We start from the raw sequence: 55,387 nt of genomic DNA on the forward strand, positions 1-55,387 counted from the left end.
CTTCCGCGACGGTGATTTCCACATGATCGATGGTACGGCAGTCCCAGTTATTGACGAACAGGGAGTTGGCAAAGCGCAGCGCCAGCAGGTTGAGCACCGTCTCTTTTCCGAGGTAGTGGTCGATACGGTAGACCTGGCACTCTTCAAAAAACTCGCCGACCTGATCGTTGATTTCCCGCGAGGTTTCCAGCGAGGTGCCCAACGGTTTTTCCATGACCACACGCGCAGGCTTGGCATTGAGCTTCGCTTCGCCCAGACCTTTACAGATGGCGCCAAAGGTGCTCGGCGGCATGGCGAAATAGTTGATGGTGACGCGATTCTTTTGGTCCAGCATGTCGCCCAGGCGGGTGAAGCCGCTGGTGTCATTGACGTCAAGATTACAGAACTCCAGGCGTCCGCTCAGGGTATCCCACAAACCTTCATCAATTTTTTCCTTCATGAAGGTTTCCAGCGCTTCGCGCACCACTTTGGTGTAAGCCGCTTTATCCCAGTCGGCACGGCCGACGCCAATGATCCGGGTGTCGGCGTGGATCTGGCCCGCCTTTTCAAGCTGATACAGGGAAGGCAACAATTTACGCCGCGCCAGGTCGCCCTTCGCGCCGAAAATGACCAGGTCGCATGCCTGGGCCGTTTGCGTTACCGCCATGTCATTCTCCTCAGTTGATAGTCTGGTGCTTTTGCCAGGCTATATTTGTAATTTTCTTACACTGCACTGTACTGTGTTTACGTATTTCCCGAAAGCCTTCCCCTCCGTTTGCGGCGGGAAAACCGCACAGGGTGAAAACATTCGGCGATGATTTGGGCATCTGGCTGATATTGCTCGTTGTTTGTACCTGTTTCAGGTCAGTAAAATACGACTCTGATCATGTAATGAAAAAAAACAACATTATTTCCCGTCATTCCTCACCGCTTGCGCTTGCGGAGGGGTATATTCTTGCTAAAACGCCCGATGATTTCACCCATTAATGAAATCGTTTCCATTGATGAGCGCCCTGTTACTAATGAACATGCTGGAAAAAATCCAGTCCCGACTGGAACACCTTAGCAAATCTGAACGCAAAGTGGCGGAAGTGATCCTTGCCACCCCTGCGCAGGCCATTCATTCGAGCATCGCCGCCCTCGCCCTTGAGGCCGGGGTGAGCGAACCGACCGTCAATCGCTTTTGCCGCAGTCTCGAAACCCGCGGCTTTCCTGATTTCAAACTGCATCTCGCCCAGAGCCTTGCGCACGGCACACTCTATGTTAACCGCAATGTTGATGAAGACGACAGCGTTGAGTCATACACGGGAAAAATATTTGAATCGGCCATGGCGAGTTTAGATCAGGTCCATCATTCTCTCGACATGTCGGCAGTGAATCGCGCGGTGGATCTCCTGACTCAGGCCAAAAAAATCGCCTTTTTCGGCCTGGGCTCTTCGGCGGCGGTCGCTCATGACGCGATGAACAAATTTTTCCGCTTTAACGTGCCGGTCATCTATTCCGACGACATTGTCCTGCAACGCATGAGCTGTATGAATTGCGATGACGATGATGTGGTGGTGATTATCTCGCATACCGGCAGGACCAAGAGCCTGGTGGAGCTGGCGCAGCTGGCCCGTGAAAACGATGCCATGGTGATCGCCCTTACCTCCCCCGGCTCGCCGCTGGCCCGGGAAGCCACGCTGGCCATTACCCTGGATGTGCCGGAAGATACCGACATCTATATGCCAATGGTCTCGCGTCTGGCCCAGTTGACCGTCATTGACGTGCTGGCGACTGGCTTTACCCTGCGCCGGGGAGCAAAATTCAGAGATAACTTGAAGAGGGTCAAGGAAGCGCTGAAGGAATCGCGTTTTGATAAAGAACCGTTCGTACCCAGTGATAATCAATAAAAGTTGATAACAAGCAGTACCCCATTACACCTTCGATAACGATCCGGCTGTGCGACGTTGCAGGCTGGCGCTACCGAATCCATGTTCACGCAACACCAAAGTTGTATCAGTCAACGGAGTATTACATGTCCAGAAGGCTTCGCAGAACCAAAATCGTTACTACCTTAGGCCCGGCAACTGACCGCGATAACAACCTGGAAAAAGTTATCGCCGCGGGCGCAAACGTAGTGCGTATGAATTTCTCTCACGGCACCCCGGAAGATCATCAGCTCCGTGCCGATAAAGTGCGTGAGATTGCGGCAAAACTGGGCCGTCACGTAGCCATCCTCGGCGACCTCCAGGGACCAAAAATTCGCGTATCGACCTTTAAAGAAGGCAAAATTTTCCTCAACGTCGGCGACAAATTCCTGCTCGACGCCAACCTCGGCAAAGGCGAAGGCGACAAAGAGAAAGTCGGAATCGACTATAAAGGCCTGCCGGCGGACGTCGTGCCTGGCGATATCCTGCTGCTCGACGATGGTCGCGTGCAGCTGAAAGTCCTCGAAGTTCAGGGGATGAAAGTGTTCACCGAAGTGACCGTCGGCGGCCCGTTGTCCAACAACAAAGGGATTAACAAGCTGGGGGGCGGCCTGTCTGCCGAAGCGCTGACTGACAAAGACAAGGCCGATATCGTCACCGCCGCTAAAATCGGCGTCGACTATCTCGCCGTCTCCTTCCCGCGCTGCGGCGAAGACCTGAACTACGCCCGTCGCCTGGCGCGCGATGCCGGTTGCGATGCGAAAATCGTCGCCAAAGTCGAGCGTGCGGAAGCCGTCTGCGACCAGGACGCCATGGACGACGTGATCCTCGCCTCCGATGTGGTGATGGTTGCCCGCGGTGACCTCGGCGTCGAAATCGGCGATCCGGAGCTGGTGGGCATCCAGAAAGCGCTGATTCGTCGTGCGCGTCAGCTGAACCGTTCCGTCATCACCGCCACCCAGATGATGGAGTCGATGATCACCAACCCGATGCCGACCCGTGCGGAAGTCATGGACGTGGCCAACGCCGTGCTGGATGGTACCGATGCGGTGATGCTCTCCGCGGAAACCGCTGCCGGTCAGTACCCGTCGGAAACCGTGGCCGCGATGGCGCGCGTCTGTCTGGGCGCCGAAAAAATCCCGAGCCTCAACGTCTCCAAACACCGTCTGGACGTCCAGTTCGACAACGTGGAAGAAGCGATTGCCATGTCGGCGATGTATGCCGCCAACCACCTGAAAGGCATCACGGCCATCATCACCATGACCGAATCGGGCCGTACCGCGCTGATGACCTCGCGCATCAGCTCCGGTCTGCCGATTTTCGCCCTGTCCCGCCACGAGCGCACCCTGAACCTGACCGCCCTCTACCGCGGGGTGACGCCGGTGTTCTTCGACAGCCAGAATGACGGGGTGGCCGCTGCGCACGATGCCGTCAATCTGCTGCGGGACAAAGGCTACCTGGTCTCCGGCGATCTGGTGGTCGTTACCCAAGGTGACGTGATGAGCACCATCGGCAGCACCAACACCACGCGTATCCTCACCGTCGAGTAAGCCTCGGTCTCTACCTGCCAGCGCTACGGCTGGCAGGTATTTTTTTGCCCAACGCCCGGCAGGCTACACCATCCAGCTCAGCAATAGCGTCGCAGCGATCACCGTCGACGCCCCACCGATACGCGTCGCAATCTGTGCAAACGGCATCAATCCCATGCGGTTTGAGGCCGAGAGAATGGCGACATCCCCCGTTCCGCCCAGCCCGCTGTGGCAGCTGGTAACGATGGCGGCTTCCACAGGATACATATTAAGACGTGAAGCGATAAAGAACCCGCTCAGCGCCATGGCAATGACAATGGAGCCGCACACCACGACGTAGCCAACGGAGAAGACCGAGACCACGCTCTCCAGCGGTACATACAGCATGCCCAGGCCGATCATCAGCGGCCACACCAGCGCGGCGGAGACGAACTTGTAGCAACTGTGCGCCCCCAGCTCCATCGCCGCCGGGATAACTTTTGTATATTTGCAGAATACCGCCGCCAGAATCATCAGAACCGGCCCCGGAATATGCACCACCTTCTCCAGCAGACCGCCGATGATGAAAAAAGCGCAAATCATCAGCAACCCGGCGCCCATGAGCTGAAAATCGGTGGGCTGCGTACTCTGAATCTGCGCAAAGACGCTATTATCTTCATGGCTGCGGATCAGCATCCCGTTGCCGGACAGCGCCGGGCGACGAGCGCCCATGCGGGCCAGAAAGCCGGCGCAGATAATTGCGAAGATGTTACCCACCACCGCCGCCGGCGCCAGTTGAGCCACGTAGACATCTGGCGCCTGTCCGAGGATCGCCGAATAAGCCAGCGACAACGGCAGGATCCCTTCGCCGATGCCGCCACCGATAATCGGCACAATGATAAAGAAGAAGGTGTGATACATACTGTAGCCGAACAAGCTGCCCACCAGCAGGCCGGTTACGATTGCCGCGGCGGTTCCGACCACCAACGGGACAAACATGCGCACCATCCCCTGGATCAGAATCGTGCGGTTCATGCCAAGGATACTGCCGACCACCAGGCAGGCGATGACGAAATAGAGGAGATTGGCCTCCTTCATCAGCAAATGCACGGTATCGAGCGTATGCGCTTCAAATACGCCAAAGTAGACCAGCACTGAGGGCGTCATCAGACACAAAATCGCCGGACCGCCAATATCTTTTAACACCGGCACCATGCGGCCAATTTTCGCCAGTGCGAACCCCAGGGTCATGATGACCGCCAGTCCGCCAATCATGTTTTTTGGCAACAACCCCGCGCCAGCGGATAGCGCCACTATCGCGGCGATACCTATAAACAGCGTTAACGGCACGGCGCCGACTTCGATATTGGCGAAAAGTCGAGTCGCTTGCCCGTTCGGCAACGTTTTATCTATCGGGTGGTTGAGTGAATTATTTTTCATATTTTTACCTGAATAATAAGGAGGTCACGTAGGGTCAGGATGCAATATTAAAATCGCGCAGCACTATGAACTAAAAAGCACTAAACGCCGTATCAACTAAATACACTGAAACGGTAGCACAGGACTTTAAAACTAAAAACGACAACCGTATTAACGCTGCCGGCTTTGTGACTGAGCCATAAAGTTTATTTTAAGTAATTTAATTTATTATCGCGAAGCTAAAGTTATCGCCAGCTAAAATAATGAACTCTGTTAATACAACGCTATGATTTAATAATCTTTTCTCTATTTGTAAGTAAAATAGCCAAGGCGAAATTATTTAAAGCCAGATGACTGTGATGGCTATCACCTTTTAAATATTAGGGGATCGTTAGATTGGCAGCACAACAACCCGATAATATATGTCAGGACATTTTATGCCTTCACTGCTCTTGCAATCTCTTTTCCCGTTGGTATTTATCATGCTGCTCGGATGGCTTAGCGGTAAACTCGGCTATACCCGCCGTGAGGACGCCTCCGTACTTGCCACGGTGGTTATCCGCTTTGCCCTTCCTTTTCATCTTTTTATCGGCGCATTACATACCAGCCCGGATAAAATAAAAAACTTCACCTTTATGGCGGTGCTGGTTATTGGTCTGATGGGGTCGTATTTTCTTACGCTACTGATCTCGCGCTACGTTTTTCGTCATGATATTAAAACCAGCGCGATTCAGTCGCTGGTTTGCGCCTTCCCCGATATGGCCTACTTTGGCGCCCCCGTGCTGGCGGTGCTGATAGGTCCGGAGGGCTTTCTCGGGGTGCTTATCGGAAACCTGGTGACCAGCGTGTTGATGATCCCTCTGACCATCATCCTGATCCGCATGGGAGACCAGCCCGGAGACGCTGAGGCTCCCCAGCTCCACGCCAAGCAGTTGATCCTGCAAAACCTACTTAACGCCGTGCGAAATCCCATTGTCTGGATCCCCATTTCCGGGGTGCTGCTCAGCCTGGCCGGGATCCAGCTACCGCCTCTGCTCAGCGTCCCCGTCGAAATGGTGGGTAAAATCGCCGGCGGTCTGTCACTGTTCGCCCTTGGGCTGCTGTTTTACGGTGAACGTCCGACAGTCAATATTCAAACCTGCACCAACATTAGTATTAAAAACCTGATCCAGCCGGCCATGATGGCGCTGGCCGGGCTGGCCTTTGGGCTCAGTCATTCCCTGATGCAACAGGTTATTATCATTGGCGCCACGCCTTCCGCTATCGCGGCGGGGATGTTTGCCCTGCGCAGCGATACCTATATTGAACCCGCCTCATCTTCTATTTTGCTGGGCACCGCCATCGGCGTGGTCACCGAAGGCGTCATGATTTATCTCATTTCGTAATCACAGAAATAAAACACCAAGACATCAGGCAATGTTTTAATTTGATATTCAGGAGTCATGTAATGTTAGCCACAGAAACCTTATACACCCCCTATAACGGTGCTGTCCTGCTGGAAAACCCGTTATTAAATAAAGGCCTCGCGTTTACGGAAAGCGAACGCACAGCGTTTAATCTTCAGGGACTGTTACCGCACAATGTGGAAACCATTGAGGAACAAACCGAGCGCGCATGGGGTCAGTTTTGTCAGTTCAAAAAAAGCATTTCGCGCCATATTTATCTCAGAAATATTCAGGACACAAACGAGACGTTATTCTATAACCTGCTGCGCAGCCATATGAAAGAGACGCTGCCGATTATTTATACCCCGACGGTGGGTGAAGCGTGCGAACACTTTTCAGAAATATATCGCCGGGGACGCGGCCTGTTCATCTCCTGGCCCAACCGTCACCATATTGACGAGATGCTTCAGGGGTTTTCCCGCAACGATATCAAAGTCATCGTGGTAACCGATGGCGAGCGTATTCTGGGGCTGGGCGACCAGGGGATCGGCGGTATGGGGATCCCCATTGGCAAACTCTCGTTATATACCGCCTGCGGGGGCATTCACCCGGCATCAACGCTGCCCATTATGTTAGATGTCGGGACCAACAATCCGCAGCATCTGGAGGATCCGCTATATATGGGCTGGCGACATCCGCGCATCAGCGATGAGCAGTACCTGGAGTTTATGGACATGTTTGTTCATGCCATTCAGCAGCGCTGGCCGAATGTCTTGCTCCAGTTTGAAGATTTTGCCCAAAAGAACGCCACGCGACTGCTCAACCGCTATCGACACCAGCTGTGTTGTTTTAACGATGATATTCAGGGAACCGCCGCCGTGACCTCGGGAACCCTGATCGCCGCCGCTGCCGCCGCCGGGACGTCGCTCCGCGACCAGCGGGTGGTTTTCCTTGGCGGCGGTTCGGCCGGATGCGGCATTGCGGAAAAAATCATTGCGCTGATGGTGGATGATGGGCTCTCAGAAACGGAAGCACGTCGCCGCATCTTTATGGTTGACCGCTTTGGTCTGCTGACTGATGAGATGCCTAATCTGCTCAATTTTCAGCGCGAGCTGGTCACCCCCCGAGCCAGTATCGCCCACTGGGATACCGAGGCGGCCCAGCTGTCGCTGATGGATGTCGTACGCAACGTCCACCCTACCGTGCTGATCGGCGTGTCAGGCCAGCCGGGGCTGTTTAGCGAAGAGATAGTGAAAGAGATGCATCGGCACTGCCCGCGTCCGATTATTATGCCGCTCTCTAACCCCACCTCCCGAGCCGAGGCCCAGCCGAAGGATCTGCTGGAGTGGACCCGGGGTAGCGCGCTCATCGCCACCGGCAGCCCGTTCGACCCTGTCTTCTATGACGGCAAAACCTACGACATTGCCCAGTGCAACAACGCCTATATTTTCCCCGGTCTGGGGCTGGGGATCCTTGCCAGTAAAGCCGAGCGCGTCACCGAAGCAATGCTTATCACCTGCAGTAAAACGCTGGCCGCCCACTCGCCTCTGGCGACCCGCGAAACCGGCGGTTTACTGCCGCCGGTAGAAGAGATCGAGATGATCTCACGGGCTATTGCCGCAGAGGTCGCCCGCGCGGCTCAACTGGACGGCGTAGCGCCGCAGATTGACGAGGCGCAGCTGGCGGCGAATATCGATAAAACCTTCTGGCGAGCGCGCTACACCGCGTATAAACGTTCGTCATTGTGATCGCTCATCTCGCGGGAAGCCGGCTGGCTTCCCGCCACTCGGGGGAACCACCCATGTTCAATGTGCTGATTGTCGATGATGATCCTATGGTGGCCGAACTGAACCGGTTGTTTATCAGCCAGGTAGCTGATTTTCACTGCTGCGGAGTCGCGACGACGATCGCCGATGCCAACGCGATGCTGAGCCATCTGGCGCCGATCGATCTGCTGCTGCTGGATGTCTATATGCAACAGGAGAGCGGCCTGGACCTGCTGCCGGCGCTTCGCGCTGATGGGCGGAATATTGATGTCATCATGATGACGTCCGCCGCCGATGCGCTCACCGTGCAGACGGCGCTGCGCTATGGCGTGGTTGATTACCTGATTAAACCGTTTCAGTTTCCGCGCTTTGAGCAAGCCCTGCGAACCTGGCGCAATAAACGCGATGCGAAGCAAGCGAAATCCTGCTACGCCCAAGCGGATATCGACACCCTGCTACGCCGCGGGGTTAAACAACAGGACGGCCCCCGCCGCTTGCCGAAAGGGCTGACGCCGCAAACGCTTCGCCTGGTGTGCCGGTGGATAATCGCTCATCAGGCGCGAGATTTTTCAACCAATGAGCTGGCGGCGGCACTGCAGATCTCCAGAGTTTCATGCCGCAAATACCTGATTTGGCTGGAACAGATCAACGTGCTATTCACCAGCAATCACTACGGTATCACCGGCCGACCGGAGTATCGTTACCGGCTTGCGGCTGAGAACATGATGTTGCTGACGCAATATAGCCAGTGAGCCGGGAATGCCCACTGGCGCGCCTGCAGACTACTTCTTAGGGTACAGCTCTTTGCGTTTGTAGGGCTCGATTTCACCCGGCTTGCGCGTCTTCAGCAGCTTCAGGATCCAGGTGTACTGCTCGGTGTGCGGCGTAACAAACACCTCCACCTCTTCGTTCATCCGCCGGGCGATCGTTGTATCGTCAGCGTCCAGCAGATCGTCCATCGGCGGGCGCACCAGCACCGTCAGGCGATGCGTTTTGCCATCGTAGACCGGGAACAGCGGAACGACGCGGGCGCGGCATACCTTCATTAAACGGCCAATCGCCGGCAGCGTGGCCTTATAGGTCGCGAAGAAATCCACAAACTCGCTGTGCTCGGCGCCGTGATCCTGATCGGGGAGATAGTAGCCCCAGTAACCCTGGCGCACCGACTGAATAAACGGTTTGATCCCGTCGTTGCGCGCGTGCATCCTTCCGCCAAAACGACGACGTACGGTATTCCACACGTAATCGAAGACCGGGTTACCCTGGTTGTGGAACATCGCCGCCATCTTCTGCCCGCCGGAGGCCATCAGCATCGCCGGGATATCCACGCCCCATGCGTGCGGGACGAGGAAAATCACCTTTTCATTATTGCGCTGCAGCTCGTCGATGATCGCTTTACCCTGCCAGTCGACGCGGGCGAGAATTTTCTGCGGATCGCGCAGGCCCAGCTCGGCCATCATCACCATCGCCTGCGGCGCCGAGGCGTACATGGCGTCGATGATCGCTTCCCGCTCGTGCTCGCTTTTATCCGGGAAGCAATACAGCAAATTAATCTGCGCCCGGCGGCGCGAGCTTTTCGCCAGACGCCCGACCAGACGACCGAGTTTGCCGAGAAGCGGATCGCGAAAGGAAGGCGGCGTCAGCGCAATACCGGCGAAGGCAAAGACCCCCAGCCAGGCGCCCCAGTAGCGCGGCAGTAAAAAAGATTTTTCAAACTTAGGGATAAACTCAATATTATTTTTTTTCGTTTCCATGCCCAATCCGCAGATCGACTGCTTAATCAAGATAATGGGATAGTGTAGCGAGACGTTGGGTATCCTACAAAATAAAAAGCCGGCGCCCTTGGGGCACCGGCTTTTCACTGACCGGTGGTTAGTCAAACCGCAGCTGCGGAACGACCTCTTTGACCTGCGCCAGATAATCGGTACGGTCGGAACCGCTCAGCCCTTCGGTACGCGGCAGTTTCGCCGTCAGCGGGTTGACCGCCTGCTGGTTGATCCACACTTCGTAGTGCAGGTGCGGCCCGGTAGAGCGTCCGGTATTCCCCGACAGCGCAATACGATCCCCGCGCTTCACTTTCTGCCCCGGCTTCACCAGCAGCTTACGCAGGTGCATGTAGCGAGTGGTATAGGTACGGCCGTGGCGGATGGCCACGTAATACCCGGCGGCGCCGCTACGCTTGGCCACCACCACTTCGCCATCACCCACCGCCAGCACCGGCGTTCCCTGCGGCATCGCGAAATCGACGCCACGGTGCGGCGCGACGCGCCCGGTGACCGGGTTCAGACGACGCGGGTTAAAGTTAGAGGAGACGCGGAACTGACGCGCCGTCGGGAAGCGCATAAAGCCTTTCGCCAGCCCCGTCCCGTTGCGGTCGTAGAATTTTCCGTCTTCGGCACGAATGGCAAAGTAGTCCTTTCCGTCAGAACGCAGGCGCACGCCAAGCAGCTGGCTTTGCTCGCGTTTGCCGTCAAGCATTTCGCGCGACATCAATACCGAGAACTCATCGCCTTTCTTCAGCTTACGGAAATCCATCTGCCACTGCATGGCCTTGATCACCGCGCTGATTTCCGTGCTGGTCAGCCCGGCATCGCGCGCGCTGGAGACAAAGCTGGCGCCGACGGTGCCTTTCAGCACGCTGTTGACCCAGTCGCCTTTCTGCAGCTCGCTGCTCATTTTAAAGCCGTTAGCCACGCGGGTGTAGGTGCGGGTTTCGCGGCGGGACATCTCCCAGGTCAGACTCTGCAGATCGCCGTCGGCGGTCAGGGTCCAGGAGAGCTGCTGGCCAATCTTCAGATTACGCAACTCTTTATCGGCGGAGGAGAGCTGGGCGATATCACCCATATCGATACCGTACTGGTTCAGGATGCTGCTGAGGGTATCGCCGGTCGACACCACGTATTCGTGCCCGCCGGCATCGCTATCGGCTTTTTCGTCGAGTTCATCCTGAGGAATGGCTTCTTCTTCCTGCGGGGCCTGGTCGATCGGCTCGGAGGCTTCCGGCAGCAGGGAGCGGATCTCGCTTTTTTCCAGTTCAATGGTTCTGACGATGGGGGCGGATTCCGGGTGGTAAATGTAGGGTCGCCAGACGGCGACCGCTAAGGTAAGAACGCTAAGCGACCCCAGCATGACGCGATGAGGTCGTGGCAGATTGTTAAATGCCTGAGTGACAGCGCGGGCTATCTGTTGCACGTATTCACTTCCTCGTTAATCTCCTTTCAGGCAGCCCGAATACTGATTCGCCAGCTGGGTGAGGAATTGCGGGTAACTCGCTTTACCCAGCTTAATTCCGCTACCCAGTGGATCCAGGGTCCCCATGCGCACAGACGTGCCCCGGGCAACAGCTTCGATAACCGCTGGCCTGAACTGTGGCTCAGCAAAAACGCAAGTGGCTTTCTGCTCAACCAGTTGTGTTCTGATTTCGTGTAAACGCTGCGCACCGGGCTGTATTTCAGGGTTGACGGTAAAATGCCCCAGCGAGGTCAAACCGTAGTGTTTTTCAAAGTAACCGTAGGCGTCATGAAAAACGAAATAGCCCTTTCCTTTCAGCGGTGCCAGCTCATTGCTAACCTGCTTGTCGGTCGCCGCCAGCGCGGCCTCGAACTGCTGCAGGTTGCTGTCGAGTTTGGCTCGACTCTGCGGCATAAGTTCCAATAATTTATCGTGGATTGCAACCGCCGAAAGCCGCGCTATCTCTGGGGATAACCACAGATGCATATTGTAGATACCGTGATGGTGATCGCCGTCACTTTTTTCCGCTGCGCCATGGTCATGACCATGATGATCGTCATCGTCGTCAGCGCCGGTCATCAGCAGCGGTTTGACCCCATCCAGCTCTGCGATAGTCACCTTTTTATTCGCCGCAATGCTTTGCGTCGACTTATCCATAAAGGCTTCCATTTCCGGACCGATCCACACCACTAAGTCTGCGTTCTGTAAGCGTTTTACATCGGAAGGACGGAGAGAATAATCATGCTCGGAGGCGCCATCGGGCAGCAGCACCTGGGTGTCGGTAACCCCATCGGCGATAGCCGCCGCGATAAAGCCCAGCGGTTTCATGGAAGTCACCACGGCGGCACTGGCCTGCGGTACCTGTGCGAACAAAAAAACAGCGCCAAGTCCAGCGCAAAGAAGCGTATTTTTATGTAACATAATGCGTCTAGTCATCGAAACGAGTGAGTGTGATGTGATATTATAACATTCACTAGCTTGTGCAACCCCTAAATGATTATGACAAACCTTGTAACGCTGGAAAATGTCTCGGTGGCCTTTGGCCAACGCCGCGTGCTGTCTGACATCTCGCTGGCTCTCACGCCAGGCAAAATATTGACCCTGCTGGGCCCCAACGGCGCCGGCAAATCGACGCTTGTGCGGGTGGTTCTGGGGCTGGTAGCACCGACAGAGGGTGTTATCAAGCGCGAAGAACGCCTGCGGATAGGCTATGTGCCGCAGAAACTGCATCTCGACGCCACGCTGCCGCTGACCGTCAGCCGCTTCCTGCGTTTGCGTCCAGGCACCCGCAAAGACGACATCCTGCCGGCGCTGAAGCGCGTGCAGGCCGGGCATCTGATCGACGCCCCGATGCAAAAACTTTCCGGCGGAGAAACCCAGCGCGTGCTGCTGGCTCGCGCCCTGCTCAATCGCCCGCAGCTGCTGGTGCTGGATGAACCGACCCAGGGCGTCGACGTCAATGGCCAGGTTGCGCTCTACGATCTTATCGACCAGCTGCGCCATGAGCTGGACTGCGCGGTGCTGATGGTCTCCCACGACCTGCATCTGGTCATGGCCAAAACCGACGAGGTATTGTGCCTGAACCAGCATATCTGCTGCTCAGGCGCACCAGAGGTCGTCTCCATGCATCCGGAGTTTATCTCCATGTTCGGCCCACGCGGCGCGGAACAGCTGGGGATCTACCGCCATCACCATAATCACCGCCACGATCTTCAGGGGCGAATTGTACTGCGTCGGGGAAACAGCCGCTAATGATTGAACTTTTGTTACCTGGCTGGCTGGCCGGGATGATGCTGGCCTGCGCCGCCGGCCCGCTGGGCTCCTTTGTGGTCTGGCGCCGTATGTCCTATTTCGGCGACACACTGGCGCATGCCTCGCTGCTCGGCGTCGCTTTCGGTTTACTGCTGAACGTCAATCCGTTTTATGCGGTGATCGCCGTCACCCTGCTGCTGGCCGGCGGGCTGGTATGGCTGGAAAAACGGCCGCATCTGGCGATCGATACCCTGCTGGGCATCATGGCGCACAGCGCGCTCTCCCTGGGGCTGGTGGTGGTCAGTCTGATGTCTAACGTCCGCGTCGATCTGATGGCGTACCTGTTCGGCGATCTGCTGGCGGTCACCCCGCAGGACCTGATCGCCATTGCCATTGGCGTGGTGATTGTGATTGGCATTCTGCTCTGGCAGTGGCGGAATCTGCTGGCGATGACCATCAGTCCGGACCTGGCGTTTGTCGATGGCGTGAAGCTGCAGCGGGTCAAGCTGCTGTTGATGCTGGTCACCGCCCTGACTATCGGCGTGGCGATGAAGTTCGTCGGGGCGCTGATCATCACTTCCCTGCTGATTATCCCGGCCGCCACCGCCCGCCGTTTTGCCCACACGCCGGAGCAGATGGCCGCCGTGGCGGTGGGCGTGGGCATGCTGGCCGTCACCGGCGGGTTAACCTTCTCGGCTTTCTACGACACGCCGGCCGGTCCATCGGTGGTGCTGTGCGCCGCGGTGCTGTTTATTCTCAGCATGACGAAAAAAGCCGCCAGCTAAAAATGAAAAACCCGGTCGCGCTGCTGACCGGGTCTCCCGATGAACGACACATCCGTAGCGAACTACGGCATCTCCGGCGGCGTAATCCCGAAATGATTCCAGGCGCGCACCGTCGCCATTCTTCCCCGCGGCGTACGCTGCAGAAAACCCTGCTGAATTAAGTAGGGCTCCAGCACATCTTCAATGGTTTCCCGCTCTTCGCCAATCGCGGCGGCGAGGTTATCCAGCCCCACCGGTCCGCCGAAGAACTTATCTATCACCGCCAGCAGCAGCTTGCGGTCCATATAGTCGAACCCTTCCGCATCGACGTTGAGCATATCCAGCGCCTGGGCGGCAATGTCGGCGGAGATGGTGCCGTCGTGGCGCACTTCCGCGAAGTCACGCACCCTACGCAGCAGACGGTTGGCAATACGCGGCGTGCCGCGTGAACGGCGGGCCACTTCCAGCGCGCCCTCGTCGCTCATCTCCAGCCCCATATGCCGGGCGCTGCGGCTGACAATATGCTGCAGATCGGGGATCTGATAGAACTCCAGACGCTGCACGATGCCAAAGCGGTCGCGCAGCGGCGAAGTCAATGAACCGGCCCGGGTGGTGGCGCCGATCAGGGTAAACGGCGGCAGGTCGATTTTAATCGAGCGCGCCGCCGGACCTTCGCCAATCATGATATCCAGCTGGTAATCTTCCATTGCCGGATAGAGCACCTCTTCCACCACCGGCGAGAGGCGATGGATCTCATCGATAAACAGCACATCATGCGGTTCAAGGTTGGTGAGCATCGCGGCGAGATCGCCCGCTTTCTCCAGCACCGGGCCGGAGGTGGTACGCAGATTCACCCCCATTTCATTGGCGACGATATTGGCCAGGGTGGTTTTCCCCAACCCTGGCGGGCCAAAAATCAGCAGGTGATCGAGGGCGTCACCGCGCAGCTTCGCCGCCTGGATAAAAATCTCCATCTGCGAACGCACCTGCGGCTGGCCGACATACTCTGCCAGCAATTTTGGGCGGATGGCGCGGTCAGCGGCCTCTTCGAAGCCGCTGCTGTCTGCCGATACCAGCCGGTCTGCTTCAATCATCCCTTACCTCACAACGCGGCGCGCAGCGCTTCGCGGATTAGCGTTTCACTGTTGGCGTCCGGACGCGCGATCTTGCTGACCATCCGGCTGGCCTCCTGCGGTTTATAGCCCAGCGCGACCAGCGCGGCAACCGCTTCCTGCTCGGCATCGTCCGCCGTCGGGCCTGCCGGTGAGGTCAGTACCAGATCGGCGGCCGGGGTGAACAGATCGCCGTGCAGCCCTTTGAAGCGGTCTTTCATCTCAACGATCAGGCGTTCAGCGGTTTTTTTGCCAATCCCCGGCAGCTTCACCAGCGAGGCGACCTCTTCCCGCTCAACGGCGTTGACGAACTGCTGCGCCGACATGCCGGAGAGGATCGCCAGCGCCAGCTTTGGCCCTACGCCGTTGGTTTTGATCAGTTCTTTAAACAGGGTACGCTCCTGTTTGTTGTTAAACCCATACAGCAGCTGGGCATCTTCACGCACCACAAAGTGGGTGAAGACAATCGCCTCCTGCCCGGCCTCCGGCAGCTCATAGAAGCAGGTCATTGGCATGTGCACTTCATAGCCGACGCCCGCCGTTTCCAGCAACACCAGCGGGGGTTGTTTTTCGAGAATGATGCCTCTGAGTCTGCCTATCACGTGGGGCTCCTGCGTTATGGTCTAAGTATCTGGCGGTATCATAAAAAAAGGCTGGATAGATATCCAGCCTGATTTGCGATTATCGTAAGCGCCCTCGCGCCAGATTGAGCCGGGTCTCGCTGATCTGCGCGGCATTCTGGCTGACATGGCAATGGGTGATGGCGATCGCCAGCGCATCCGCCGCATCCGCTTGCGGATTGGCAGGCAGCTTGAGCAGGGTGCGCACCATGTGCTGGACCTGACTCTTTTCAGCGCTGCCGATGCCGACAACCGTCTGCTTAACCTGGCGGGCGGCATATTCAAACACCGGTAACGACTGATTGGTCGCCGCCACGATCGCCACCCCGCGCGCCTGCCCGAGCTTTAACGCCGAGTCGGCATTCTTGGCCATAAAGACCTGCTCAATGGCGAAAAAGTCAGGCTGGAACTGGGTGATGATCTCCGTCACTCCAGCGTAGATCAGCTTAAGCCGCGACGGCAAATCGTCCACTTTGGTGCGGATACAGCCGCTGCCAAGGTAGCTCAGCTGCCGGCCAACCTGACGGATCACGCCATAACCGGTAACGCGCGACCCCGGGTCAATGCCGAGAATAATAGCCATCACGCGCCTCCGGTTAACCGTGGATGCGACTGCATCACAGGGTGGCTGCGACCTCGTCGGAGATCTCGCCGTTATGGTACACTTCCTGCACGTCGTCGCAGTCTTCGAGCATATCGATCAGACGCAGCAGCTTCGGCGCCGTCTCGGCATCCATATCCGCTTTGGTGGACGGGATCATCGAGACTTCGGCAGCGTCGGCTTTCAGGCCAGCTGCTTCCAGCGCGTCGCGTACGGCGCCCATCTCTTCCCAGGCGGTGTAGACGTCGATCGCGCCGTCGTCATAGGTCACCACGTCTTCAGCGCCAGCTTCCAGCGCCGCTTCCATGATGGTGTCTTCATCGCCTTTCTCGAAGGAGATGACGCCTTTTTTGCTGAACAGGTAGGAGACGGAACCGTCGGTGCCGAGGTTACCACCGGTTTTAGTGAAGGCGTGACGCACTTCCGCAACGGTACGGTTACGGTTGTCGGACAGACATTCCACCATCACCGCGGTGCCGCCAGGGCCATAGCCTTCATAAATAATGGTTTCCATGTTCGCGTCTTCATCGCCGCCGACGCCGCGCGCGATGGCGCGGTTCAGGGTGTCGCGGGTCATGTTGTTAGACAGCGCTTTATCCACCGCCGCACGCAGACGCGGGTTGGACGCAGGATCGCCGCCGCCCAGACGCGCTGCGGTAACCAGTTCGCGAATGATTTTCGTAAAGATTTTACCGCGCTTGGCATCCTGTGCCGCTTTGCGGTGTTTGGTGTTGGCCCATTTACTATGACCTGCCATAAAAAACTCTCCAAAAAGCGCGCCCTTTCAGGCGGCGTTAATTACAAATTCTTCAATCGCCTGCCGGTTGCTCCACGACTTGGTCAGCGCAGCGGCTTCCGTCGCGCTGACCCAGCGGTAGGCCAGATGTTCGGTAAAGGTAATTTCCCGCTCATGAGGCAGCGCAAGACAGAACCAAAATTCCGTATTACGCTCCACTCCCGGCGCATAGCGATGACGCAAATGAGAAAATATCTCGAACTCCACCGTGCGCTGACAGTCGATTAAGGTCAGTTGCTCGCAGGCAACGTCAATGGCGACCTCTTCCTTTACTTCACGCGCGGCGGCCTGCAGCGCGGTCTCTCCTGCTTCCAGGCTGCCGGTAACCGACTGCCAGAACGCGGGATCGTCGCGCCGCTGCAACATCAGCACCCGTTTGGTATCTTCGGCGTAAATCACCACCAGCACCGAAACGGGCAGCTTAAATGACATATTACTTGTTCTCCAGAGACGCTTTTGCCTCTTTCTCCACAACCTGAATACCCAGTTCACTGAGCGCCGCCGGATTGGCGAAGCTTGGCGCTTCGGTCATCAGGCAGGCGGCCGCGGTGGTTTTCGGGAAAGCGATAACGTCGCGGATGTTATCGGTGCCGGTCAGCAGCATGGTCAGACGGTCAAGACCGAACGCCAGGCCCGCATGCGGCGGGGTACCGTATTTCAGCGCATCGAGCAGGAAGCCGAATTTCTCACGCTGTTCCTGTTCGTTAATGCCCAGAATACCAAATACCGTCTGCTGCATGTCGCCGCGGTGGATACGCACCGAACCGCCGCCGACTTCATAACCGTTAATGACCATATCATAGGCGTTGGCCACGGCCTCTTCCGGCGCAGCTTTCAGCTCGTCCGCCGTCATATCTTTCGGCGAGGTGAACGGATGGTGCATCGCCGTCAGGCCGCCTTCGCCGTCGTCTTCGAACATCGGGAAGTCGATCACCCACAGCGGCGCCCATTTGCTCTCGTCAGTCAGGCTCAGATCTTTGCCCAGCTTCAGACGCAGCGCGCCCAGCGCGTCGGCCACCACTTTCTTGTTGTCGGCGCCGAAGAAGATCATGTCTCCGTCCTGCGCGCCGGTGCGGTCGAGGATCGCTTCCACGATTTCAGCGGTCAGGAATTTGGCCACCGGGCTGTTGATCCCGTCCATGCCTTTGGCACGTTCAGTCACTTTAATATAAGCCAGCCCTTTCGCGCCGTAGATCTTGACAAAGTTGCCGTATTCGTCAATCAGCTTGCGGGTCAGAGAAGCCCCGCCCGGCACGCGCAGCGCCGCCACGCGCCCTTTCGGATCGTTGGCCGGGCCGGCAAAGACCGCGAACTCCACTGATTTCAGCAGGTCGGCGACGTCCACCAGCTCCATCGGGTTACGCAGGTCCGGTTTATCGGAGCCGTAGCGACGTTCGGCTTCGGCGAAGGTCATGATCGGGAAATCGCCCAGATCGACGCCTTTAATCTCCAGCCACAGCTGACGCACCATCGCTTCCATGATCTCACGCACCTGCGGCGCGGTCATAAAGGAGGTTTCCACGTCGATCTGGGTAAATTCAGGCTGACGGTCGGCACGCAGGTCTTCATCGCGGAAGCATTTGACGATCTGATAGTAGCGGTCGAAGCCGGACATCATCAGCAGCTGTTTGAACAGCTGCGGCGACTGCGGCAGCGCGTAGAATTTGCCTTTATGCACGCGGGAAGGCACGAGGTAATCGCGGGCGCCTTCCGGGGTGGCTTTGGTCAGCATCGGGGTTTCGATGTCGAGGAAGCCATGGTCATCCATAAAGCGGCGCACAAAGCTGGTGATTTTCGCGCGGGTTTTCAGACGCTGCGCCATTTCCGGACGACGCAGGTCGAGGTAGCGGTATTTCAGACGCGCTTCTTCGGTGTTGACGTGATTGGAGTCCAGCGGCAGCGATTCTGAGCGGTTAATGATCGTCAGATCGGAAGCCAGCACTTCGATAGCGCCGGTGGCCATGTCCGCGTTGATGTTTTTCTCTTCACGCGCGCGAACGGTGCCAGTGACCTGAATGCAGAACTCATTACGCAGTTCAGAGGCTAACTTCAACGCATCCGCACGATCCGGATCGAAAAACACCTGAACGATGCCTTCGCGGTCGCGCATATCGATAAAAATGAGGCTACCGAGATCGCGACGGCGGTTGACCCAACCACACAGAGTCACCTGCTGCCCAACGTGGGACTGTCGAAGCTGTCCGCAATATTCTGTACGCATGAGATATCCCTTAACTTAGCCGTCGGCGGATTGTCGTCTGCCCTGCAGGCGACGAGGTCGCAGCTTTAGCTGATGTCACAACTGAATGAAAAAAGGCGGCTATTATACTGGAAATTCTGTCGTTCGATAAGTCCGACGCACGATGTACGCTGCTTTGCTGCGCGCTTAACGTCCACACTCACATAAATTAACAAAATTTGTTACCCTTTTGCTGAAGCCGCAAAGGTATTGTAGCCGCCTGACAACAGATGAAGATACGGGGATACCATGTTAGAACTCAATGCGAAAAACACGGCGCTGGTGGTGATCGATCTGCAGGAAGGCATTCTGCCTTTTGCCGGCGGCCCACATCGGGCTGACGAGGTGGTGGCGCGCGCCGCCCGCCTGGCAGACAAGTGCCGACAACAGGGTTCGCCGGTCATCATGGTCCGCGTCGGCTGGTCGGCCGATTTCGCCGAAGCGCTGAAACAGCCTGTCGACGCGCAGGCCGGGGCGCATACGCTGCCTGAGAACTGGTGGACCTATCCGGCCACGCTGGGTAAGCAGGAGAGCGATATCGAAGTGACCAAACGCCAGTGGGGCGCGTTCTATGGCACCGACCTTGAGCTTCAGCTGCGTCGCCGCGGTATCGACACCATTATTCTCTGCGGCATCGCCACCAACATCGGCGTCGAATCCACCGCCCGCAACGCCTGGGAGCTGGGTTTTAACCTGGTCATTGCCGAAGATGCCTGCAGCGCCGCCTCCGCCGAGCAGCATCAGGGCAGCATGACGCATATTTTCCCGCGCATCGGCCGCGTGCGCAGCACCGAGGAGATCCTCGCCGCGTTATGATTTATATTGGGCTTCCCCAGTGGTCGCACCCGAAATGGGTGCGCCTTGGCATCACCAGCCTTGAAGAGTACGCCCGCCACTTCAATTGCGTCGAGGGCAACACCACCCTGTATGCGCTACCGAAGCCGGAGATTGTCGCCCGCTGGTACGAGCAGACCCACGATGACTTCCGCTTCTGCTTTAAATTTCCGGCGACTATCTCGCACCAGTCCGCCCTGCGCCACTGCGACGATTTAAGCCGTGAATTCTTCACCCGCCTGGCGCCGCTGGCCTCGCGCATCGGCCAGTACTGGCTGCAACTGCCGGCGACCTTCGGCCCTCGCGATCTCCCGGCGCTATGGCATTTTCTCGACGCACTGCCGAAGGATTTCACCTACGGCGTCGAAGTTCGTCACCCCGAGTTCTTCACCAAAGGGGAAGCGGAACAGCAGCTCAACCGCGGGCTGCACCAGCGCAGCGTCAACCGCGTGATCCTCGACAGCCGCCCGGTCCATAGCGCCGCAGCCACCAGTCCGGCGATGATCGACGCGCAACAAAAGAAACCGAAGGTGCCGGTGCATGCGGTGATGACCGCCCGGCAGCCAATGGTGCGCTTTATCGGCGGCGACGATATGGTCCATAACCGGGAACTGTTTCGCGTCTGGCTGCAGACGCTGCCGAAATGGCATCAGTCAGGGACGCCGTGGCTGTTCCTGCATACCCCCGATATTGCCTACGCGCCGACGCTGGTCGATACCCTGTGGGGCGATCTGCGCGCCGCCCTGCCGGCGGCAGGAAATGCGCCGTCGATTCCGCAGCAATCTTCTCTTTTCTGATATCCTGCTATCATATCCGGAGCCATCTGCCAGAGTTAAAGGGAGTTTTCGTATGGTCAGCGCGCTGTATGCCGTTTTAGGTGCGTTATTGTTAGTGAAGTTCTCATTTGACGTGGTGCGTTTGCGCACCCAATACCATGTAGGCTACGGCGACGGCGGCTTCAGCGAGCTGCAGGTCGCCATCCGCGTTCACGGCAATGCCGTCGAATATGTGCCGATTGGCCTCATTTTACTGTTATTTATGGAGATGAACGGCGCCCAGACCTGGATGGTGCACGTTTGCGGCATTTTATTGATCGTCGGACGGCTGATGCACTCCTGGGGTTTTCATCACCGCGTCTACCACTGGCGCCGCTCCGGCATGAGCGCCACCTGGTGCGCGTTGTTGCTGATGGTGCTGGCCAATCTCTGGTATATGCCCTGGGAGTTGGTTTTCTCCCTCCGTTAGCGCACAATACGCCGTTTTCGTTTTTTCGGGTTTAACGTTATGTCTCACCGCGATACGCTTTTTTCCGCGCCGATTGCCAGCCTCGGCGACTGGACCTTTGATGAACGGGTTGCTGAAGTCTTCCCCGATATGATCCAGCGTTCTGTGCCTGGCTACTCCAATATCATCTCGATGATCGGCATGCTGGCCGAGCGCTTCGTTCAGCCCCACACCCAGGTTTACGATCTTGGCTGTTCGCTGGGCGCCGCCACCCTCTCCGTGCGCCGCAATATTAGCCATCCGGGATGTCGCATTATCGCCATCGACAACTCCCCGGCGATGGTGGAGCGCTGCCGTCGCCATATTGACGCCTATAAAGCGCCGACGCCGGTCGAGGTGATTGAAGGGGATATCCGCGATGTGGCCATTGAAAACGCCTCGCTGGTGATCCTGAACTTTACCATTCAGTTCCTTGAGCCGGGCGATCGTCAGGCGATCCTGAATAAAGTCTATCAGGGGCTGAATCCCGGCGGCGCGCTGGTGCTCTCGGAGAAATTCAGCTTCGAAGACGCCCACGTCGGTGAGCTGCTGTTCAATATGCATCATGACTTTAAGCGCGCGAACGGCTACAGCGAGCTGGAGATTAGCCAGAAACGCAGCATGCTGGAAAACGTGATGCTGACCGACTCTGTGGAAACCCATAAAAAACGCCTGCGTCAGGCGGGGTTCGAACATGCTGAACTGTGGTTCCAGTGCTTTAACTTTGGCTCGCTGGTGGCAGTAAAATCCGGGGAGCAGGCATGATCGACTTCAGTAACTTTTATCAGCTGATCGCCAAAAGCCCGCTGTCTCACTGGCTGGAGACGCTGCCTGCCCAGGTAGCCGCCTGGCAGCGCGAGGCCCTGCACGGCAAGTTTCGCGAATGGGAGCGCGCCGTTGAGTTTCTTCCGGAATTAACGCCCTGGCGTCTGGACCTCCTGCACAGCGTCACCGCCGAAAGCGAAACGCCGCTCAGCGAAGGCCATCGGCTGCGGGTAGAAAACCTGCTTAAAAACCTGATGCCATGGCGCAAAGGCCCTTATTCGCTGTACGGCATCAACATCGATACCGAATGGCGCTCCGACTGGAAATGGGAGCGCGTCCTGCCGCATCTGTCCGATCTTAGCGGACGGACCATCCTCGACGTGGGCTGCGGCAGCGGCTATCACATGTGGCGGATGATCGGCGCGGGCGCGCATCTGGCGGTCGGCATCGATCCCACCCAGCTGTTCCTGTGCCAGTTTGAAGCGGTGCGTAAGCTGCTTGGCAACGACCAGCGGGCGCATCTCCTGCCGCTGGGCATCGAGCAGCTCCCGGCGCTGGAGGCCTTTGACACCGTGTTCTCGATGGGCGTGCTCTACCATCGCCGCTCGCCGCTGGACCACCTGTGGCAGCTGAAAGATCAGCTGGCGCCGGGTGGCGAGCTGGTACTGGAGACGCTGGTGGTCGAAGGCGATGAAAATACGGTGCTGGTTCCGGGCGACCGCTATGCGCAGATGCGCAACGTCTATTTTATTCCCTCCGCGGCGGCCCTGAAAATGTGGCTGGAGAAGTGCGGGTTTATCGATGTGCGCATCGTCGACGCCTGCGTCACCTCAACGGAAGAGCAGCGGCGCACCGAATGGATGACCAGCGAATCGCTGGCCGATTTCCTCGACCCGCAGGATCGGCGCAAAACCGTGGAAGGCTATCCGGCGCCGCTGCGCGCGGTGATTATCGCCACCAAACCGGAAACGCAGCAGTCGCTGGCGAAGAAAGCGAGATAAAAAAAGGCCCCTGTTTAATGGGCAGGGGCCTGGTACGGGCAATCATCATATTGGGCGACATGATGTGCAGCAAAAACCGTTTAACTTCTGTCAGCGGAAATTATCTTTTTCATCTCCGCCACCGCTGCGCCATTGACGGCGTAGCGTCTGTATTCGTCTGCATCGGGATCGGCTGACATCGAAACGCCTGGATGACGAAAGCGCATTTCCGATGGCAACCACTGGCCTGCAGAGCTATGAACCTCTTTCACCCCCGCCTGCAGAAACAGCGGCAGGTTCGCGGCGCGCACTCCCGCACCGGCCATAATGATTGGAGTATCCCCTGCGGCAATAAGTTCCGTAATTAATGAAATACCTTTCTCCGCCGAGGATTGCTGACCGGAAGTCAGGATACGTTTAACCCCCAGCTCACCCAGCGTCTCCCAGGCCTGACGCGGGTCGGCGCACAGATCGAACGCGCGATGAAAGGTCACCGCCAGCGGCCCGGCCGCGGCCATTATTTTTTTCATCCGCGGGATATCGACCTGACCATCGGCATTCAGCACGCCGGTCACCAGCCCGGGAAAGCCGAGCTCCCGCACCATGCGGATATCGCCAAGCATCGCGGCGAACTCCTCTTCGGTGTAGCAGAAATCGCCGCCGCGCGGGCGGATAATCGGATGCACCGGGAGGGTAATCGCCTCGCGGACCGAGACCAGCACCCCGTAAGAGGGTGTTAGTCCCCCTTCCTGCGGCGCGGCGCAGAGTTCAATACGATCGGCGCCGCAGCGCTCAGCCTCCCGGGCGCACGCCATGCTGTAACAACAAACTTCCAGTACCGCCATTGCTCACTCCCTGATCCAGACAACTTTCTCAGCATGTCATGATTTCACGCGGCAGACGCCGCGCGGCTTCACACTGTTATGTATCGGCTTGCTCGCTGGCGACGATTTGTTCAATAGACCATGGGTGAAATTTGACCGTCACGCTGCCGTCGGTGACCGCCAGGGTGGGATTCGGCAGACGCTCATGTTCCCCTTTCGGCGAGCTGGTTTTGACAACGATCCCCGGCTGGCTGAGTCCGTCATCGGCCAGCAGCGCCAGAGCGCGGGCATTTAAGGTAGCCGGATCGCCGGGCAGGACAATTTCAATATGCTCCCAGCCTTCATGGGGATAACGCTTTTCACCCGGCCACGGCAGCTCAACGATATGAAAGCGCCAGTGCGCCACGCAGACCGGCTCCGCCAGTTTAAACAAGCAGATAGGCCGACCGTTGATCATATTCTCCGACAGCAGGGTTCCGCACTGCGCCAGCCCACTGCGCCAGCGCTCCGCGGTGGCGTTCTGATGACAGCGCAGAGAGATATGGTCGGCGTCGAGTCCGCCGATCTCCAGTCCCAGTCGCGCAGCGAAGCGCTGTAGCGCATCGGAAAATCGCGGGAGATCCGCCGTAATATCGGCCAGTTGTTCAATCTGCTGCCAGTTCGCCATGGGTTTGCTCGTCACTTATGTTCATCAATAATAAAAAGGCTAATCTACCGTGTTTTAGGCCGCGGACCAACCGCCACCCTGCCGCTGCGTGACCGACCGACGATGGATTGCCCATGCCGCCGGGCCGCGCGCGATGCTGACGGACGGGGACAAATGCAGTATACTCCCCCCTAATTTGTCCACATTCCGGCGCCGTCTCCCTCGGGGGCTGGCGCATTACACGTAAGGTATTCCGGTGAATATTCAGGCTCTTCTCTCAGAAAAAGTCAGCCAGGCCCTGATCGCGGCAGGCGCGCCTGCCGATTGCGAACCTCAGGTCCGCCAGTCAGCAAAAGTTCAGTTCGGTGACTATCAGGCCAACGGCGTGATGGCTGTCGCCAAAAAGCTGGGCATGGCGCCGCGACAACTTGCAGAGCAGGTACTGTCTCATCTTGACCTCAACGGCATTGCCAGCAAGGTTGAAATCGCCGGGCCGGGCTTTATCAATATTTTCCTCGACCCCGCGTTCCTGGCGGACAACGTCAACCGCGCGCTGCAGTCAGAACGCCTGGGCGTCGCCACGCCGCAGGTACAGACCATCGTCGTCGACTACTCGGCGCCAAACGTGGCGAAAGAGATGCACGTCGGCCATCTGCGTTCGACCATCATTGGCGATGCCTCGGTCCGTACCCTGGAGTTCCTGGGCCATAAGGTGATCCGCGCCAACCACGTCGGCGACTGGGGCACCCAGTTCGGCATGCTGATCGCGTATCTGGAAAAACAGCAGCAGGAAAACGCCGGCGAGATGGCCCTGGCCGACCTCGAAGGTTTTTATCGCGAAGCGAAAAAACACTACGACGAAGACGAAGCCTTCGCCGAGCGCGCGCGCAGCTACGTGGTTAAGCTGCAGGGCGGCGATGAGTATTTCCTGCAGATGTGGCGTAAGCTGGTGGACATCACCATGTCGCAGAACCAGATCACCTACGATCGTCTGAATGTGACGCTGACCCGCGATGACGTGATGGGCGAAAGCCTGTACAACCCGATGCTGCCGGGGATCGTCGCCGATCTGAAAGCCAAAGGGCTGGCCGTCGAGAGCGAAGGCGCCACCGTGGTGTTCCTTGATGAGTATAAAAACAAGGAAGGCGAACCGATGGGCGTCATCATCCAGAAAAAGGATGGCGGCTACCTCTATACCACCACCGATATCGCCTGTGCGAAGTATCGCTATGAAACACTGCACGCCGACCGCGTGCTCTACTACATCGACTCCCGTCAGCACCAGCACCTGATGCAGGCGTGGACCATCGTGCGTAAAGCAGGCTATGTGCCGGACTCCGTGCCGCTGGAACACCATATGTTCGGCATGATGCTGGGTAAAGACGGCAAGCCGTTTAAAACCCGCGCCGGCGGCACCGTGAAGCTGGCGGATCTGCTGGACGAAGCGCTGGAGCGCGCACGTCGCCTGGTGGCCGAGAAGAACCCGGAGATGTCCGCTGATGAGCTGGAAAATCTGGCGAAAGTGGTGGGTATCGGCGCGGTGAAATACGCCGACCTGTCGAAAAACCGCACCACCGACTACGTTTTCGACTGGGATAATATGCTGGCGTTCGAAGGCAACACCGCGCCGTATATGCAGTATGCCTATACCCGCGTGCTCTCTGTGTTCCGCAAAGCCGGCATTGACGAAAACGCCCTCACCGACGCGCCGGTGGTGATTGCGGAAGATCGCGAAGCCCAGCTGGCCGCGCGCCTGTTGCAGTTTGAAGAGACCCTCTCCGTGGTCGCTCGCGAAGGGACGCCGCACGTGATGTGCGCCTACCTCTACGATCTGGCGGGCCTGTTCTCCGGTTTCTACGAGCACTGCCCGATCCTCAGCGCGGAAAGCGAAGCGACCCGCAACAGCCGCCTGAAGCTGGCGCTGCTGACGGCGAAAACCCTCAAGCTGGGCCTCGATACCCTCGGTATCGAAACCGTCGAGCGTATGTAAAACCAACCCGGCGAAAGCCGGGTTAGTTTTTTCAGGCGCCGCGCCTGCGGGATCTCCTGCTCAGAAATACTTGCGCAGATACTCGGTCAGACAGAGGATCGCCATCGCCTGGCCGTAGGGCATCGAGGTGAGCGGGATCTGGCGATAGAAATCAAGGTCTGACCCCATTCCGGTGCCAAAGGAAGTCTGCAGCAGCTCCCCCTGCGGCGAAATATTCTGCACAATTCCGCGAATCGCTTTTTCAGCCACCCCGGCGTAGTGCTGCCCGACATATCGCTTGCGCACCGCTTTGAGTATGCCGTAGGCAAAGCCGGCGGTCGCCGAGGCCTCTGGATAAGAGTGCGGGTCGTCCAGCAGGGTATGCCACAGGCCGCTGTCGTCCTGACATTTCGCTAAGGCGGCAATTTGCGCGTTCAGCACCTCGGTCAGATAGCGCCGTACCGCATTCCCTTCCGGGAGATCCACTAACTCAAGAAAATCCGGGATCACCATAGTGAGCCAGCTGTTGCCCCGCGCCCAGCGCGCCCGGGCAAAGTTATGCCGACCGTCATAGCTCCAGCCGTGAAACCACAGCCCGGTTTCCCGGTCCATCAGGTTCTGCACGTGGAGCAGGAACTGATAGGTCGCCTCCTCCACATACTGCGGACGGTGAAGCAGCTTGCCAATTTTGGCTAACGGCAACACGGTCATCATCAGGGTGTCATCCCACATTTGCTGGTGGTTTTCTTCCGCCAGGGTGATGTGCTGCATGCCGCCCTGCTCGGTACGCGGCATCTCATACATTGCCCACTCCGCCCAGCTCTCCAGCCACGGCAGATACGCCTTACATCCGGTCTCTTCAAAGCGACAGGCCAGGGTCAGGAACGGCGCCATGGTGTTGACGTTTTTGGTCGTTGCCCCCTCGGCGAAGCGGTCGGCAAACCAGCGGTCAATGATATCGCGCATCTCGAGATCGCCGGTTTGCTGATAATACTGATAGATGCCATACAGCCCGACGCCGTGGGTCCACTCCCAGCCGGCCCAGCCTTTGGTATCAATAACGCGCCCGTCATCCAGGCGCAGTAAAAATTGCCCGCTCTCATCCTTAATATTCACCAGGTTTTGCGTCACGTTGCGGATGAGCGCCTGCAGTTCGCTACGGGCGATAAAACGCTCAGGCTGACAGAGTAATGGGCTATGTTTGACCGGCCAAACTTTCATGTTGTTAACCTCGGGTATATGTCGAATTCAAAGCGCCGCCCTGGGTGAGCGCCGGGGCAGCAGGTTTATGACGATTCAGGTAGCCAATATTGTTATTTCCCCACAGGCAGTCGTAGGGCATCCCCGCCAGCATCTCGACGACCGCGCGGTGTTCCGCACTGGTCAGTTCCGGCTGGGCGTGACCGCTTTCGCGCATTCTTAGGGTTTCGCTGCGCAGGACGCTGTGGGTATGCAGATTGAGTTTGAAGCGCAGCGAAACGAGGAAGCCGCAGGCTAAGACCACCAGCGTGCCGACGCTGAGGATCAGCAAAATGGTATGGCTGACCCCTTCAGGCTGTATTTTTTGCCCGGAGACAAACCCCGACAGCTGCATGATGATGCCCACCAGCATCACCGCCCCCGCCTGCGAGGCTTTGCGGGTCAGCGTCATGATGCCGGCAAAAATCCCCTCCCGGCGCTGGCCGGTGATCGCTTCGTCGACGTCGGCAATATAGGTGTAGGTATTCCACGGTACGTAGTTAATCCCGCCGCGTCCCAGTCCGGCGACAGCAGAGATGAGCAGCAATAACGAATAGACGTCGCTCAGTCCGGCGTAATAGAGCAGCGCATAGGAGAGCGAGCTCAGGCCAAAGAGGACCACCACCATGCGGTACGACGGCGCGGGGCCAAAGCGAATGCACAGCGGGATCATGGCGATCACGGCGATAAACTGGAAAATCGCCATCGTCCCCAGCAGATTCGAGGCGACAGAGGCCTCCTGCATCAGAACAAAGACCACGTAATAGGTGAACACGGCATTGAAGACGTCCTGGGCGATATAGCCCCCCAGATACATGCCGAGGTGCTGGCGGAAAATTTTTATCCGCAGCGTGGAGCTCAGCTCAATCACCAGGCGATTGAGGCTCTGGGCGAGGGTTAAGTTCTGTTTTTCCGCTTCCGCCCGCAGCGCCGCCTCTGACCAGGCCTCACGCGGCCGCTCCCAGGTGAAACACCAGACGAAGGTCAGCATCACCGCGCACAGGACCGAGAACACCAGACTGGCATAAAAGAACGAGCTGGCATTGTCTTTGCCGAGCCAGGTAAGGAGGATCCCCGGCAGAAAGGAGGCTAAAATCGCCGACATTTGCGCCATTGAGATGCGCGCGCCGGAGAATTTGGTTTTCTGTTTAAAGTCATCGGTCATCTCCGGCACCAGCGTCTCGTAGGGCACCAGAATCATGGTATAGACCATATCAAACAGCAGATAGGTGATCAGGTAGTACCAGAAACCCATCTCGCCAACCCACATCGCCGAGTAGCTGAATACGCACGGGATGCCGAGCAGAATAAAGAATTTTCTGCGGCCGAAGCGCTTGCCGAGCCAGGTGGTGCCGAAGTTATCGGTGAGAAAGCCCATCAGCGGGCTCACCACCGCATCCAGTACGCGGGCGGAAGCGAATATCAGCGTGGCTTCTATCGGAGAGAGTCCGCAGAAGGTGGTGTAAAAGTAGAGCAGCCATGCGGCGGTTAGCGCCGTGGTGCCGGCGCCGAGGAAATCGCCCGCGCCGTAGGCCAGGTAGTTAGCCAGTCCAATCTTTCGTGTTTTCATCGCCGTGATCCTGTGTCTTTTTTTAAGAGAACGCCGACAATCTTTCCGGATTTGCCACCGGAAGGGAGTGGGTACCTGGCTACACTAAAAGCAGCGAAACGAGGTTACCTTTGTGCTTTTGCCACGCAACCGCCGCCGGTGGCAAAATGACAAAGAGATGACGTCTTCACTTCACTCATTTATAAAACGGCATTTCTTTTAAATCAAAAGACAGGTTCACCATTGTGATCTAGCCGGAAAAACACCGACTGGCGAAGAGGCTCGCAAATCCCGGGATCGGCCCTTGCGCAGCCGGGTAAACAGGAGTAAAGAAAGAAGGAAAGAAAGGGTTATTCCGCGTATCTCAAGGAGGCCAGATGCCTTATTCACATCTGCTGGTTGCCGTCGCGCCAACACCGGAGAGTCAGGTATTAATTAAAAAAGCGGTGTCGATTGCCCGGCCCGTGAACGCGAAAGTGAGCTTTATCACCCTCGCCACGGATCCGGAGCTGTATAACCAGTTCGCTGCGCCGATGATGGAAAATCTGCGCGAGGTGATGCAGGAAGAGACGCGTGATTTTCTCAACGAGCTGGCGCGTCACGCGGACTACCCGATAGAGAAAATGACCATCGCCTGCGGCGAACTGGGCCATCATATTAAGGACTTCTGCCGGTCGCACCAGGTCGATCTGGTGATCTGCGGCAATCATAACCATTCCCTTTTTTCGCGCGCCACCTGCTCGGCGAAAAATATCGTCGGCAGCTGCGGCGTCGATGTCCTGCTGGTTTCCCTTGAAAAGGGCTAACGCCGGTTAGCCCTTTTCCTGAACTAGGCCAGTTTAGGGAACGTGGCTATCTTCCCCCGCAGGCGGCTCTCCTCACTGCGCGGTGAAATATGCTGCAGATCGTCGACAAAGCGCGCCTGCCAGTTATGAATATCATTTTCTCTGATCACGTCCAGCATCGCAGAATGACGGGCAATACGTTCCGCCAGCGGCATGCTAAGGGCGCGATCCAGCGCGGCGGCAACCTCGTCGCGATCGTAGGGGTTGACGATCAGGGCGCTGGTCAGCTCCTGCGCCGCGCCGGCAAACTGCGACAGGACCAGTACGCCAGGGTTATCCGGATCCTGCGCCGCCACGTATTCCTTCGCCACCAGGTTCATACCATCGCGCAGGGGCGTCACCAGGCCGACGTCAGAGTAGCGGAAGACCTTCATCAGCAGCTTACGGTCAAAATGCTGGTTCAGGTAGTAGAGCGGGGTCCAGCCAAGCTGGCCAAACTGGCCATTGATGCGCCCGGATGCGGTTTCCAGCTGGTGGCGGATGTCCTGATAGGCCTGCACATCGCCGCGGGAGGTCGGTGCGATCTGGGTATAACGGATCTTACCGTGATGCTGAGGATACTTTTCGAGCAGCGTCTCATAGGCGAGGAACCGCTCCGGCAACCCTTTCGAGTAGTCAAGCCGCTCCACCGAGAAGATATTCTTCACGTTTTTGAGCTCGTTTTTCAGCTGGACCAGTTTCGGCGGCAGCGGACCTTTGGCGTTGCGTGTAATCTCGTCCGGATCGATCCCTATCGGATAAACCTCAGTGCTGAACGCCTTACCCCACGCCTGATAGCGTTTGTCTCCGAGGTCGGAGAGTCGGGTCTGCATGGCAATGCTGTCAAGAAACGCGGTTCTGTCGCTTTCAGTCTGGAAGCCCAACAGGTCGTAATCGCACAGTTGCTCCAGCAGCTCAGCGTGCGGCGGTAGCGCGTTAAAAATCTCCGGCGTCGGGAACGGAATATGCAAAAAGAAGCCGATCCGGTTGTTGACCCCACGCTTGCGCAGTTCGCTGGCGAAGGGCAGCAGATGGTAATCATGGATCCACAGCGTATCGTCTGGCTCGATCAGCGGCAGAAGCTTGTCCGCCAGCATGGCGTTAACTCGCTGATATCCCTCCCAGGCTTCGCGCTGGAAGCTGACCAGATCAAGACGATAATGGAAGGCCGGCCACAGCACGGCATTAGAGAACTGGTTGTAGTATTCATCATGGTCACGCTCATTAAGGTTGAACGATGCCCATGAAATATTCCCGCGGGAGACCTGCTTCAGCGGTTGCTGGTCATCGCCAATTTCGCCGCTCCAGCCAAACCACAGACCCCCTGCCGCTTTCAGTGCCCCCAGGATGCCGACGGCCAGACCGCCAGCGCTCGATTTTTTATCGTCCGGTAAGGCGATACGGTTAGAGACTACGACTAAACGACTCATGGTCATCCCTCCTTTCGGTTTGCGCGTCATACGCCAGATGTTGCAACCACGTCCTTACGGCGGCGGCATCCGCCAACCGCCAGTGCGCCTGGGTTTCCCCGGCGCCCACTTTTATCGACATTCCCTGCAGTTGATTAACCACGCTGAATCCCGCTTCGTCGGTCAAATCATCGCCGACAAAAACCGGTTCGCGACCGGCAAACGGCGCTTCCTGCATGAAGGCGGTGATCGCCTCCCCTTTGTTGACACCGCGGGGTTTAATCTCCACTACGCACTTGCCAAGCTGTAGCGCCAGCAGCGGGTAGCGCTGAACGATGCGCTGCGCCAGCTCCAGCACCGCGCTCTGCTGCTGCGGCGCCTGGCGGTAGTGGAGCGCGAAGGCCATCTCTTTACTCTCCAGCTCGCACCCGGGGAGCGCCTGCAACGCCGAGGTCAGCTCAGCCGCGATTTCATCGCGCAGAGCCGACGGCAGAGAGACAATATAGGTTTTACCATTGATATCACGGCGTTCAGCCCCGTGAACACCGGCCAGCGGTAGCCGCCAGGGATGGGTTAGCGCGTCAAGTTCAGACATTGAGCGCCCTGAAATCAATGCCACCGCCCCGCCCTGCTGCCGGGCCAGCGCGTTGAGCGCCTGCAGCGTGTTGTCGGGTATCACCACCTGATCGGGGTGCGGCTGGATATCGGCAAGAGTACCGTCGAGGTCAAAGAAAAAAGCGTAGTTTCCGGTTAGCGCAGGCGGTACAGATATCTGGTTATCCACCCTGTTTCCTCCTTATCATGGCCAGCCGAAGCTGGTTGTTAATTATATGTTAGCCATGTAAGTATAGACAGTGTGACCAACCTCGCCATTTTTGATAGATACCGCCAGCGAAACGGGCGCTGGCGGTAATTACTCTGTAGACTTAAAAGTTATGCCTGAAATCAGGCCGCACGTTTGGCTTTTTGTTTGTAGCGGTCAAAAATTACCGCCGCCAGCAGGATGACCCCGCGCACGACGTATTGTGAGAACGGCGAGATGTTCAGCAGGTTCATCGCGTTCTCCACGGTCCCGAGGATCAGGATCCCGGCCACCACGTAGGAGATCTTGCCGATCCCGCCCTTCAGCGATACCCCGCCCAGCACACAGGCCGAAATAACAATCAGCTCATAGCCAATCGAGGTCATCGGCTGGCCGCTGGTCATCCGCGACGCCAGGATAATTCCCGCCGCGGCCGATACCAGACCGGAGAGCACAAAGATAATAATCTTGGTGCGCACCACCGGAACACCGGCCAGACGCGCCGCCTCTTCATTGCCGCCTATAGCCAGCGTATTACGGCCAAAGGTGGTTTTGTTTAGTAATAATCCGAAAACCACCAGGCAGGCGACCGTCAGCCAGATCGGCGCCGGCAGACCAAACCAGTTGGCGTACCCGAGGGTGAAGAAGCGTTCATCTTCGATCCCCACCGCTTTACCGTCGGAGATAATGTAGGCCAGACCGCGGACAATCTGCATAGTGGCCAGCGTGGTGATCAGGGCGTTGATCTTCAGGCGGGCAATGACAAAGCCGTTGACCAGGCCACTGATCGCCCCCAGCAGCAGACCGGCGGCAATCCCCAGCCACAGGCTTTCGCTCAGGTTAATCACCACCGCGGTAGTGACCCCGGCACAGGCGATAACCGACGCCACCGACAGGTCGAAATCGCCGGAGGCCAGGCAGAAGAGCATACCGCAGGCCACCATCCCGGACATCGAGATCGCCAGCCCCAGCCCCTTCATATTGACGAATGAGGCAAAGTTAGGCACAAAAATTACGCAGCCGATAAACAGCACCGCAAACACCACCAGCATGCCAAACTGATCCCAGATACGGGCAAAGCTAAAGGCAGAGCGGGTAGCGCCGGACGTAGTCACTGATGACATCATTTACTCCTTACTCAGGCGACAGCCTGACTCACTTTTGGCATCGCAAGGCTTAACGCCTGCTGTTCATTGGCTTCTTCATGCAGCAGTTCGCCGGCGACTTGCCCTTCACGCATTACCACGATGCGGTCGGCGACGCCCAGCACTTCCGGCAGGTCGCTGGAGGCAAATACCACGGCGACACCGGAGGCGGCGAGGCCATATATCACGTTGTAAATTTCATGTTTGGCGCCGACATCGATACCGCGGGTGGGCTCATCGAGCAGGATCACCTTCATCTCTTCCGACAGCCAGCGGCCCAGGATCGCTTTCTGCTGGTTGCCGCCAGACAGGTTCATGATCAGCTGTTCCGGGCCCGGCGTTTTAATGTTTAACGACTGGATATGCTGATCGGCGTTGTCCGCCTCCCAGGCGTTGTTGATCAGGCACCCGGCGTGAATATGCTTGCGCCGGGCGCTGATATTGATGTTGTCGCGCACGGAGTGAACCGGAATAATCCCCTCCGCTTTCCGATCTTCCGGGCACAGCATCATCCCGGCCTGGATGGCCTGGGCCGGTTTGCGAATGTCGACGGGCTGGCCATCGATATACACCTGACCGCCGGTGATCCGCGTCCCGCCGAACAGACCTTTCATCAGTTCGCTGCGCCCGGCGCCCACCAGCCCAAACAGGCCGACGATTTCGCCACTGCGCACCGAGAGGCTGACCGGCGTGCGCACGCCCGGGGCCTTCACCTCCTCCAGACGCAGCCGTTCTTCGCCGTAGGGGCGAGGTTTCCAGCCGTAAATATCCCCCAGATTGCGTCCCACCATCGCCTGAACCAGCGCGTCGTGGCTGACGCTCGGCATATCGTCAAAGGTGCAGACGTAGCGGCCATCTTTAAAGACGGTGATGGCATCGCTGAGGGCAAAAATTTCTTCCATCCGGTGTGAAACATAGATGATGACGCGCCCCTCCTCCCGTAGCTCGCGGATAACGCGAAACAGGTTGTCGATCTCCCGGGCAGAGAGCGAACTGGTCGGTTCATCGAAGGCGATAATTTTGGCGTTACGCGCCAGCGCTTTCGCAATCTCCACCATCTGCCACTGGCCAATGGAGAGATACTTCAGCGGCGTCTCCGGGTCGATATCCAGCCCCAGATGCTCAAGCTGCAGGCGGGCCTCGTAGTTGAGCAGCGAGCGGTTGACGATGCCGCCTCTGTGCGGCAGCTGGCCAAGATAGATATTTTCGGCGACGGTCATCTCCGGGATCAGATGCAGCTCCTGATAGATAATCGCCACGCCGGCGTTGAGCGCCGCCATCGTATTGGTGAACGCCATCTGCTGACCGCCGATCTGCAGGTGGCCCGCGGTGGGGATGTAGTTACCGCTGAGAATTTTCAGCAGCGTCGATTTGCCTGCGCCATTTTCGCCCATCAGCGCGTGGATTTGTCCTGGGTAGCAGTCAAAACTGATATCGGACAAGGCCTTTACGCCAGGGAACGTCATGGTGATGCCGCGAAATGAGAGATAAGGGGTAGACTGTTGCATAACGACTCCGCTCTTCTGCACTCAGCCCCCGCCGCGGCGGGGGCCAGTTCAACCGGGCTGTTACAGCCCTTTTTTCGCCAGCTCTTCTTTGAAGTTATCGCGGGTAATCAGCACCACATCGGTCACCGCAGTGAACTTCGGCGGCTCAACGCCCTTGGTGACCCAGTTGTAGAGCATTTCGCTGGTTTTATAGCCATGAATATCCGGGCTTGGCAGCAGGGAGCCATAGAAACCGGTTGGCTGCGCCTTCGACAGTTCGTTGACGGCATCCACGCCGTTGATGCCAATGCCAATCACATCCGGCGCTTTAAAGCCCTGGCCTTCAGTCGCACGCACGCCGCCGAGCACGGTGTTGTCGTTCATCCCAACGATCAGCCAGTGTTTAACCTGTGGGTGCTGGACCAGCATCGAGTTACCGGCGTCAAACGCCCCCGGGATATCGTTAGATTTTGTCGGAACGCGGTAGATTTGCGCTTCCGGGAAACCGGCCGCCTTCAGGGCATCGATGGAGCCAGTGGTACGACGGCGGGCGGTGTCCAGTTCATCGGCGGTGATGGCCATCACCGCGGTGTCTTTAACATCCCAGCCGCGTTTCTGCATCTCTTTATACAGCTCCTGCCCCTGGCGGGCGCCGATTTCGCTGGCCGCCATCATCACCAGCGGCACGCTCTCCATCGGTTTACCTTTGGCGTTGACGAACTGGTCATCGACAGTAATCACCTTCATGTCATAGCCGCGCGCTTTAGCGACAATCGCCGAGCCGAGCTTAGGATCGGGGGTACAGATGACAAAGCCCTTCGCGCCGCTGGCCGCCAGGCTATCGATGGCGTTCAGGGTTTTCTCACCATCCGGCACCGCAATTTTAATGACATCAAAGCCTAAATCTTTTCCTGCTTTATCAGCAAATTTCCACTCGGTCTGGAACCATGGCTCTTCCGGCTGTTTCACCAGAAAACCCAATTTCAGGTTTTCCGCCATAGCTGATTGTGACATAACCGCTGCAAGACCAATGGCCGCCAGCGCTTTAGTAAATTTGTGCATGGTAAACTCCAGCTTTAATTCGCTTTCATGTAGGGAAAAATCGGAATTAACTTTTTTATCAGCATCAAAACAAGGCATTAGAAAAATCACATTCCCTACTGCCGTTGTTAGAGTAGTAATACCCGGAAATTATTTCTCCATACGAGAGCATTATCACATCGCGGAATTACAGTAATTGCGTACATAGATTTAGCAAAAAAAGACATAAAAAAAGACATAATTATCATACAATTTAACCGGCGAATAGCAGGATCATCTATACCACCAGCAGGCTTATCCCTGTGATGTCAGAGGGTGTTTAACAGAGGGTTACGGCACTGTTATATCCAGCGGCTAACGGGGTCGCAGCGGCGGTCAACTGCCTGCCGGCGCTGAAGATCAGCAGACGCGCGTCGCCAGTCCGGCATCGGCCGTTTTATATCGCGATAAAACGGATCTTTTGCGTAATTTATTCCGAATTGAAAAAAGATATTCCGGCTACATAAAAAAGCCTGCAACAAAAAATAAAAATAATTATCATCACCACGAAACATTGCTCTCTGAAATAAGTTATAGCTTTGCGTTATACGACGAATCTCGTAGTCAAATACCTATAACTTATACCTGACACACCGCGCTAACGCCCCAGTCTACGCCGCCAATCCCCCGCCAGTCGTCATTCAGGAATAATGGTGTAACAAAACGTAAATTATCCATCTTGAGAGTTTTCTTAATTCCATTCAGCGAGTATTCTAAAATTGTCGGCAAGAGGAAAAATTACCCGACTCATACGGAATGTGTAGAGTTTTATTATTCTGCAACAGTGCAGCGCGCCACTCTTTTATCCTGTTGTTTACCGCAGGAACCGCTGACGCGCACCAGTAACCCCTTCCCGGTTAATAAGGATATTTTTATGGCAGTTCCAGGAATGGCACAAAAGCTAAACACCCAGATGAACCTTGAGTTCCACGCCTCTAACGTTTACCTGAACTTAAGCGAGTGGTGCGCCCGGCATCGCTTCGACGGCGCCGCGACATTTTTGCGCAACCGCGCGCAATGCAGCATCACCCTCACCATGCGCGTATTTGACTATCTGAAAAAAGCCGGCAGCTGGCCGATAGTGAATCCCGACCGCGCCTGTAATCCCGAATGTACCTCGCTGGAAGATCTCTTTACCCAAACCCTGGTCGATTACCGCCAGCGTAGCAGTATGCTGAGCGGTCTCGCCGAGGAAGCCAAAGCGCAGAGCGATGACAACACCTGGCGTTTTCTGACCCGGCTGGCGGAAGAGCAGCAGCAGGATGGGCTGCTGCTGCAAAGCGTGCTCGAGGAAATTCGCAACGCCGACAAAGCCGGGATCGGTATGGAACAGACCGATCGCCGTCTGATGGCCCTCGTCGGAGCGTCACAGAAACCCCATTAATCAGAGGTGTCGGGCCTTTCTCGGCCGATCAGGGGGAGCGCGTTCGCGCTGCCCCACCCTGTTTATTAATCCGTTATCGCTATACTCCCCTGCCATTTATTCCTCAAAAGAATAAAAAAGTTTTAACTCGATCCCATTCCCTCCTCACCGTTACCCCTTTGGGGGGATTAGTGAGCGCGGTCACTTTTTGTTGAGCCACAAAGAAATATAAAAACAGTGTTTCAAAAATATAAAACACGAGGTTTATTTTTTATGGCTCGATACACGGCTTCAGCCTCTGAAGGGCTGCAGGGAAGACCGATCTTGTTACGCCATCAGTTAGCCTACGGCGGCGGTAATCTGTTAGGGAGTGGCGCACTGGCGATAAGCGGGGCATGGCTACTCTATTTTTATACGACCTTTTGCGGCCTGACGCTGATCGAGGCCTCATTTATCTTCTCCGTCGCCAGCATCATCGACGCCATCAGCAACCCGCTGATGGGCTATCTGACGGATAACTTTGGCAAAACGCGGTTAGGCAAGCGCTTTGGCCGTCGGCGCTTCTTTTTGCTGATCGGCATTCCGCTGATGCTGTTCTACCCGCTGCTGTGGGTAGAGGGCCTGAGTTTCTGGTACTACCTGTGCACCTACGTGGTGTTTGAGATCATCTACACCTCCATCATGGTGCCCTATGAAACGCTGGCGACAGAGATGACCGATGATTTCTCGCTACGCTCAAAGCTCACCGGCTATAAAGCCATCTTCGGCAAGCTGGCCAACTTCCTCGCCGCGTTTATTCCCGGACAGTTCATTCTGCTGTACGGCAAAGATTCCGCCACCCCTTTCTTCCTCACCGGCCTGACCTACGGCGCGATCCTGATCGTCGCGATTACCTGTCTGTGGCTGTGCAGCTGGGAGCGCGAGCGTGCGGAAGCCGTGGATACCAGCGCGAAAAAGGGGCTGCTGAGCACCCTGCTGTCGCTGGCGAAAGACATGCGTTCCACCTTTTATCTGCGCGTGTTCCGCAAACATCTCGGTATGTACCTGTGCGGGTTTGGCGCGGAATGGCTGTTTGCCTCCATCTTCACCTATTTCGTGATATTCGTTCTGCAGCACGATCCGGCAATGGTGGCCGGGCTGAACAGCCTGAACTCGATTCTGCAGCTGATCTCCACCGCGCTGTTTATCGGCCTGTGTGTGAAAAAGGGCTTCAGCAAACCCTATATCCTCGCGCTGGGGATCGTGATTTTCGCAGTCCTGCTGTATACCTCGCTGTGGTTCTTCCATCTGCCGTCAGGCCTGGCGACCGTGCTGATGTTCGGTATTACCGTGCTGTTCGGCCTGGGGACCGGCGGGGTTTACTATATTCCCTGGACCGTTTACACCTTCCTCGCCGATGTCGACGAGATCTACACCGGACGTCGTCGGGAAGGGATCTATGCCGGCGCCATGACCTTCTCAGGGAAAATTCTGCGCTCGATTGTGGTGTTTTCGATGGGGGCCATCCTGAGCTTTTACGGTTTCCAGTCAAAAGCGCACAGCCAACCGGAAAGCGCTGTGACCGCCATCGCGGTGGTATTCTGCGTCGGTGTCGTCGCCTTAGCCCTGGCCGCCATCGTCTTCAGTAAGCAGATGAAACTGGACCGTAAAGCCCATCTGGTGGTCCTGCAGGAAGTCGCGCGGATTAAAGCGGGCGGTAAAATCAGTGATATTGCGCCGGAGGTGCGGGCAATCGTTGAGGATCTGGTTGGCCATCGCTACGAAGAGTGCTGGGGCAACAGCAAATTGTTTAAAACCGCTGAGGCTGCGCCAACGCAGACCGTGGTTTCCCATTAAAGGAAAAGGCCCCGTCGGTCACCCGCGGGGCCGGTTATTAATGCGTTTCTTCCTGCGGGGTAAACTTCAGCTCAATCAGGGCAATCGCTTTTTGCACCGCGCGAAGCGTCACCGGATCGGCAGAGGCCGGGTGGCTGGCGAAGTCAATGGCTTTCAGCTGACTGGTCATTTTTTCACGCACTTCCACCGGCGCGATGACGTCAATCACGTCGAGGATCTGCTTGATAACCAGCTGGCAGGCAACCACATCGGAAACCAGCTCGTCGTGTTCGGTAAGATGTTGAGACATTAATTACTCCTTTTTTCAGGAGCGTAATAGTACCCTAAATCGTTAACGATAATAAAACCTGCCGTGGCAGGTTTTTTTCGCCACCCGAGTGGCTGGCGGCACCTTTGCTGCCGCTTTGCCGAGGATCCCCTTGATGGCAGCGACAACATGAATACCGCGATCTCTTCCGGGAACGAACGTGCTTTTTCAGCCCCGGCGCTGCTGGTGGCTGGCGCCTTTTTTATGGAGTTTCTCGACGGGACGGTGATCGCTACCGCCCTGCCCGACATGGCGAGAGATTTTGGCGTTACCGCCGTCGAGCTGAATATCGGCATCAGCGCCTATCTGATTACCCTCGCGGTGCTGATCCCCGCCAGCGGCTGGATCGCCGATCGCTTCGGCGCCCGGGCTATCTTCACCCTCGCCCTGGCCATTTTTACCCTTGCTTCGATCTTTTGCGGCCTCTCCAGCGAGATGCATATCTTTGTCGCCATGCGTATCCTGCAGGGGATCGGCGGCGCGCTGATGGTCCCCGTCGGTCGTCTGGCGGTACTGCGCACCACGCCGAAACACCTGCTGATAAAGGCCATCGCCACCCTCACCTGGCCGGCGCTGGTGGCCCCTATTATCGGCCCGCCTTTGGGAGGCTTTATTACCCGCTACGCCAGCTGGCACTGGATCTTCTTTATCAATGTCCCGCTGGGCGTCGCGGCGATTATCCTGTCGCTGCGCATCATTCCTGATATCCGCGAAGCAGAGCGGCGCGCCTTTGATATGACAGGGTTTATCACGACCGCGGTGGCGATGGTCAGCCTGGTCACGGCGATGGAACGGCTCGGCGATCGTCAGCCGCTGATCTGGCCGACGCTGGCCCTCGCCGCGCTTGGCTTCGGCTGTCTGGCGTATGCTATCCGCCACTTCCGCCGGGCGACAGCGCCTATGGTTCGTCTGACGGCGTTGCAGGTGCCGACGTTCCGCGTGACGATGTACGGCGGCTCGCTGTTCCGGGCCTCCATCAGCGCGGTCCCCTTTCTCCTGCCGCTGCTGTTTCAGGTGGGGTTCGGCATGGATCCCTTTCACTCTGGTCTGCTGGTGCTGGCGGTATTTGTCGGCAATTTAACGATTAAACCCGCCACCACGCCGCTGATCCGCTGGCTGGGCTTTCGTCGCCTGCTGTTGATCAACGGCGCGCTGAACGTCTGTTCGCTGCTGGCCTGCGCGCTGCTCACGCCGCAAACTCCGGTCTGGGCGATCATGCTGATCCTTTATCTCGGCGGGGTGTTTCGCTCAGTCCAGTTCACGGGCGTGAGCACGCTGGCCTTTGCCGATGTCCCCACCGCGCAGATGAGTGATGCCAATACTCTGTTCAGTACCGCGTCGCAGCTGGCGGTGGGGCTGGGTATCACGCTTGGGGCAATCGGCATTCGCCTGGGTGAACAGGTCGGCGACTGGCTGCACCTTTCCGCCGTGCCGGGGATCAGCTTTCGCCTGGCGTTTGTGTTTATCGCGGTGATTTGTCTGGTGGGGATGTTCGACAGCCTGCATCTGGCCAAAACGGCAGGCAGCAGCGTGTCGGCGAAGAAATCGTAGAGGATGGAAGGGCCAGCGGCGCTGGCCCTGATAACGATTACCCGACGATCTGGCGGACAAACGCTTCGATCGCTTTATCCTGGCAGTTTTCGAAGAAGCACTGCTGGAAGCGAGGGCCAGAGACCGCGGTTTTCACCAGTTCCGGATCGATGGCGCGCAGGGTATCGAGATAATTTTCTTTGACTACCGCCGCTTTGACCTGGTTGAGGATCCCGGCATTACGCACCTGCGGTTCTTTGCGCTCCGGCGGATAGCCTTCGCCGTTACGACCGGTAAAGGCTTTTTCAAAGATAAACCGCACGTTCAGCTCGGCACCCCAGCCGAAACCTTTCGCAAACGGCAGCGACAGCGCGTTACCGTTGTTGATCTGGGCAAACAGGAACGCATCCGCCGGGTCGATACAGTAACCGCAGACCACGCCAGGATGGATGTTCAGTGACATCAGCGCTCCCTGGCCGGTACCGCATCCTGTGACCACGAAGTCGACCGCCTTCGAATTCAGCAGGATGCTGGCCATGATCCCGAGGTGAATATAGGTCAGATGATGATCGTTCTCATCGCTCATACCGACGTTATAGACCGGAAATCCTTTTTCGTCGGCAACCGCGTTAAGCTCCTTGAGGATGATGGCGTTTTTGTTCGCCTGGCTGTTCTCCATCATCAGTGCAATCTTCATGGTTTACTCTCCTGAATGCTGTGCGGGCCTGCCCGCAGAATGTCATTGGCGTTGACTGCACTCTACTACCTGGAAAACAAACTTTCAAATTTTATGAAAAGTTGTTTTAAAAATTACGCAGCGCTTCACACTTTCGCCGCCTCTGCCGCTCAGGTTAGGGTGTCGCCCCCTCATCAGGACGACTCCGCCTGGCGCTCCCCGCCTCGCAATCCGCAGAGGCAGTCATTTCGCCTCCGCAAAAAACCAATAATAAATTAAAACCATTCTCATTTATTATTAAACTGCCAATGCGTGTTATTCCCATTAGCATTTTAAATAAAATCTTTTTAAATTTACTTTTTGCAAATAATTAAATAACAAATTATAGTGGAAGCCGATAACATCTATATTTTAATTCCAGGAGCGCGACGATGCTGAAAACGGAAATGATCGACAAACTGAATGAACAGATGAATCTTGAACTCTATTCTTCTCTTCTTTATCAGCAGATGAGCGCCTGGTGCAGTTACCATAGTTTTGAAGGGGCTGCGGCCTTCCTGCGTCGCCATGCCCAGGAAGAGATGACCCATATGCAGCGCCTGTTCGACTACCTGACCGACACCGGCAGCCTGCCGCGCATCAACGCTATCGCCTCCCCGTTTGCCGAGTATGCGTCACTGGATGAACTGTTCCGCCAGACCTATGAGCACGAGCAGCTGATCACGCAAAAAATTAATGAACTGGCGCACGCGGCTATGACCAGTCAGGATTACCCGACCTTTAATTTCCTGCAGTGGTATGTCGCCGAACAGCATGAAGAAGAGAAATTATTTAAATCGGTAATTGATAAACTGACCCTCGCCGGGAAAAGCGGTGAAGGTCTGTACTTTATCGACAAAGAGCTGGCCACCCTCGATACGCAGAATTAATTGCCCGCGCCGCGACGCTTCTCCGTCGCGGCATTTTCAATGCTGACAAATCTTGTTTTCTGCGGTGGTAAATCCTGCCTCTCTGGCAATAAATTTGCCTTTCTGCTCTAAAAACGCCACCAGCTCCGCAGCGCTCAGATTTTCCGCCGAACAGGTGTGAAAGCGCGCCTCTGCGCCAAAGCGATGGTGAATGGCCGCCTCCAGCGAAGCCACCGTCCAGCACTCCTTCGACGCCAGCATCATCTGCAGCACTTCATGACCATGAATAGAAGACATAACCCCTCCGGAAAAAAACGCCAGCTTAGGCCAGACCGACGGCCCGCGCCTTGCGCCAGCGCAGGCTTTCATCCTTTCGACCTTGTAAAGTTTTAATTACAGATCTTGTAACCCTGATTTGACGAAAGACGCAATATCCCCTACTCTGCGCGGCATAAATTATTGTGATTTGCTGTAGGGATAGCGAAAAGCGTGAAGAACCGCACTCTGGGCAGTATTTTAATCGTAGCCGGCACCACAATCGGTGCAGGTATGTTGGCGATGCCATTGGCCGCCGCAGGCGTCGGCTTTACCGTCACGCTGGGTTTACTTTTCACCCTGTGGGCATTGATGTGCTATACCGCCCTTTTGCTGCTGGAAGTCTACCAGCATGTCCCTGCCGATATGGGGCTCGGTTCCCTGGCGGCGCGCTATCTGGGCCGTTATGGACAATGGATCACCGGGTTCTGCATGCTGTTTCTGCTGTACGCCCTCACGGCAGCCTACATCAGTGGCGCCGGCGAATTACTCGCTTCCAGCCTCAACCAGTGGCTGGACTGGCAGCTGCCGCCGGCTGCCGGCGTACTGATCTTCACCCTGCTCGGCGGGGCGGTGGTGTGCATTGGCACCGCGCTGGTCGACCTGTTCAATCGCTTCCTGTTTAGCGCCAAAATCGTCTTCCTGGTGATTATGCTGGCTCTGCTGATGCCGCACATTCATCAGGTGAACCTGCTCACGCTGCCGGTTGAGCAAGGCCTGGCGCTGTCGGCCATTCCGGTGATCTTTACCTCTTTTGGCTTTCACGGCAGCGTGCCGAGCGTCGTCAGCTATCTGGGGGGCGATATCCGTAAGCTGCGCCGGGTGTTTATTATCGGCAGTTTTATTCCGCTGGTGGCCTATATTTTCTGGCAGCTGGCGACGCTGGGCAGTATCGACGCTCCGGCCTTTACCGCCCTGCTGGCGCAACATGCCGGTCTGAACGGTCTGCTGGAGGCGATCCGCGAAGTGGTAGCGTCACCGCACGTGGAGCTGGCCGTACACCTGTTTGCCGACCTTGCGCTGGCGACCTCCTTCCTCGGCGTCTCGCTCGGGCTGTTTGATTATCTGGCCGATATGTTTCAGCGCAAAAACAGCGTCAGCGGGCGTCTGCAGAGCGGGATGATCACCTTTCTGCCGCCGCTGGCGTTCGCCCTGTTCTATCCCCGCGGCTTCGTCATGGCCCTGGGCTACGCCGGGGTGGCGTTGGCCGTGCTGGCCCTGATGTTACCGGCCATGCTGGTCATGAAGAGCCGCCGACTGCATCCGCAGGCCGCCTGGCGGGTGGCCGGCGGCGCCCCGGCGCTGTGGCTGGTCCTGCTGTGCGGGATCGGCATCGTAGCGATCCAGTTCTGCATCGTCGCCGGGCTGTTACCGGCGGTGGGATAAAATAAGGGGCCAGCTGGCCCCTTTTTCATTTCGCTAAGCAACACTGCTTATACTTTTTACCGCTGCCGCACGGGCAGGGATCGTTACGTCCGACTTTCGTCTCATTTCTTACCGGCTGCGGGACCACCTCCGGCTGTGGATTCGCCATCCAGTACTGGTAAAGCGCCAGCGCCGCCGGGGTGATGCGCTCGATGCTGGCGATAAATTCATCCGCCGTCAGATTATCCAGCGCGGAAAACTGTTCTTCGCTACCGTGGAGCGCAATCGCCTCCAGCTCAGGCTGAAGTTCAGCAGACAGCGTCGACCAGTCGCTCAGCGCTACGCCGCGCAGATAGCCAAAACACCACTCTTCAACGATGGTCAGCTCCTGACCTTCCGCTTCACGGGTGCCGAACAGCGGTTCGAACTGATCGGGATAAGACTCCAGCCGTTCGGCGATATCGCTCATATGCTGCAGCGTCAGATTGACAAAGCGATCGCGCTCGCGGTCGTTGGCCCAGCGTGGCACATTATCGGCACCACCCCAGATAGCCAGCAGCCACTGGGCGGGTTCGATAGCGGTGGGCGCCGAGAGGATCGCCGTCAACAGGCCATCCAGTTCAGAGACATCCAGAATAGCGCCTTCGGTGGCGTATTTCGCCAGCGTCTCGTCCAGCCATTCCAGTTCGTTTTCGTTTAAAGGTCCGGTATTCATTCACAGGCTCGCATGGTAAAAATCGGGCCTACAGTAGCCGAAATGCCGGCAGAAAGCCACCCGGCAGCGCCCATTGCGCCTGCGTCGACCCGACACAATCAGGCCAGCCCGTGCAGCGCCGCCGCCACGTCGCGACAGGCCTCCTCCCCTAACGGCAGCAAGGGGCGGGGAAGCGAGTCAGGATCACACAATCCCAGAATGGCCGCAGCGGCGGCGACCACCCGCAGGCTGCCGCCGTAGCGGTCAAAGCACCGCCAGAGGGGCGCAAGTTGCTTATTCAGCGCCGCCACCTGTGCCGCATCGCCGTGACGGATGGCTTTCACCAGCGCCAGAGAGATACGTGGAAAGAGGCTGCCGCAGACCGAGTACCAGACCTCGCAGCCGGCCTGCAAGCCCGCTGTCGCCCGAACGTCACCGCTAACGCCAAGCGTCACGCCGCCAGGCAGATGACGACGCAGAGCCGCCACCCGTTCGCTTGCCTGCGGCGCGGGCAGACCGGGAATTTTTATCGAGGCGATGGCCGGTAAGGCAGCAATCTGCCCCTGCAGCTCATCCGATAACGTCACGTGGGTGGTACGGGGGTTGTCATACAGGCAAACCGGCACCGAGGCATGCCGGCAGACCTCCTCGTAAAAAGCGTAGATCTCCTCCGCAAAGAGCGGCTGATAGGACATCATCGGCAGGAGCAATGCATCCGCCCCGGCCTGCTGGGCATCCTCCACCAGCCGGAGCACCTCGCTGGTGGCGATGGCGCCGACGCCGATCATTATCGGGGTCGACCCGGCATGCGCCTTCGCCACCTGCACCACCCGCTTGCGCTGTTCACGACTGAGATAGGCGTAGCTGCCGGTTGAGCCTAAGATGCCCAGGGAGTCGACTCCGGCATCGGTAAGACGAGCAAGAAGACGAATAAACGCTTTTTCATCGATAGTTTGCTGATGCAGCGGCGTCAGCGGAAATGCGCAAAGCCCTGTGAACATGATGCCTCCGGCAGGCTGGATGAAGTGTCCGGTCGATAGTAGCAGGGAGAGTTCGTTTTGTCCTGGGACAAATGAGCGATTGCCGGTGACAATGGATTGTTTCCCACTACGTGGTGATCCCGTTCGCGAGATTGCCGCCGTCAGCCCAGGCATCGATAGCCACCAGATCCTGCCGAGGATATTCAACGACGCCGTGCCCTGCAGTCGCTATTTTTTGCTGGATTGCCAATCTTAAATCCACTTGTCATAATCCCGTGCAATTTATATGACCATATATTTAAGCAGCAATTAAATAAAGCAACACTATGGCTTCAAGCGGATAAAAAATGGCAGATGACATCCAGAAAAAATATCTCAAAATATTGTTAATAAAGTCTACGTATAAAACATTACTGGGTCGCCCCGCAGATCCTGACGGTCTTAAAAATTATTACCATGCAATTTCTGACAAGTCGCTTGCAGAATCAGCACAACTTCTTAACGCATCGCTGATGAATAGTGACGAGTTCAAGGGATTAACACCATCCAGAATGGCATTCGAGAATGTATGTATCCCGCCACATCCTGTATCAGGGATTGAAACTCAAGGACAATGGGCTGTGAAGCACATTGTGTCATTAGGAAGCCATTGTTTAACGTCGTGGACACTGAAAAGATTTAATCTGAAAAAATCTCTCTGCCTTTTGACTGGATTTTTTCCTGCCCGGCGATGGTCATCGATTGCCTGAGGGACGATTTTCAGACTTTTTTAGACAAAAACGAATATAGCTCATTCATATCTTTTGATGCAAAAGGAATATTTACCTTTTGCAAAAAGGTTTTCTTATTCCCTGAAGTCCGTACCAGTACGATAACGCACTGGCCTACGCCCTGGTGATCAAGATAGCGATATGTAAGTCATGTATTTATAAGTTAAAAGAGCAACTGAGAGCTTACGCTCCTCGCTAACAGCGGACCTCACACTCAGTGAGTAAGTCCGCTCCTTGTTAGAAATGAACTATTTTAAGATGGCCATTCAATCTTCCAGCAAGCTCATTTCTTCAGAGAGCCACTGTCTCAGAATGCGTATTTTAAATGAATCCTGATTATCCGAGCGATAAACTAAATCGTATCCCCGCTCAGCCTTAAGTTTATATTGCGGAAACGGAACAACAAGCCTTCCGGCTGCTACATCATCTGCAACCAGAACACTGCGTCCCAGAGCCACACCTTCGCCACGTATAGCGGCCTCAGTCGCCATGCTGCCAAGGGTCCATAAGGGGCCGTGATGGCAGCAAAAATTTTTTTCTCCGGCCATTTCAAACCATGCCTCCCAGTTCGCCAGCATTCTGTATTCATGAAGAAGAACGCAGTTTGAAAGATCCTTAATTTCTGTCAGACCATTTTGTTCTTTAAGAAAACCCGGACTACAGACGGGGGTAACAGTTTCATCGAAGATACGCTCATACGAAACGTCGCGGTAATGGCCAAGACCGTAACGAATGGCTGCATCTACCTGACCATCATTCAGATCCACATTACTGTCAGTAACATCCAGCTGAATATCAACGTCAGGATATTTCTGCCTGAACCGGCTCAGACGCGGTGCCAGCCACTTGCTGGCAAATGAAACCGTTGTACTGACACGTAAACTTTTTGCAGGATTCCTTCCGCGCAGACGCTCAGATTCCATCATTAACTCACTCAGAAGGCGGGTAACAATGCGATGATATTCAGCCCCTTCCTGAGTCAGTATTATCTGTCGGGTCAGCCTGAAAAATAGTTTTAACCCCAGATGCTCTTCAAGCTTCCGGATTTGCCGGCTTATCGCGCCATGCGTTACGTGAAGCTCTGTTGCAGCCAGTGTCATACTTGAGAGACGGGCTGTTGCTTCAAAAGCACGCAGAGTCTGCAATGGGGGGAGGCGATCAAATATCATACACGTGATAATAATTCACACGTACTGTGAGAACAAATGATTTGTCAGGCCAGAGTCCGAAAATCAAAATTAGCGCATAAAACATTCACATTGGCTTTATGATAATCGGAGGAATGATGGAAAGCTTGTTTGTCTACGGAACCTTGGGTCCTGGCCGACCTAATGCTCATATTCTTGAAAAGATTGGGGGGACATGGCAGGAAGGCCACGTTGGTGGTTCTTTATTAGATAAAGGCTGGGGTGCAAAGATGGGATATCCGGGGATCGTATTGGATGATTCCGGTAATCGTGTACAGGGTTTTCTCTTTACGTCAGAGAATTTACATAATCACTGGCACATACTCGATGAGTTCGAAGGTCCTGAGTATGAACGGGTTCCGGTAGAGGTAACCACATCTACTGGTCAGACAGTGCAATCATGTCTTTATATGCTCAAAGCATAAACTATGAGGCTTGTAGTGAGCAGGTTACACAATGGCCAGAGCACTAAAAATAAGTCGATTTGATGGGGAATTAAGTGACAGTACAACGAAAACAGGTTGACACATATGCCACACTAGTCATGACCTCACTGTGTATAGTTTGGGGAATTCAGCAGGTCGCAATTAAAGGCGTAGCCGATGAAATTTCTCCAGCCCTACAAGTAGCAATCAGAAGTGGGGCTGCTGCTGGCCTTATATATTTATTAATTATTCTTAAAAAAACGTCCCTAGAAAATTTTGCTAATTACTTAATTCCAGGGGGAGCAGTGGGCATACTTTTTGGTTTTCAATTCCTGTTTGTTGCTGAAGGCCTGCGATATACATCGGCATCGCACATGTCAGTATTCCTCTACACCGCGCCAATTTTTGCTGCTCTGGGACTACAGTTTTTTAGACCCGATGAACGGCTGTGTGCACCACAATGGATAGGAATAGCAATTGCTTTTGCAGGGATTTGTGTCGCGTTTCTGTCAGGTAAGGCTCCAGATGATAGCTCCAGTAAGACTCTGGCAGGAGACATAATGGGGTTATTTGCAGGCCTATCATGGGGGGCCACTACCGTACTCGTCCGATGTTCCTCCCTTAGTGGGGCGCCGGCTTCTCTTACTCTTTTTTATCAACTTACAGGAGGTTTTTTACTTTTATCAGCCTATTCATATTTCTCCGACCAGAATCACTTTGAACCTGGCGCCGTCGGGATTGCTAGTTTAATCTTTCAAAGCGCAATAGTTGGTTTTTTGAGTTATTTAGCCTGGTACAGTTTAATGCATAAATACATGGCATCACAGCTCGGTATTCTCTCATTCATGACGCCTGTATTTGGGGTCATTACGGCAGTATTTTTTTTGAGTGAACAGCTACAGTCAGGGTTTATTTCAGGATCGATGCTAATCCTAAGTGGCATAAGTGTTGTTAGCGGCTGGCCCTGGTTCAGGTTGAGATTTTTAACTGGTTCAGTCAACAAATAAAGATGACTGTCGGCCGGTTACAGGTAATCTAACGATGTCAGCGAGCCAGTTAATATATGGCTGATTTAACTTCCAATTTTGCCAAAATGCTTTATAGGTTCTCATGCAGAAAATAAATCATCCTTAATGCATCATGCACAAGCTTTAGCCCTATCTATGTCTGCTTCTCGCTCGCAGCGGACCTTCAACATGGACAATTAGTCCGCGTCGTGCCAGGAGCGGACGTTGTTAAGCTTATGCTGTATGGATTAATGAAGAACAGACATTATATTTTGTCCTGATTGACTCGGGATGAAAGCTCCTGATGGCTCTCTTTTCGCTCGCTGTAGCGATCCGCAAGATAACCGGTTTGTCCCTTAAGCAGCAGCGTGATTTTAAACAGCTCCTCGGCTACATCGACGATGCGGTCATACCATGACGAAGGTTTCATTCGTCCGTTTTCGTCGAACTCTTGCCATGCCTTGGCTACGGAGGGCTGGTTGGGGATCGTAAACATCCGCATCCAGCGGCCCAGAATACGCATCTGGTTCACTGCATTGAAGGATTGCGAACCACCGCAGACCTGCATTACCGCAAGTGTTTTGCCCTGCGAAGGACGAACCGCGCCTTCTCATAATGGTATCCAGTCAATCTGCGCCTTCATAACCCCATGTCGCTCCGGAGAACTCCACACCATCCCGTCACACCATCTGACCAGACTACGCAACTCAGTGACTTTAGGATGCGTGCCCGGCGCATCATCCGGCAGGGGTAAACCGGAGGGGTTAAAGAATTTTACCTCCGCGCCCATCGCCATCAGCAGGCGACCAGCTTCTTCGGCGGCAAAGCGGCTGTAGGAGCGCTCTCTTACTGAGCCATAAGGAACGCAGTGAAAAATGCTACAACCTGTTCAGCTTTTCAAAATCTTGTCTGATGAAACACGGTTCGCCATCGTCATGCTTCTCCGGGAGTCAGGAGAACTGTGCGTCTGCGAAATCTGCGCGGCTATTTCCGAATCGCAGCCCAAAATCTCACGACATATGACTATCCTTCGCATGGCTGGGCTGGTTCAGGACCGTCGTGAAGGCAAATGGATCCACTATCGTCTGTCACCTCACATACCGGCTTGGGCTGCTGAGACAATCACGACGTCCTGGCAGTGAATGCGGGAGGATGTGCGTGACTGGCTTGATAAATCAGTCTGTACATCCTGCTGAGAAAGAAAAACACATTTATATAATCATATATAACGAAGTCTGAAATGCTTTTAGCAGGCAGTATATTTTTACTGACGCTGGTACTTGTGATCCGGCAACCCAGTGGCCTGAGTATTGGCTGGAGCTCGAGTATCTGACCTTCAGGGCAATCTGTACGAGAAACAGGCAATATCAGGGCATAAGAACGTTGAGCAAACTGCCCGGTATGACAGAAAAATTGCGGTAGTTCCGGTTGTAGATGGGCAGGTGGAAAGGAAAAATATTTTGAAGTGATATGATGGAATGGGTGGTTTTGAAACAAAAAAACCACCCGTAGGTGGTTTCACGACACTGCTTATTGCTTTGATTATTCTATATTTCCCAATGGTACCCGGAGTGGGACTTGAACCCACACAGCGCGAACGCCGAGGGATTTTAAATCCCTTGTGTCTACCGATTCCACCATCCGGGCTCGGGATATAAAGTGGAGGCGCGTTCCGGAGTCGAACCGGACTAGACGGATTTGCAATCCGCTACATAACCGCTTTGCTAACGCGCCTTTAATTCTGAAGCACCCGCTACTGCCGATGCTGTTAATCTGGAGCGGGAAACGAGACTCGAACTCGCGACCCCGACCTTGGCAAGGTCGTGCTCTACCAACTGAGCTATTCCCGCATCATCAAGTTATTTGCTAATCACTTGATTTTGTTATCGTCTGGAAGACTGTGCCGCCGTTCGATGCGTTGCATTCTACTTATCTCTCGCGGTGAGTCAACGGTATTTTTCGCAACTTTGCATCGTTTGCTGAAAATAACGGCGAAACGATCACTGATCAAGCAAATCGCCGCGCGCCGCGTTCAAATATTGCAGCATCGACCACAGCGTCAGCACCGCCGCCACGAGGAAAAGCGCGATCCCGGCCCATTCCACCCACGGATAAGGACGCCACAGCATCCACACCAGGGCAGTCATCTGTGCGGTGGTTTTCACTTTACCAATCCACGAGACCGCCACGCTGCTGCGTTTTCCCAGCTCCGCCATCCACTCGCGCAGCGCGGAGATAATAATTTCCCGGGCAATCATCGTCGCCGCCGGCAGCGTAACCCACCAGGTGTGATAGTGCTCAGCGACCAGCACCATGGCGATAGCCACCATGACTTTATCGGCCACCGGATCGAGGAAGGCGCCGAACCGGGTACTCTGGTTCCAGCGACGGGCGAGGAAACCATCAAACCAGTCGGTCACGGCGGCAACAAAGAAAATCAGCGCGCAGGCAAACGGCGCCCAGCTAAAGGGCAGATAAAACGCCAGCACAAAGAACGGGATCAGGATGACGCGGAACAGAGTAAGCAACGTAGGGATATTAAATTGCATAGTGACGGGTAACTATCTGTTGTAAGTAAAAATTAGCCCTATGTTGCTACAGAGCCCCTAATGTTTCAACGAGTAGAAGATCTTTTCTGCCAGAGCGTGAGAGATGCCCGGTACTTTGGCAATTTCTTCGACGCTGGCCTGCTGCAGCCCCTGCAGCCCCCCCATGTACTTCAGCAGCATCTGGCGACGCTTCGGCCCCACCCCCTCGATAGTCTCAAGCGAGCTGGTGCTCTTCACTTTCGCCCGTTTTTTGCGATGTCCGGAGATCGCATGATCGTGCGATTCATCGCGGATATGCTGGATCACGTGCAGGGCCGGCGAATCCGGCGGCAGGCTAAACCCCTCGCCCTCTGGTTCAAAGAATAACGTTTCCAGACCGGCTTTACGATCGCTACCTTTCGCCACGCCCAGCAGCAGCGGATGATGTTTATCCCAGGGGACGTCCAGCTCGGCAAACACCGCTTTCGCCTGCGCCAGCTGCCCCTTGCCGCCGTCTATCAGGATCACATCCGGAATCTTGTTGTCATCAATCGCTTTACCATAGCGACGGCGCAGGACCTGATTCATCGCCGCATAGTCATCGCCCGGGGTGATGCCGGCAATATTGTAGCGCCGGTACTCCGCGCGCAGGGGGCCATTGCTGTCAAATACCACGCAGGAGGCGACGGTCTGTTCGCCCATGGTGTGGCTGATATCAAAGCACTCCATCCGCTTCACGGCCGGCAGCTCCAGCACGGAGGCCAGCGCCTGCAGACGCTGATGAATGGTCGATTGCTGAGACAATTTCGTGGTTAACGCCGTGGCGGCATTGGTGCGCGCCAGCTTAAGGTAACGCGCCCGGTCGCCGCGCGGTTTAGTTTGCACATGGATTCGGCGCCCCGCCAGTTCCGACAGCGACTCGGCCAGCAGCGTCTTATCCCCGAGGTTGAAGTCGAGCAAAATCTCTCCCGGCAGCGTGCGCATCTGGCTGCCCTGCAGGTAGAACTGGCCGACAAAGGTCTCCACGACCTCGCCCAGCTCGGTGCCGCCCGGCACTTTCGGGAAGTAGCTGCGGCTGCCCAGCACTTTCCCCTGGCGGATAAACAGCACATGGACGCAGGCCATTCCGGCATCGAAGGCAACCCCGATCACGTCAAGATCGTCGCCGGTGTTAGAGACAAACTGTTTCTCCGTCACGCGGCGGACGGCCTGAATCTGGTCGCGAATGCGCGCCGCCTCTTCAAACTCGAGGTTCTGACTCGCCTTCTCCATCCTCGCGATGAGCTGAGTCAGCACCTGATCATCTTTGCCGGCGAGAAACAGCCGCACATACTCCACCTGCTGAGCATACTCGTCTTCACTGACCAGCCCCGCCACGCACGGCCCCAGGCAGCGGCCAATCTGATACTGTAGACAGGGACGGGAGCGATTGCGGTAGACGCTGTTTTCACACTGACGGATGGGAAAGATTTTCTGCAGCAGCGCCAGGGTCTCGCGCACGGCATAGCCGTTGGGAAAAGGACCAAAATACTCGCCCTTCGCATGTTTGGCGCCACGATGCATCGCCAGACGCGGATGGGTATCGCCGCTGAGGAAGATAAAAGGATACGACTTATCGTCGCGCAACAGCACGTTGTACCGCGGCTGGTACAGCTTGATATAGTTGTGTTCAAGCAGCAGCGCTTCCGTCTCAGTATGGGTGACGGTCACGTCGATTTGCGCGATCAGCGCCACCAGCGCTTCCGTTTTACGCGACGCGAGGTTGCTGCGGAAGTAGCTGCTGAGCCGCTTTTTCAAATCTTTGGCTTTGCCAACATAGATGACGGTTCCGCCAGCATCATACATCCGATACACACCGGGCTGGCTGGTTACCGTTTTCAGGAAAGCTTTTGCGTCAAAAACATCACTCACTGGCTTGCTAACGACTCCGCATTACACAGGCCATGGCGAATTGCCAGGTGGGTCAGCTCGACATCGCCATGAATGTTCAATTTGCTGAACATCCGATAGCGATAGCTGTTAACCGTTTTAGGACTCAGATTCAGCTGCTCTGAGATCTCATTCACCTTCTGACCTTTGGTGATCATCAGCATAATCTGCAATTCGCGTTCAGACAAACTGGCAAAAGGCGATTCTGTTTTTTCCGGTTCAATCTGACTTAACGCCATTTGCTGAGCAATATCGGAGGCAATGTAACGTTGCCCGGACGCGACGCAGCGAATCGCATTCACCACTTCCTGTGGCGCAGCGCCCTTACTGAGATACCCTGCCGCCCCTGCCTGCATGACCTTGGCAGGTAAAGGATTCTCGGTATGCACGGTCAACATGATCACTTTCGTGCCCGCTACCGAGCGCGCGATTTTGCGCGTCGCTTCCAGACCACCGATCCCGGGCATGTTCATGTCCATCAGGACGACATCAGCGGAATTAGCCCGGCACCACTTGACGGCGTCTTCGCCGCAGCAGGCTTCGCCAGCGACTTTAATCCCTTTTATATCTTCCAGAATGCGTCGTATCCCTGCGCGCACCAGTTCGTGGTCATCAACAAGAAGAACGTTGATCAAAGGAATAATCTCCAGAATGAGGGATAACGCTACTGATACTTTATCTCCCACATATTACCGGGTTTTATTGCTAATTTAAAAGGCAAAAAAATGCCGTCTCCTCGATTTGGCTCTCATTTATGGCAATGTCTGTGCACACTGAGTGGAAAGTCATTGCGAACAATCAGTTGCCCGAGGCTTATTTTTTAACAATCCTCATACAGAAGGCACAAAAAACACAACAGATTACGTAGCGCATAAATACGAGGCAAAATATGTAACAATTATTAACGTGCTAAATAATTGGGGGAAATTATTGCGCTGCTGACAGCTATTACGTCTTATCTGATGCATAAAATCATTCACAACTCAGATGAGAGAACAGAAATTAAGCACTCCTTTTTTTTCTGTCGCTTGTGGTATACTGCGCGGCCTTCACATTCAGACAGGCGCAATAGCGCAGCGAGCAAACGAGGATATCGATGAGCACACCAGATTTTTCCACTGCAGAAAATAATCAAGAACTGGCGCAGGAAGTCACCTGCCTGAAAGCGCTGATGACGCTAATGCTGCAGGCGATGGGTCAGGCAGACGCGGGTCGCGTGATTATTAAAATGGAAAAGCAGATCGCGCAGATGGAAGATGAGGCTCAGGCCGCCGTATTCTCCAGCACCGTTAAGCAAATTAAACAAGCATACCGGCAGTAATCTTGTACCGGCTGAAAGTATGACTGACAGCCGGTATCACGTCTGGCACGCAGAACGGCAGGCGCATTCAGATTAGCCCTGTCGCCACGGCGTAACAGGCAATTTGCGTTTTATTCGGCGCGTTAAATTTCCGTTGCATATTCTTCTGATGGAAATTAACCGTATTTTCCGAAATCGAGAGAATCATCGCCACCTCCGCCGAGGTCTTTCCTTCCGCGGTCCATTTGAGGATCTCCAGTTCGCGCCGGCTGAACTTCATCTCCGGCGGCATCACCATCTCATCTTCCAGACGCAAGAGCGTCAACAGGCTCAACTCCGTCAGCGTTCGCAGGCGCAGCTCCAGTTCAT

At 56.0% G+C, this 55,387-nt stretch carries 57 protein-coding genes, 3 tRNA genes and 4 pseudogenes (2 of these 64 only partly in view); 28 read left to right on the plus strand and 36 right to left on the minus strand.

The genetic code is table 11. The features are described 5' to 3' along the window. Positions 1–646 carry the beginning of a glucose-6-phosphate dehydrogenase gene (gene zwf / locus ABLU95_RS01350; RefSeq protein ID WP_348878642.1) on the minus strand. The gene continues 830 nt to the left of window position 1, outside the view, so the window shows 646 of its 1,476 coding nt (coding positions 1–646); it begins with the start codon at positions 644–646; its stop codon lies beyond the left edge, outside the window. Positions 647–656: 10 nt separating this feature from the next. Continuing rightward, a complete protein-coding gene (locus ABLU95_RS01355; RefSeq protein ID WP_032453387.1) occupies positions 657–806 on the minus strand; it encodes a hypothetical protein in 150 nt (49 codons plus the stop codon). Between the two features lie 159 nt (positions 807–965). Here ABLU95_RS01355 and ABLU95_RS01360 point away from each other — a divergent pair, with 159 nt between their 5' ends. Both ABLU95_RS01360 and pyk read left to right on the plus strand, forming a co-directional pair. Continuing rightward, positions 966–1,871: a MurR/RpiR family transcriptional regulator gene (locus ABLU95_RS01360; RefSeq protein WP_072096624.1), complete on the plus strand. Its 906-nt coding sequence runs from the start codon at positions 966–968 to the stop codon at positions 1,869–1,871. Between the two features lie 125 nt (positions 1,872–1,996). Beyond that, positions 1,997–3,439, plus strand: a complete 1,443-nt coding sequence (gene pyk, locus ABLU95_RS01365) for a pyruvate kinase (protein ID WP_002911440.1) — start codon at positions 1,997–1,999, stop codon at positions 3,437–3,439. Positions 3,440–3,502: 63 nt separating this feature from the next. Here the strand turns inward: pyk and ABLU95_RS01370 are convergent, their stop codons facing one another. After that, complete coding sequence (locus tag ABLU95_RS01370) at positions 3,503–4,837, minus strand: 2-hydroxycarboxylate transporter family protein (protein WP_348878644.1); 1,335 nt, start codon at positions 4,835–4,837, stop codon at positions 3,503–3,505. Between the two features lie 416 nt (positions 4,838–5,253). On the opposite strand from ABLU95_RS01370, the gene ABLU95_RS01375 reads away from it, so the two are divergent. The 3 genes from ABLU95_RS01375 to dcuR all read left to right on the plus strand — a co-directional run bounded on the left by ABLU95_RS01375 (position 5,254) and on the right by dcuR (position 8,719). Next, positions 5,254–6,201 (plus strand): AEC family transporter, encoded by a 948-nt coding sequence (locus ABLU95_RS01375; RefSeq protein WP_087849344.1) that lies wholly within the window; start codon positions 5,254–5,256, stop codon positions 6,199–6,201. 62 nt (positions 6,202–6,263) lie between these two features. Next, a complete protein-coding gene (locus ABLU95_RS01380; RefSeq protein WP_065881155.1) occupies positions 6,264–7,949 on the plus strand; it encodes an NAD-dependent malic enzyme in 1,686 nt (561 codons plus the stop codon). Positions 7,950–8,002: 53 nt separating this feature from the next. Next, positions 8,003–8,719 carry a two-component system response regulator DcuR gene (gene dcuR, locus ABLU95_RS01385; RefSeq protein WP_348878645.1) on the plus strand — a complete coding sequence of 239 codons (717 nt, stop codon included), beginning with the start codon at positions 8,003–8,005 and terminating at the stop codon, positions 8,717–8,719. 30 nt (positions 8,720–8,749) lie between these two features. On the opposite strand, the gene lpxM is transcribed toward dcuR, so the two are convergent. The 3 genes from lpxM to znuA form a co-directional block, all read right to left on the minus strand. Next, complete coding sequence (gene lpxM / locus ABLU95_RS01390; protein WP_044523984.1) at positions 8,750–9,721, minus strand: lauroyl-Kdo(2)-lipid IV(A) myristoyltransferase; 972 nt, start codon at positions 9,719–9,721, stop codon at positions 8,750–8,752. Between the two features lie 118 nt (positions 9,722–9,839). Beyond that, the gene (mepM, locus tag ABLU95_RS01395) at positions 9,840–11,159 is read right to left on the minus strand and encodes a murein DD-endopeptidase MepM (RefSeq protein WP_023290249.1); all 1,320 of its coding nucleotides are present in this window, start codon (positions 11,157–11,159) and stop codon (positions 9,840–9,842) included. 15 nt (positions 11,160–11,174) lie between these two features. Beyond that, a complete protein-coding gene (znuA, locus tag ABLU95_RS01400; protein WP_048297818.1) occupies positions 11,175–12,119 on the minus strand; it encodes a zinc ABC transporter substrate-binding protein ZnuA in 945 nt (314 codons plus the stop codon). A 78-nt stretch (positions 12,120–12,197) separates the two neighbouring features. Here znuA and znuC point away from each other — a divergent pair, with 78 nt between their 5' ends. Together znuC and znuB are read left to right on the plus strand one after the other, a co-directional pair. Further along, the gene (gene znuC / locus ABLU95_RS01405) at positions 12,198–12,950 is read left to right on the plus strand and encodes a zinc ABC transporter ATP-binding protein ZnuC (RefSeq protein ID WP_004203406.1); all 753 of its coding nucleotides are present in this window, start codon (positions 12,198–12,200) and stop codon (positions 12,948–12,950) included. Further along, entirely contained in the window at positions 12,950–13,735 is a 786-nt protein-coding gene (znuB, locus tag ABLU95_RS01410; protein WP_065881150.1) for a zinc ABC transporter permease subunit ZnuB, read from the plus strand. Before znuC ends, znuB begins: the two co-directional genes overlap by 1 nt. Before the next feature lie 62 nt (positions 13,736–13,797). Here znuB and ruvB read toward each other — a convergent pair whose 3' ends face one another. The 6 genes from ruvB to aspS all read right to left on the minus strand — a co-directional run bounded on the left by ruvB (position 13,798) and on the right by aspS (position 19,064). After that, positions 13,798–14,808: a Holliday junction branch migration DNA helicase RuvB gene (gene ruvB / locus ABLU95_RS01415; RefSeq protein WP_004148860.1), complete on the minus strand. Its 1,011-nt coding sequence runs from the start codon at positions 14,806–14,808 to the stop codon at positions 13,798–13,800. Between the two features lie 8 nt (positions 14,809–14,816). Then, positions 14,817–15,428: a Holliday junction branch migration protein RuvA gene (gene ruvA / locus ABLU95_RS01420; protein ID WP_002911454.1), complete on the minus strand. Its 612-nt coding sequence runs from the start codon at positions 15,426–15,428 to the stop codon at positions 14,817–14,819. Between the two features lie 79 nt (positions 15,429–15,507). Then, positions 15,508–16,029 carry a crossover junction endodeoxyribonuclease RuvC gene (gene ruvC, locus ABLU95_RS01425; protein WP_004203412.1) on the minus strand — a complete coding sequence of 174 codons (522 nt, stop codon included), beginning with the start codon at positions 16,027–16,029 and terminating at the stop codon, positions 15,508–15,510. Positions 16,030–16,063: 34 nt separating this feature from the next. Then, positions 16,064–16,804 carry a YebC/PmpR family DNA-binding transcriptional regulator gene (locus ABLU95_RS01430; protein ID WP_002911459.1) on the minus strand — a complete coding sequence of 247 codons (741 nt, stop codon included), beginning with the start codon at positions 16,802–16,804 and terminating at the stop codon, positions 16,064–16,066. 27 nt (positions 16,805–16,831) lie between these two features. After that, positions 16,832–17,275 carry a dihydroneopterin triphosphate diphosphatase gene (nudB, locus tag ABLU95_RS01435; RefSeq protein ID WP_002911477.1) on the minus strand — a complete coding sequence of 148 codons (444 nt, stop codon included), beginning with the start codon at positions 17,273–17,275 and terminating at the stop codon, positions 16,832–16,834. A 1-nt stretch (position 17,276) separates the two neighbouring features. Then, positions 17,277–19,064 (minus strand): aspartate--tRNA ligase, encoded by a 1,788-nt coding sequence (gene aspS / locus ABLU95_RS01440; protein WP_023290254.1) that lies wholly within the window; start codon positions 19,062–19,064, stop codon positions 17,277–17,279. Positions 19,065–19,331: 267 nt separating this feature from the next. Between aspS and ABLU95_RS01445 the strand changes: the two genes are divergently transcribed. Genes ABLU95_RS01445 through cmoB form a run of 5 tightly spaced genes read left to right on the plus strand, consistent with a single transcriptional unit; the run spans position 19,332 to position 22,945 of the window. Continuing rightward, positions 19,332–19,898 carry a hydrolase gene (locus ABLU95_RS01445; RefSeq protein ID WP_032453393.1) on the plus strand — a complete coding sequence of 189 codons (567 nt, stop codon included), beginning with the start codon at positions 19,332–19,334 and terminating at the stop codon, positions 19,896–19,898. Further along, positions 19,895–20,713 carry a DUF72 domain-containing protein gene (locus tag ABLU95_RS01450; RefSeq protein ID WP_348878649.1) on the plus strand — a complete coding sequence of 273 codons (819 nt, stop codon included), beginning with the start codon at positions 19,895–19,897 and terminating at the stop codon, positions 20,711–20,713. The genes ABLU95_RS01445 and ABLU95_RS01450 overlap by 4 nt, the downstream gene beginning before the upstream one ends. Before the next feature lie 52 nt (positions 20,714–20,765). Beyond that, positions 20,766–21,161: an MAPEG family protein gene (locus ABLU95_RS01455; RefSeq protein WP_008804243.1), complete on the plus strand. Its 396-nt coding sequence runs from the start codon at positions 20,766–20,768 to the stop codon at positions 21,159–21,161. A gap of 39 nt (positions 21,162–21,200) precedes the next feature. Beyond that, positions 21,201–21,944 carry a carboxy-S-adenosyl-L-methionine synthase CmoA gene (gene cmoA / locus ABLU95_RS01460; RefSeq protein WP_004203422.1) on the plus strand — a complete coding sequence of 248 codons (744 nt, stop codon included), beginning with the start codon at positions 21,201–21,203 and terminating at the stop codon, positions 21,942–21,944. After that, a complete protein-coding gene (gene cmoB / locus ABLU95_RS01465; RefSeq protein ID WP_064154391.1) occupies positions 21,941–22,945 on the plus strand; it encodes a tRNA 5-methoxyuridine(34)/uridine 5-oxyacetic acid(34) synthase CmoB in 1,005 nt (334 codons plus the stop codon). Before cmoA ends, cmoB begins: the two co-directional genes overlap by 4 nt. A gap of 80 nt (positions 22,946–23,025) precedes the next feature. Here the strand turns inward: cmoB and cutC are convergent, their stop codons facing one another. Together cutC and ABLU95_RS01475 are read right to left on the minus strand one after the other, a co-directional pair. After that, on the minus strand, positions 23,026–23,769 hold the full coding sequence (gene cutC, locus ABLU95_RS01470) for a copper homeostasis protein CutC (protein ID WP_023290259.1): 744 nt from the start codon (positions 23,767–23,769) through the stop codon (positions 23,026–23,028). A gap of 76 nt (positions 23,770–23,845) precedes the next feature. Continuing rightward, positions 23,846–24,415, minus strand: coding sequence for a VOC family protein (locus ABLU95_RS01475; protein WP_023290260.1), 570 nt, complete (start codon positions 24,413–24,415; stop codon positions 23,846–23,848). A 235-nt stretch (positions 24,416–24,650) separates the two neighbouring features. Between ABLU95_RS01475 and argS the strand changes: the two genes are divergently transcribed. Continuing rightward, on the plus strand, positions 24,651–26,384 hold the full coding sequence (gene argS, locus ABLU95_RS01480; RefSeq protein ID WP_004203428.1) for an arginine--tRNA ligase: 1,734 nt from the start codon (positions 24,651–24,653) through the stop codon (positions 26,382–26,384). A gap of 60 nt (positions 26,385–26,444) precedes the next feature. Here the strand turns inward: argS and ABLU95_RS01485 are convergent, their stop codons facing one another. Further along, on the minus strand, positions 26,445–27,584 hold the full coding sequence (locus ABLU95_RS01485) for a glycoside hydrolase family 105 protein (RefSeq protein ID WP_044523994.1): 1,140 nt from the start codon (positions 27,582–27,584) through the stop codon (positions 26,445–26,447). A 4-nt stretch (positions 27,585–27,588) separates the two neighbouring features. Further along, the gene (locus ABLU95_RS01490) at positions 27,589–29,172 is read right to left on the minus strand and encodes an MFS transporter (RefSeq protein WP_023290263.1); all 1,584 of its coding nucleotides are present in this window, start codon (positions 29,170–29,172) and stop codon (positions 27,589–27,591) included. 356 nt (positions 29,173–29,528) lie between these two features. Here ABLU95_RS01490 and uspC point away from each other — a divergent pair, with 356 nt between their 5' ends. Further along, on the plus strand, positions 29,529–29,957 hold the full coding sequence (gene uspC, locus ABLU95_RS01495; RefSeq protein ID WP_004203433.1) for a universal stress protein UspC: 429 nt from the start codon (positions 29,529–29,531) through the stop codon (positions 29,955–29,957). A 23-nt stretch (positions 29,958–29,980) separates the two neighbouring features. Here the strand turns inward: uspC and otsA are convergent, their stop codons facing one another. From otsA to ABLU95_RS01520, 5 genes are all read right to left on the minus strand, one after another. Further along, on the minus strand, positions 29,981–31,405 hold the full coding sequence (gene otsA / locus ABLU95_RS01500) for an alpha,alpha-trehalose-phosphate synthase (RefSeq protein WP_032453397.1): 1,425 nt from the start codon (positions 31,403–31,405) through the stop codon (positions 29,981–29,983). Then, positions 31,380–32,168, minus strand: coding sequence for a trehalose-phosphatase (otsB, locus tag ABLU95_RS01505; protein WP_023290265.1), 789 nt, complete (start codon positions 32,166–32,168; stop codon positions 31,380–31,382). The genes otsA and otsB overlap by 26 nt, the downstream gene beginning before the upstream one ends. Before the next feature lie 161 nt (positions 32,169–32,329). Then, positions 32,330–33,310, minus strand: coding sequence for an L-arabinose ABC transporter permease AraH (araH, locus tag ABLU95_RS01510; RefSeq protein WP_023290266.1), 981 nt, complete (start codon positions 33,308–33,310; stop codon positions 32,330–32,332). A 14-nt stretch (positions 33,311–33,324) separates the two neighbouring features. Then, positions 33,325–34,839 carry an L-arabinose ABC transporter ATP-binding protein AraG gene (gene araG / locus ABLU95_RS01515; protein WP_032453398.1) on the minus strand — a complete coding sequence of 505 codons (1,515 nt, stop codon included), beginning with the start codon at positions 34,837–34,839 and terminating at the stop codon, positions 33,325–33,327. Positions 34,840–34,899: 60 nt separating this feature from the next. Then, positions 34,900–35,880, minus strand: a complete 981-nt coding sequence (locus tag ABLU95_RS01520) for an arabinose ABC transporter substrate-binding protein (protein WP_004203441.1) — start codon at positions 35,878–35,880, stop codon at positions 34,900–34,902. Between the two features lie 892 nt (positions 35,881–36,772). Between ABLU95_RS01520 and ABLU95_RS01525 the strand changes: the two genes are divergently transcribed. Beyond that, positions 36,773–37,282, plus strand: a complete 510-nt coding sequence (locus ABLU95_RS01525; protein WP_032453399.1) for a non-heme ferritin-like protein — start codon at positions 36,773–36,775, stop codon at positions 37,280–37,282. 103 nt (positions 37,283–37,385) lie between these two features. Here ABLU95_RS01525 and ABLU95_RS01530 read toward each other — a convergent pair whose 3' ends face one another. Further along, positions 37,386–37,520 (minus strand): succinate dehydrogenase, encoded by a 135-nt coding sequence (locus ABLU95_RS01530; protein ID WP_065805780.1) that lies wholly within the window; start codon positions 37,518–37,520, stop codon positions 37,386–37,388. Between the two features lie 65 nt (positions 37,521–37,585). Between ABLU95_RS01530 and ABLU95_RS01535 the strand changes: the two genes are divergently transcribed. Then, entirely contained in the window at positions 37,586–39,097 is a 1,512-nt protein-coding gene (locus ABLU95_RS01535) for an MFS transporter (RefSeq protein ID WP_032453400.1), read from the plus strand. A gap of 37 nt (positions 39,098–39,134) precedes the next feature. Here ABLU95_RS01535 and ABLU95_RS01540 read toward each other — a convergent pair whose 3' ends face one another. Continuing rightward, positions 39,135–39,386, minus strand: a complete 252-nt coding sequence (locus ABLU95_RS01540; protein ID WP_004203448.1) for a DUF2766 family protein — start codon at positions 39,384–39,386, stop codon at positions 39,135–39,137. 147 nt (positions 39,387–39,533) lie between these two features. On the opposite strand from ABLU95_RS01540, the gene ABLU95_RS01545 reads away from it, so the two are divergent. Further along, complete coding sequence (locus tag ABLU95_RS01545) at positions 39,534–40,955, plus strand: MFS transporter (protein WP_348878650.1); 1,422 nt, start codon at positions 39,534–39,536, stop codon at positions 40,953–40,955. Positions 40,956–40,992: 37 nt separating this feature from the next. On the opposite strand, the gene ABLU95_RS01550 is transcribed toward ABLU95_RS01545, so the two are convergent. Further along, positions 40,993–41,631 carry an RpiB/LacA/LacB family sugar-phosphate isomerase gene (locus ABLU95_RS01550; protein ID WP_023290273.1) on the minus strand — a complete coding sequence of 213 codons (639 nt, stop codon included), beginning with the start codon at positions 41,629–41,631 and terminating at the stop codon, positions 40,993–40,995. Positions 41,632–41,876: 245 nt separating this feature from the next. Between ABLU95_RS01550 and ABLU95_RS01555 the strand changes: the two are divergent. Both ABLU95_RS01555 and ftnA read left to right on the plus strand, forming a co-directional pair. Beyond that, positions 41,877–41,984: pseudogene (locus ABLU95_RS01555) on the plus strand (hypothetical protein); the annotation flags it as partial. A gap of 57 nt (positions 41,985–42,041) precedes the next feature. Then, positions 42,042–42,539, plus strand: coding sequence for a non-heme ferritin (ftnA, locus tag ABLU95_RS01560; protein ID WP_004203451.1), 498 nt, complete (start codon positions 42,042–42,044; stop codon positions 42,537–42,539). Between the two features lie 36 nt (positions 42,540–42,575). Here ftnA and ABLU95_RS01565 read toward each other — a convergent pair whose 3' ends face one another. Further along, entirely contained in the window at positions 42,576–42,815 is a 240-nt protein-coding gene (locus ABLU95_RS01565; RefSeq protein WP_065881126.1) for a YecH family metal-binding protein, read from the minus strand. Between the two features lie 192 nt (positions 42,816–43,007). Between ABLU95_RS01565 and tyrP the strand changes: the two genes are divergently transcribed. Then, the gene (gene tyrP / locus ABLU95_RS01570) at positions 43,008–44,219 is read left to right on the plus strand and encodes a tyrosine transporter TyrP (protein ID WP_032428925.1); all 1,212 of its coding nucleotides are present in this window, start codon (positions 43,008–43,010) and stop codon (positions 44,217–44,219) included. A 25-nt stretch (positions 44,220–44,244) separates the two neighbouring features. Here the strand turns inward: tyrP and ABLU95_RS01575 are convergent, their stop codons facing one another. After that, positions 44,245–44,913, minus strand: a complete 669-nt coding sequence (locus tag ABLU95_RS01575) for a YecA family protein (protein WP_065881124.1) — start codon at positions 44,911–44,913, stop codon at positions 44,245–44,247. 98 nt (positions 44,914–45,011) lie between these two features. Next, positions 45,012–45,893: a dihydrodipicolinate synthase family protein gene (locus ABLU95_RS01580; protein WP_348878652.1), complete on the minus strand. Its 882-nt coding sequence runs from the start codon at positions 45,891–45,893 to the stop codon at positions 45,012–45,014. A 326-nt stretch (positions 45,894–46,219) separates the two neighbouring features. Between ABLU95_RS01580 and ABLU95_RS01585 the strand changes: the two genes are divergently transcribed. Together ABLU95_RS01585 and ABLU95_RS01590 are read left to right on the plus strand one after the other, a co-directional pair. Next, positions 46,220–46,621: a hypothetical protein gene (locus tag ABLU95_RS01585; RefSeq protein ID WP_348878654.1), complete on the plus strand. Its 402-nt coding sequence runs from the start codon at positions 46,220–46,222 to the stop codon at positions 46,619–46,621. Next, a complete protein-coding gene (locus ABLU95_RS01590) occupies positions 46,603–46,770 on the plus strand; it encodes a hypothetical protein (protein WP_261902265.1) in 168 nt (55 codons plus the stop codon). Before ABLU95_RS01585 ends, ABLU95_RS01590 begins: the two co-directional genes overlap by 19 nt. 138 nt (positions 46,771–46,908) lie before the next feature. Here ABLU95_RS01590 and gcvA read toward each other — a convergent pair whose 3' ends face one another. Further along, positions 46,909–47,811 carry a transcriptional regulator GcvA gene (gcvA, locus tag ABLU95_RS01595; protein ID WP_289552057.1) on the minus strand — a complete coding sequence of 301 codons (903 nt, stop codon included), beginning with the start codon at positions 47,809–47,811 and terminating at the stop codon, positions 46,909–46,911. A 116-nt stretch (positions 47,812–47,927) separates the two neighbouring features. Here gcvA and ABLU95_RS01600 point away from each other — a divergent pair, with 116 nt between their 5' ends. Together ABLU95_RS01600 and ABLU95_RS01605 are read left to right on the plus strand one after the other, a co-directional pair. Further along, positions 47,928–48,254 (plus strand): gamma-glutamylcyclotransferase, encoded by a 327-nt coding sequence (locus ABLU95_RS01600; RefSeq protein WP_074442534.1) that lies wholly within the window; start codon positions 47,928–47,930, stop codon positions 48,252–48,254. 74 nt (positions 48,255–48,328) lie between these two features. Beyond that, positions 48,329–49,261, plus strand: a complete 933-nt coding sequence (locus ABLU95_RS01605; RefSeq protein WP_348874128.1) for a DMT family transporter — start codon at positions 48,329–48,331, stop codon at positions 49,259–49,261. 265 nt (positions 49,262–49,526) lie between these two features. On the opposite strand, the pseudogene arsH reads toward ABLU95_RS01605, so the two are convergent. Next, positions 49,527–50,120: pseudogene (arsH, locus tag ABLU95_RS01610) on the minus strand (arsenical resistance protein ArsH); the annotation flags it as partial. Between the two features lie 16 nt (positions 50,121–50,136). Here arsH and ABLU95_RS01615 point away from each other — a divergent pair. From ABLU95_RS01615 to ABLU95_RS01625, 3 genes and pseudogenes are all read left to right on the plus strand, one after another. Beyond that, positions 50,137–50,403: a metalloregulator ArsR/SmtB family transcription factor gene (locus ABLU95_RS01615; RefSeq protein WP_065881114.1), complete on the plus strand. Its 267-nt coding sequence runs from the start codon at positions 50,137–50,139 to the stop codon at positions 50,401–50,403. Between the two features lie 98 nt (positions 50,404–50,501). Beyond that, a pseudogene (locus ABLU95_RS01620) lies at positions 50,502–50,588 on the plus strand (ArsB/NhaD family transporter); the annotation flags it as partial. Next, positions 50,587–50,730: pseudogene (locus ABLU95_RS01625) on the plus strand (integrase); the annotation flags it as partial. The pseudogenes ABLU95_RS01620 and ABLU95_RS01625, both read left to right, overlap by 2 nt. A gap of 91 nt (positions 50,731–50,821) precedes the next feature. Here the strand turns inward: ABLU95_RS01625 and ABLU95_RS01630 are convergent. The 6 genes from ABLU95_RS01630 to uvrY form a co-directional block, all read right to left on the minus strand. After that, positions 50,822–50,908: transfer RNA gene (locus ABLU95_RS01630), tRNA-Leu, on the minus strand. Between the two features lie 13 nt (positions 50,909–50,921). Beyond that, a tRNA-Cys gene (locus tag ABLU95_RS01635) sits at positions 50,922–50,995 on the minus strand. A gap of 40 nt (positions 50,996–51,035) precedes the next feature. Then, positions 51,036–51,111: transfer RNA gene (locus ABLU95_RS01640), tRNA-Gly, on the minus strand. Positions 51,112–51,261: 150 nt separating this feature from the next. Then, positions 51,262–51,810, minus strand: a complete 549-nt coding sequence (pgsA, locus tag ABLU95_RS01645) for a CDP-diacylglycerol--glycerol-3-phosphate 3-phosphatidyltransferase (RefSeq protein ID WP_004141115.1) — start codon at positions 51,808–51,810, stop codon at positions 51,262–51,264. A gap of 57 nt (positions 51,811–51,867) precedes the next feature. Further along, complete coding sequence (gene uvrC / locus ABLU95_RS01650) at positions 51,868–53,700, minus strand: excinuclease ABC subunit UvrC (RefSeq protein WP_050533826.1); 1,833 nt, start codon at positions 53,698–53,700, stop codon at positions 51,868–51,870. Beyond that, positions 53,697–54,353, minus strand: a complete 657-nt coding sequence (gene uvrY, locus ABLU95_RS01655) for a UvrY/SirA/GacA family response regulator transcription factor (protein WP_002911539.1) — start codon at positions 54,351–54,353, stop codon at positions 53,697–53,699. Before uvrY ends, uvrC begins: the two co-directional genes overlap by 4 nt. 461 nt (positions 54,354–54,814) lie before the next feature. On the opposite strand from uvrY, the gene ABLU95_RS01660 reads away from it, so the two are divergent. After that, positions 54,815–55,039, plus strand: a complete 225-nt coding sequence (locus ABLU95_RS01660; RefSeq protein ID WP_032453405.1) for a DUF2594 family protein — start codon at positions 54,815–54,817, stop codon at positions 55,037–55,039. Between the two features lie 67 nt (positions 55,040–55,106). Here the strand turns inward: ABLU95_RS01660 and sdiA are convergent, their stop codons facing one another. After that, positions 55,107–55,387 carry the final stretch of a transcriptional regulator SdiA gene (gene sdiA / locus ABLU95_RS01665; protein WP_044524003.1) on the minus strand. It continues 442 nt past the right edge of the window, so only the last 281 of its 723 coding nucleotides appear in the window; the start codon falls outside the window, past its right edge — the gene reads right to left on this strand; its stop codon occupies positions 55,107–55,109.

It is taken from the genome of Klebsiella sp. GG_Kp146, assembly GCF_040061975.1.
GTDB classification, from domain to species: Bacteria; Pseudomonadota; Gammaproteobacteria; order Enterobacterales; family Enterobacteriaceae; genus Klebsiella; species Klebsiella quasipneumoniae.

Excerpts from the sequence above, each read along its gene's own strand:
- ABLU95_RS01355 (WP_032453387.1), bottom strand. The coding sequence starts at position 806 with ATGCCCAAATCATCGCCGAATGTTTTCACCCTGTGCGGTTTTCCCGCC.
- ABLU95_RS01360 (WP_072096624.1), top strand. The coding sequence starts at position 966 with ATGAAATCGTTTCCATTGATGAGCGCCCTGTTACTAATGAACATGCTG.
- pyk (WP_002911440.1), top strand. The coding sequence starts at position 1,997 with ATGTCCAGAAGGCTTCGCAGAACCAAAATCGTTACTACCTTAGGCCCG.
- ABLU95_RS01370 (WP_348878644.1), bottom strand. The coding sequence starts at position 4,837 with ATGAAAAATAATTCACTCAACCACCCGATAGATAAAACGTTGCCGAAC.
- ABLU95_RS01375 (WP_087849344.1), top strand. The coding sequence starts at position 5,254 with ATGCCTTCACTGCTCTTGCAATCTCTTTTCCCGTTGGTATTTATCATG.
- ABLU95_RS01380 (WP_065881155.1), top strand. The coding sequence starts at position 6,264 with ATGTTAGCCACAGAAACCTTATACACCCCCTATAACGGTGCTGTCCTG.
- dcuR (WP_348878645.1), top strand. The coding sequence starts at position 8,003 with ATGTTCAATGTGCTGATTGTCGATGATGATCCTATGGTGGCCGAACTG.
- lpxM (WP_044523984.1), bottom strand. The coding sequence starts at position 9,721 with ATGGAAACGAAAAAAAATAATATTGAGTTTATCCCTAAGTTTGAAAAA.
- znuA (WP_048297818.1), bottom strand. The coding sequence starts at position 12,119 with ATGTTACATAAAAATACGCTTCTTTGCGCTGGACTTGGCGCTGTTTTT.
- znuC (WP_004203406.1), top strand. The coding sequence starts at position 12,198 with ATGACAAACCTTGTAACGCTGGAAAATGTCTCGGTGGCCTTTGGCCAA.
- znuB (WP_065881150.1), top strand. The coding sequence starts at position 12,950 with ATGATTGAACTTTTGTTACCTGGCTGGCTGGCCGGGATGATGCTGGCC.
- ruvB (WP_004148860.1), bottom strand. The coding sequence starts at position 14,808 with ATGATTGAAGCAGACCGGCTGGTATCGGCAGACAGCAGCGGCTTCGAA.
- ruvC (WP_004203412.1), bottom strand. The coding sequence starts at position 16,029 with ATGGCTATTATTCTCGGCATTGACCCGGGGTCGCGCGTTACCGGTTAT.
- ABLU95_RS01430 (WP_002911459.1), bottom strand. The coding sequence starts at position 16,804 with ATGGCAGGTCATAGTAAATGGGCCAACACCAAACACCGCAAAGCGGCA.
- nudB (WP_002911477.1), bottom strand. The coding sequence starts at position 17,275 with ATGTCATTTAAGCTGCCCGTTTCGGTGCTGGTGGTGATTTACGCCGAA.
- aspS (WP_023290254.1), bottom strand. The coding sequence starts at position 19,064 with ATGCGTACAGAATATTGCGGACAGCTTCGACAGTCCCACGTTGGGCAG.
- ABLU95_RS01445 (WP_032453393.1), top strand. The coding sequence starts at position 19,332 with ATGTTAGAACTCAATGCGAAAAACACGGCGCTGGTGGTGATCGATCTG.
- ABLU95_RS01450 (WP_348878649.1), top strand. The coding sequence starts at position 19,895 with ATGATTTATATTGGGCTTCCCCAGTGGTCGCACCCGAAATGGGTGCGC.
- ABLU95_RS01455 (WP_008804243.1), top strand. The coding sequence starts at position 20,766 with ATGGTCAGCGCGCTGTATGCCGTTTTAGGTGCGTTATTGTTAGTGAAG.
- cmoA (WP_004203422.1), top strand. The coding sequence starts at position 21,201 with ATGTCTCACCGCGATACGCTTTTTTCCGCGCCGATTGCCAGCCTCGGC.
- cmoB (WP_064154391.1), top strand. The coding sequence starts at position 21,941 with ATGATCGACTTCAGTAACTTTTATCAGCTGATCGCCAAAAGCCCGCTG.
- cutC (WP_023290259.1), bottom strand. The coding sequence starts at position 23,769 with ATGGCGGTACTGGAAGTTTGTTGTTACAGCATGGCGTGCGCCCGGGAG.
- ABLU95_RS01475 (WP_023290260.1), bottom strand. The coding sequence starts at position 24,415 with ATGGCGAACTGGCAGCAGATTGAACAACTGGCCGATATTACGGCGGAT.
- ABLU95_RS01485 (WP_044523994.1), bottom strand. The coding sequence starts at position 27,584 with ATGAAAGTTTGGCCGGTCAAACATAGCCCATTACTCTGTCAGCCTGAG.
- ABLU95_RS01490 (WP_023290263.1), bottom strand. The coding sequence starts at position 29,172 with ATGAAAACACGAAAGATTGGACTGGCTAACTACCTGGCCTACGGCGCG.
- uspC (WP_004203433.1), top strand. The coding sequence starts at position 29,529 with ATGCCTTATTCACATCTGCTGGTTGCCGTCGCGCCAACACCGGAGAGT.
- otsA (WP_032453397.1), bottom strand. The coding sequence starts at position 31,405 with ATGAGTCGTTTAGTCGTAGTCTCTAACCGTATCGCCTTACCGGACGAT.
- araH (WP_023290266.1), bottom strand. The coding sequence starts at position 33,310 with ATGTCATCAGTGACTACGTCCGGCGCTACCCGCTCTGCCTTTAGCTTT.
- araG (WP_032453398.1), bottom strand. The coding sequence starts at position 34,839 with ATGCAACAGTCTACCCCTTATCTCTCATTTCGCGGCATCACCATGACG.
- ABLU95_RS01520 (WP_004203441.1), bottom strand. The coding sequence starts at position 35,880 with ATGCACAAATTTACTAAAGCGCTGGCGGCCATTGGTCTTGCAGCGGTT.
- ABLU95_RS01525 (WP_032453399.1), top strand. The coding sequence starts at position 36,773 with ATGGCAGTTCCAGGAATGGCACAAAAGCTAAACACCCAGATGAACCTT.
- ABLU95_RS01540 (WP_004203448.1), bottom strand. The coding sequence starts at position 39,386 with ATGTCTCAACATCTTACCGAACACGACGAGCTGGTTTCCGATGTGGTT.
- ABLU95_RS01545 (WP_348878650.1), top strand. The coding sequence starts at position 39,534 with ATGAATACCGCGATCTCTTCCGGGAACGAACGTGCTTTTTCAGCCCCG.
- ABLU95_RS01550 (WP_023290273.1), bottom strand. The coding sequence starts at position 41,631 with ATGAAGATTGCACTGATGATGGAGAACAGCCAGGCGAACAAAAACGCC.
- ftnA (WP_004203451.1), top strand. The coding sequence starts at position 42,042 with ATGCTGAAAACGGAAATGATCGACAAACTGAATGAACAGATGAATCTT.
- ABLU95_RS01565 (WP_065881126.1), bottom strand. The coding sequence starts at position 42,815 with ATGTCTTCTATTCATGGTCATGAAGTGCTGCAGATGATGCTGGCGTCG.
- ABLU95_RS01575 (WP_065881124.1), bottom strand. The coding sequence starts at position 44,913 with ATGAATACCGGACCTTTAAACGAAAACGAACTGGAATGGCTGGACGAG.
- ABLU95_RS01580 (WP_348878652.1), bottom strand. The coding sequence starts at position 45,893 with ATGTTCACAGGGCTTTGCGCATTTCCGCTGACGCCGCTGCATCAGCAA.
- ABLU95_RS01585 (WP_348878654.1), top strand. The coding sequence starts at position 46,220 with ATGGCAGATGACATCCAGAAAAAATATCTCAAAATATTGTTAATAAAG.
- ABLU95_RS01590 (WP_261902265.1), top strand. The coding sequence starts at position 46,603 with ATGGTCATCGATTGCCTGAGGGACGATTTTCAGACTTTTTTAGACAAA.
- gcvA (WP_289552057.1), bottom strand. The coding sequence starts at position 47,811 with ATGATATTTGATCGCCTCCCCCCATTGCAGACTCTGCGTGCTTTTGAA.
- ABLU95_RS01600 (WP_074442534.1), top strand. The coding sequence starts at position 47,928 with ATGGAAAGCTTGTTTGTCTACGGAACCTTGGGTCCTGGCCGACCTAAT.
- ABLU95_RS01615 (WP_065881114.1), top strand. The coding sequence starts at position 50,137 with ATGCTACAACCTGTTCAGCTTTTCAAAATCTTGTCTGATGAAACACGG.
- pgsA (WP_004141115.1), bottom strand. The coding sequence starts at position 51,810 with ATGCAATTTAATATCCCTACGTTGCTTACTCTGTTCCGCGTCATCCTG.
- ABLU95_RS01660 (WP_032453405.1), top strand. The coding sequence starts at position 54,815 with ATGAGCACACCAGATTTTTCCACTGCAGAAAATAATCAAGAACTGGCG.